58 protein-coding genes and 1 pseudogene (1 of these 59 cut by a window edge) are annotated in these 55,594 nt (G+C 51.1%); 36 read left to right on the top strand and 23 right to left on the bottom strand.

Annotated features, from left to right (window positions below; genetic code table 11):
• Positions 1 to 1,264 carry the 5' portion of a signal recognition particle protein gene (ffh, locus tag FMR86_RS04200; protein ID WP_163349835.1) on the bottom strand. It extends 254 nt beyond the left edge of the window, so the window shows 1,264 of its 1,518 coding nt (coding positions 1-1,264); it begins with the start codon at positions 1,262 to 1,264; the stop codon falls past the left edge of the window.
• Positions 1,265 to 1,541: 277 nt separating this feature from the next.
• Here ffh and FMR86_RS04195 point away from each other — a divergent pair, with 277 nt between their 5' ends.
• The 6 genes from FMR86_RS04195 to FMR86_RS04170 all read left to right on the top strand — a co-directional run bounded on the left by FMR86_RS04195 (position 1,542) and on the right by FMR86_RS04170 (position 6,028).
• Positions 1,542 to 2,114: a hypothetical protein gene (locus FMR86_RS04195; RefSeq protein WP_163349834.1), complete on the top strand. Its 573-nt coding sequence runs from the start codon at positions 1,542 to 1,544 to the stop codon at positions 2,112 to 2,114.
• A gap of 42 nt (positions 2,115 to 2,156) precedes the next feature.
• Positions 2,157 to 3,245, top strand: coding sequence for a (Fe-S)-binding protein (locus tag FMR86_RS04190; protein WP_163349833.1), 1,089 nt, complete (start codon positions 2,157 to 2,159; stop codon positions 3,243 to 3,245).
• Positions 3,246 to 3,304: 59 nt separating this feature from the next.
• Positions 3,305 to 4,468, top strand: a complete 1,164-nt coding sequence (locus FMR86_RS04185) for a hypothetical protein (protein WP_163349832.1) — start codon at positions 3,305 to 3,307, stop codon at positions 4,466 to 4,468.
• 261 nt (positions 4,469 to 4,729) lie between these two features.
• A complete protein-coding gene (locus FMR86_RS04180; protein WP_163349831.1) occupies positions 4,730 to 4,966 on the top strand; it encodes a hypothetical protein in 237 nt (78 codons plus the stop codon).
• A gap of 81 nt (positions 4,967 to 5,047) precedes the next feature.
• Positions 5,048 to 5,551, top strand: a complete 504-nt coding sequence (locus FMR86_RS04175; RefSeq protein WP_163349830.1) for an acyl-CoA thioesterase — start codon at positions 5,048 to 5,050, stop codon at positions 5,549 to 5,551.
• A gap of 264 nt (positions 5,552 to 5,815) precedes the next feature.
• Positions 5,816 to 6,028 (top strand): hypothetical protein, encoded by a 213-nt coding sequence (locus tag FMR86_RS04170; protein ID WP_163349829.1) that lies wholly within the window; start codon positions 5,816 to 5,818, stop codon positions 6,026 to 6,028.
• A 2-nt stretch (positions 6,029 to 6,030) separates the two neighbouring features.
• On the opposite strand, the gene sfsA is transcribed toward FMR86_RS04170, so the two are convergent.
• On the bottom strand, positions 6,031 to 6,750 hold the full coding sequence (gene sfsA, locus FMR86_RS04165; RefSeq protein ID WP_163349828.1) for a DNA/RNA nuclease SfsA: 720 nt from the start codon (positions 6,748 to 6,750) through the stop codon (positions 6,031 to 6,033).
• Between the two features lie 379 nt (positions 6,751 to 7,129).
• Between sfsA and FMR86_RS04160 the strand changes: the two genes are divergently transcribed.
• The 6 genes from FMR86_RS04160 to dsrP are packed head-to-tail and all read left to right on the top strand — an operon-like array spanning position 7,130 to position 12,715.
• Positions 7,130 to 7,660 carry an RsbRD N-terminal domain-containing protein gene (locus FMR86_RS04160; RefSeq protein WP_163349827.1) on the top strand — a complete coding sequence of 177 codons (531 nt, stop codon included), beginning with the start codon at positions 7,130 to 7,132 and terminating at the stop codon, positions 7,658 to 7,660.
• Between the two features lie 48 nt (positions 7,661 to 7,708).
• Positions 7,709 to 8,704, top strand: coding sequence for a sulfate reduction electron transfer complex DsrMKJOP subunit DsrM (gene dsrM / locus FMR86_RS04155; RefSeq protein WP_163349826.1), 996 nt, complete (start codon positions 7,709 to 7,711; stop codon positions 8,702 to 8,704).
• 57 nt (positions 8,705 to 8,761) lie between these two features.
• A complete protein-coding gene (gene dsrK, locus FMR86_RS04150; protein ID WP_163349825.1) occupies positions 8,762 to 10,369 on the top strand; it encodes a sulfate reduction electron transfer complex DsrMKJOP subunit DsrK in 1,608 nt (535 codons plus the stop codon).
• A 3-nt stretch (positions 10,370 to 10,372) separates the two neighbouring features.
• Positions 10,373 to 10,750, top strand: coding sequence for a sulfate reduction electron transfer complex DsrMKJOP subunit DsrJ (gene dsrJ, locus FMR86_RS04145; RefSeq protein WP_163295391.1), 378 nt, complete (start codon positions 10,373 to 10,375; stop codon positions 10,748 to 10,750).
• A complete protein-coding gene (dsrO, locus tag FMR86_RS04140; RefSeq protein WP_163349824.1) occupies positions 10,750 to 11,529 on the top strand; it encodes a sulfate reduction electron transfer complex DsrMKJOP subunit DsrO in 780 nt (259 codons plus the stop codon). Before dsrJ ends, dsrO begins: the two co-directional genes overlap by 1 nt.
• 13 nt (positions 11,530 to 11,542) lie before the next feature.
• Positions 11,543 to 12,715 (top strand): sulfate reduction electron transfer complex DsrMKJOP subunit DsrP, encoded by a 1,173-nt coding sequence (gene dsrP / locus FMR86_RS04135; RefSeq protein ID WP_163349823.1) that lies wholly within the window; start codon positions 11,543 to 11,545, stop codon positions 12,713 to 12,715.
• Between the two features lie 281 nt (positions 12,716 to 12,996).
• On the opposite strand, the gene FMR86_RS04130 is transcribed toward dsrP, so the two are convergent.
• A complete protein-coding gene (locus FMR86_RS04130; RefSeq protein ID WP_163349822.1) occupies positions 12,997 to 13,488 on the bottom strand; it encodes a hypothetical protein in 492 nt (163 codons plus the stop codon).
• A 289-nt stretch (positions 13,489 to 13,777) separates the two neighbouring features.
• Here FMR86_RS04130 and FMR86_RS04125 point away from each other — a divergent pair, with 289 nt between their 5' ends.
• The 5 genes from FMR86_RS04125 (at position 13,778) to FMR86_RS04105 (ending at position 19,100) form a co-directional block, all read left to right on the top strand.
• On the top strand, positions 13,778 to 14,218 hold the full coding sequence (locus tag FMR86_RS04125) for a universal stress protein (RefSeq protein ID WP_163349821.1): 441 nt from the start codon (positions 13,778 to 13,780) through the stop codon (positions 14,216 to 14,218).
• Between the two features lie 306 nt (positions 14,219 to 14,524).
• A complete protein-coding gene (gene hisC, locus FMR86_RS04120) occupies positions 14,525 to 15,619 on the top strand; it encodes a histidinol-phosphate transaminase (RefSeq protein ID WP_163349820.1) in 1,095 nt (364 codons plus the stop codon).
• Entirely contained in the window at positions 15,619 to 16,290 is a 672-nt protein-coding gene (cmk, locus tag FMR86_RS04115) for a (d)CMP kinase (protein ID WP_163349819.1), read from the top strand. Before hisC ends, cmk begins: the two co-directional genes overlap by 1 nt.
• 230 nt (positions 16,291 to 16,520) lie before the next feature.
• The gene (locus FMR86_RS04110; RefSeq protein ID WP_163349818.1) at positions 16,521 to 17,966 is read left to right on the top strand and encodes an HAD-IIB family hydrolase; all 1,446 of its coding nucleotides are present in this window, start codon (positions 16,521 to 16,523) and stop codon (positions 17,964 to 17,966) included.
• 99 nt (positions 17,967 to 18,065) lie between these two features.
• On the top strand, positions 18,066 to 19,100 hold the full coding sequence (locus FMR86_RS04105; RefSeq protein WP_163349817.1) for an alpha/beta hydrolase: 1,035 nt from the start codon (positions 18,066 to 18,068) through the stop codon (positions 19,098 to 19,100).
• A gap of 252 nt (positions 19,101 to 19,352) precedes the next feature.
• Here FMR86_RS04105 and rnhA read toward each other — a convergent pair whose 3' ends face one another.
• The 3 genes from rnhA to FMR86_RS04090 form a co-directional block, all read right to left on the bottom strand.
• The gene (gene rnhA / locus FMR86_RS04100) at positions 19,353 to 19,817 is read right to left on the bottom strand and encodes a ribonuclease HI (RefSeq protein ID WP_163349816.1); all 465 of its coding nucleotides are present in this window, start codon (positions 19,815 to 19,817) and stop codon (positions 19,353 to 19,355) included.
• A 9-nt stretch (positions 19,818 to 19,826) separates the two neighbouring features.
• Entirely contained in the window at positions 19,827 to 20,396 is a 570-nt protein-coding gene (locus FMR86_RS04095; RefSeq protein ID WP_163349815.1) for a TPM domain-containing protein, read from the bottom strand.
• A 101-nt stretch (positions 20,397 to 20,497) separates the two neighbouring features.
• The gene (locus FMR86_RS04090) at positions 20,498 to 21,865 is read right to left on the bottom strand and encodes a phosphomannomutase/phosphoglucomutase (protein WP_163349814.1); all 1,368 of its coding nucleotides are present in this window, start codon (positions 21,863 to 21,865) and stop codon (positions 20,498 to 20,500) included.
• A gap of 294 nt (positions 21,866 to 22,159) precedes the next feature.
• Between FMR86_RS04090 and hflK the strand changes: the two genes are divergently transcribed.
• From hflK to glf, 3 genes are all read left to right on the top strand, one after another.
• On the top strand, positions 22,160 to 23,239 hold the full coding sequence (gene hflK, locus FMR86_RS04085) for an FtsH protease activity modulator HflK (protein ID WP_239057134.1): 1,080 nt from the start codon (positions 22,160 to 22,162) through the stop codon (positions 23,237 to 23,239).
• Positions 23,240 to 23,250: 11 nt separating this feature from the next.
• Entirely contained in the window at positions 23,251 to 24,108 is an 858-nt protein-coding gene (gene hflC / locus FMR86_RS04080) for a protease modulator HflC (RefSeq protein WP_163349812.1), read from the top strand.
• 173 nt (positions 24,109 to 24,281) lie between these two features.
• Complete coding sequence (gene glf, locus FMR86_RS04075; RefSeq protein ID WP_163349811.1) at positions 24,282 to 25,415, top strand: UDP-galactopyranose mutase; 1,134 nt, start codon at positions 24,282 to 24,284, stop codon at positions 25,413 to 25,415.
• Positions 25,416 to 25,518: 103 nt separating this feature from the next.
• On the opposite strand, the gene hemW is transcribed toward glf, so the two are convergent.
• The 5 genes from hemW to FMR86_RS04050 form a co-directional block, all read right to left on the bottom strand.
• Positions 25,519 to 26,715, bottom strand: a complete 1,197-nt coding sequence (gene hemW, locus FMR86_RS04070; protein ID WP_203544776.1) for a radical SAM family heme chaperone HemW — start codon at positions 26,713 to 26,715, stop codon at positions 25,519 to 25,521.
• A 123-nt stretch (positions 26,716 to 26,838) separates the two neighbouring features.
• Positions 26,839 to 27,672, bottom strand: coding sequence for a universal stress protein (locus FMR86_RS04065; protein WP_163349810.1), 834 nt, complete (start codon positions 27,670 to 27,672; stop codon positions 26,839 to 26,841).
• 130 nt (positions 27,673 to 27,802) lie between these two features.
• Positions 27,803 to 28,357 (bottom strand): epoxyqueuosine reductase QueH, encoded by a 555-nt coding sequence (locus tag FMR86_RS04060; protein WP_163349809.1) that lies wholly within the window; start codon positions 28,355 to 28,357, stop codon positions 27,803 to 27,805.
• Between the two features lie 240 nt (positions 28,358 to 28,597).
• On the bottom strand, positions 28,598 to 30,070 hold the full coding sequence (locus FMR86_RS04055) for an Rne/Rng family ribonuclease (RefSeq protein WP_163349808.1): 1,473 nt from the start codon (positions 30,068 to 30,070) through the stop codon (positions 28,598 to 28,600).
• Between the two features lie 52 nt (positions 30,071 to 30,122).
• On the bottom strand, positions 30,123 to 31,109 hold the full coding sequence (locus FMR86_RS04050; protein ID WP_163349807.1) for a radical SAM protein: 987 nt from the start codon (positions 31,107 to 31,109) through the stop codon (positions 30,123 to 30,125).
• A gap of 381 nt (positions 31,110 to 31,490) precedes the next feature.
• Here FMR86_RS04050 and FMR86_RS04045 point away from each other — a divergent pair, with 381 nt between their 5' ends.
• On the top strand, positions 31,491 to 32,405 hold the full coding sequence (locus tag FMR86_RS04045) for a tRNA (adenine-N1)-methyltransferase (RefSeq protein ID WP_163349806.1): 915 nt from the start codon (positions 31,491 to 31,493) through the stop codon (positions 32,403 to 32,405).
• Between the two features lie 92 nt (positions 32,406 to 32,497).
• On the opposite strand, the gene FMR86_RS04040 is transcribed toward FMR86_RS04045, so the two are convergent.
• The 4 genes from FMR86_RS04040 to FMR86_RS04025 all read right to left on the bottom strand — a co-directional run bounded on the left by FMR86_RS04040 (position 32,498) and on the right by FMR86_RS04025 (position 34,341).
• The gene (locus tag FMR86_RS04040; RefSeq protein ID WP_163349805.1) at positions 32,498 to 32,941 is read right to left on the bottom strand and encodes a hypothetical protein; all 444 of its coding nucleotides are present in this window, start codon (positions 32,939 to 32,941) and stop codon (positions 32,498 to 32,500) included.
• Between the two features lie 45 nt (positions 32,942 to 32,986).
• The gene (locus tag FMR86_RS04035) at positions 32,987 to 33,448 is read right to left on the bottom strand and encodes a Fic family protein (protein WP_239057133.1); all 462 of its coding nucleotides are present in this window, start codon (positions 33,446 to 33,448) and stop codon (positions 32,987 to 32,989) included.
• A 103-nt stretch (positions 33,449 to 33,551) separates the two neighbouring features.
• A complete protein-coding gene (locus tag FMR86_RS04030; RefSeq protein ID WP_163349803.1) occupies positions 33,552 to 33,785 on the bottom strand; it encodes an antitoxin VbhA family protein in 234 nt (77 codons plus the stop codon).
• Positions 33,786 to 33,885: 100 nt separating this feature from the next.
• Positions 33,886 to 34,341, bottom strand: coding sequence for a YccF domain-containing protein (locus tag FMR86_RS04025; protein ID WP_163349802.1), 456 nt, complete (start codon positions 34,339 to 34,341; stop codon positions 33,886 to 33,888).
• A 118-nt stretch (positions 34,342 to 34,459) separates the two neighbouring features.
• Here FMR86_RS04025 and FMR86_RS04020 point away from each other — a divergent pair, with 118 nt between their 5' ends.
• Positions 34,460 to 34,759: a hypothetical protein gene (locus FMR86_RS04020; protein WP_163349801.1), complete on the top strand. Its 300-nt coding sequence runs from the start codon at positions 34,460 to 34,462 to the stop codon at positions 34,757 to 34,759.
• 3 nt (positions 34,760 to 34,762) lie between these two features.
• Here FMR86_RS04020 and FMR86_RS04015 read toward each other — a convergent pair whose 3' ends face one another.
• Positions 34,763 to 35,401: a TetR/AcrR family transcriptional regulator gene (locus FMR86_RS04015; RefSeq protein ID WP_163349800.1), complete on the bottom strand. Its 639-nt coding sequence runs from the start codon at positions 35,399 to 35,401 to the stop codon at positions 34,763 to 34,765.
• A 172-nt stretch (positions 35,402 to 35,573) separates the two neighbouring features.
• Here FMR86_RS04015 and buk point away from each other — a divergent pair, with 172 nt between their 5' ends.
• The 6 genes from buk (at position 35,574) to FMR86_RS20805 (ending at position 42,002) form a co-directional block, all read left to right on the top strand.
• Positions 35,574 to 36,662 (top strand): butyrate kinase, encoded by a 1,089-nt coding sequence (gene buk, locus FMR86_RS04010; RefSeq protein ID WP_163349799.1) that lies wholly within the window; start codon positions 35,574 to 35,576, stop codon positions 36,660 to 36,662.
• A 242-nt stretch (positions 36,663 to 36,904) separates the two neighbouring features.
• Positions 36,905 to 37,741 (top strand): Fe-S cluster assembly protein NifU, encoded by an 837-nt coding sequence (nifU, locus tag FMR86_RS04005; protein WP_163349798.1) that lies wholly within the window; start codon positions 36,905 to 36,907, stop codon positions 37,739 to 37,741.
• A gap of 2 nt (positions 37,742 to 37,743) precedes the next feature.
• Positions 37,744 to 38,934: a cysteine desulfurase NifS gene (gene nifS, locus FMR86_RS04000; RefSeq protein ID WP_163349797.1), complete on the top strand. Its 1,191-nt coding sequence runs from the start codon at positions 37,744 to 37,746 to the stop codon at positions 38,932 to 38,934.
• A gap of 98 nt (positions 38,935 to 39,032) precedes the next feature.
• Positions 39,033 to 39,956, top strand: coding sequence for a cysteine synthase A (cysK, locus tag FMR86_RS03995; RefSeq protein ID WP_163349796.1), 924 nt, complete (start codon positions 39,033 to 39,035; stop codon positions 39,954 to 39,956).
• A gap of 9 nt (positions 39,957 to 39,965) precedes the next feature.
• Positions 39,966 to 40,850: a serine O-acetyltransferase EpsC gene (gene epsC / locus FMR86_RS03990; protein WP_163349795.1), complete on the top strand. Its 885-nt coding sequence runs from the start codon at positions 39,966 to 39,968 to the stop codon at positions 40,848 to 40,850.
• A 141-nt stretch (positions 40,851 to 40,991) separates the two neighbouring features.
• Positions 40,992 to 42,002 (top strand): pentapeptide repeat-containing protein, encoded by a 1,011-nt coding sequence (locus FMR86_RS20805; protein WP_163349794.1) that lies wholly within the window; start codon positions 40,992 to 40,994, stop codon positions 42,000 to 42,002.
• A gap of 110 nt (positions 42,003 to 42,112) precedes the next feature.
• Here FMR86_RS20805 and FMR86_RS03980 read toward each other — a convergent pair whose 3' ends face one another.
• The 5 genes from FMR86_RS03980 to FMR86_RS03960 all read right to left on the bottom strand — a co-directional run bounded on the left by FMR86_RS03980 (position 42,113) and on the right by FMR86_RS03960 (position 44,637).
• Positions 42,113 to 42,358, bottom strand: coding sequence for a CopG family ribbon-helix-helix protein (locus FMR86_RS03980; protein WP_163349793.1), 246 nt, complete (start codon positions 42,356 to 42,358; stop codon positions 42,113 to 42,115).
• A gap of 26 nt (positions 42,359 to 42,384) precedes the next feature.
• Positions 42,385 to 42,696, bottom strand: a complete 312-nt coding sequence (locus FMR86_RS03975) for a helix-turn-helix domain-containing protein (RefSeq protein WP_163349792.1) — start codon at positions 42,694 to 42,696, stop codon at positions 42,385 to 42,387.
• 20 nt (positions 42,697 to 42,716) lie between these two features.
• Complete coding sequence (locus FMR86_RS03970; protein WP_163349791.1) at positions 42,717 to 43,067, bottom strand: type II toxin-antitoxin system RelE/ParE family toxin; 351 nt, start codon at positions 43,065 to 43,067, stop codon at positions 42,717 to 42,719.
• 158 nt (positions 43,068 to 43,225) lie between these two features.
• Positions 43,226 to 44,128 (bottom strand): caspase family protein, encoded by a 903-nt coding sequence (locus tag FMR86_RS03965; RefSeq protein ID WP_163349790.1) that lies wholly within the window; start codon positions 44,126 to 44,128, stop codon positions 43,226 to 43,228.
• A gap of 38 nt (positions 44,129 to 44,166) precedes the next feature.
• Positions 44,167 to 44,637, bottom strand: a complete 471-nt coding sequence (locus tag FMR86_RS03960; protein WP_163349789.1) for a DUF2628 domain-containing protein — start codon at positions 44,635 to 44,637, stop codon at positions 44,167 to 44,169.
• A 215-nt stretch (positions 44,638 to 44,852) separates the two neighbouring features.
• Here FMR86_RS03960 and hisS point away from each other — a divergent pair, with 215 nt between their 5' ends.
• The 6 genes from hisS to FMR86_RS03930 all read left to right on the top strand — a co-directional run bounded on the left by hisS (position 44,853) and on the right by FMR86_RS03930 (position 51,858).
• Complete coding sequence (gene hisS, locus FMR86_RS03955) at positions 44,853 to 46,091, top strand: histidine--tRNA ligase (protein ID WP_163349788.1); 1,239 nt, start codon at positions 44,853 to 44,855, stop codon at positions 46,089 to 46,091.
• Between the two features lie 32 nt (positions 46,092 to 46,123).
• Positions 46,124 to 47,947, top strand: a complete 1,824-nt coding sequence (gene aspS, locus FMR86_RS03950) for an aspartate--tRNA ligase (protein ID WP_163349787.1) — start codon at positions 46,124 to 46,126, stop codon at positions 47,945 to 47,947.
• A 31-nt stretch (positions 47,948 to 47,978) separates the two neighbouring features.
• The gene (gene def / locus FMR86_RS03945; RefSeq protein WP_163349786.1) at positions 47,979 to 48,491 is read left to right on the top strand and encodes a peptide deformylase; all 513 of its coding nucleotides are present in this window, start codon (positions 47,979 to 47,981) and stop codon (positions 48,489 to 48,491) included.
• Positions 48,467 to 49,417, top strand: a complete 951-nt coding sequence (fmt, locus tag FMR86_RS03940) for a methionyl-tRNA formyltransferase (protein WP_163349785.1) — start codon at positions 48,467 to 48,469, stop codon at positions 49,415 to 49,417. The genes def and fmt overlap by 25 nt, the downstream gene beginning before the upstream one ends.
• Before the next feature lie 308 nt (positions 49,418 to 49,725).
• On the top strand, positions 49,726 to 50,544 hold the full coding sequence (locus FMR86_RS03935; RefSeq protein WP_163349784.1) for a DUF116 domain-containing protein: 819 nt from the start codon (positions 49,726 to 49,728) through the stop codon (positions 50,542 to 50,544).
• A 15-nt stretch (positions 50,545 to 50,559) separates the two neighbouring features.
• Entirely contained in the window at positions 50,560 to 51,858 is a 1,299-nt protein-coding gene (locus FMR86_RS03930; protein ID WP_163349783.1) for a transcription antitermination factor NusB, read from the top strand.
• A 63-nt stretch (positions 51,859 to 51,921) separates the two neighbouring features.
• Here the strand turns inward: FMR86_RS03930 and FMR86_RS03925 are convergent, their stop codons facing one another.
• Positions 51,922 to 52,680 carry a lipopolysaccharide assembly protein LapB gene (locus FMR86_RS03925; protein ID WP_163349782.1) on the bottom strand — a complete coding sequence of 253 codons (759 nt, stop codon included), beginning with the start codon at positions 52,678 to 52,680 and terminating at the stop codon, positions 51,922 to 51,924.
• Between the two features lie 323 nt (positions 52,681 to 53,003).
• On the opposite strand from FMR86_RS03925, the gene FMR86_RS03920 reads away from it, so the two are divergent.
• Entirely contained in the window at positions 53,004 to 53,570 is a 567-nt protein-coding gene (locus tag FMR86_RS03920) for a helix-turn-helix domain-containing protein (RefSeq protein WP_163349781.1), read from the top strand.
• A 12-nt stretch (positions 53,571 to 53,582) separates the two neighbouring features.
• Complete coding sequence (locus FMR86_RS03915; RefSeq protein ID WP_163349780.1) at positions 53,583 to 55,229, top strand: AMP-binding protein; 1,647 nt, start codon at positions 53,583 to 53,585, stop codon at positions 55,227 to 55,229.
• A gap of 257 nt (positions 55,230 to 55,486) precedes the next feature.
• Here FMR86_RS03915 and FMR86_RS20800 read toward each other — a convergent pair.
• Positions 55,487 to 55,594, bottom strand: a pseudogene (locus tag FMR86_RS20800) (IS110 family transposase); the annotation flags it as partial.

The raw sequence follows: 55,594 nt of genomic DNA, 5'->3' as shown, positions 1-55,594 counted from the left end.
TCTGCTCAAAATTCTTGAGCATCTGATTGACCTCTTCGAGCTTGACGCCGGAACCCTTGGCAATCCTCTGCCTGCGGCTGGGATTGATAAGTTTGGGCTGCCTGCGCTCTTCCATGGTCATGGACGAGATGATGGCTTCTATCCTGTTCAGTTCCTTGTCCGGGATCTCCATATCGCCGAGCTGCTTGGTCAGCCCGCCGAGTCCGGGGATCATTTTCATGATCGACCCCATGGAACCGATCTTCTTCATTCTGCGCATCTGGGTGCGGAAATCCTCAAGATCAAACTTTGCCTTGCGGAATTTCTCGGTCAGCTCTTCAGCTTCTCCCTCATCCATCACCGACTGGGCTTTCTCGATCAGGGAAAGGACATCCCCCATGCCGAGAATTCTTGAAGCGGCCCTGTCCGGGTAGAAGAGTTCGAGCTCGTTGAGCTTCTCACCCATACCGACAAACTTAACTGACTTACCGGTAACTGATTTGATGGAGAGCGCCGCACCGCCTCGGGCATCACCATCCATTTTGGTAAGGACGACACCGGTAACATCAAGTTTGTCGTCAAAGGTGGAGGCTACGTTGACAGCGTCCTGCCCTGTCATCGCATCCGCCACGAAAAGGATTTCATCCGGGGTGCATTCTTCCTTGATGGAAGCAAGTTCCTCCATCAGGGGTTCATCAATATGCAGACGCCCGGCTGTATCGAAAAGCAGAACATCACATCCGGCTTCTTCCGCCTTGACCATAGCGTCACGGCAGATGTCCACGGGGTTCATTTCCGTAGTGGACGGGTAGGCCGGCATATCCAGCTGCTTGGCCAGCACATGAAGCTGATCAATCGCAGCGGGACGGTAGACGTCGGCAGGGACAAGGTAGGGCTTGAACTTCTTACGCCGCAGATACAAGGCAATCTTGGCTGAAGAAGTGGTCTTACCGGACCCCTGAAGGCCGACCATCATTATTTTGGAAAGCTTGCCCTTGGTGAGCGAAAGTCCTTCCTGCTCGCCACCGAGCAGCTCGGTAAGCTCGTCGTTAACGACCTTGATTACCTGCTGTCCGGGAGAAAGGGATTTCTGGACCTCCTGCCCGAGAGCGCGCTCCTTTACCTTTTCCACAAAATCTTTAACGACCTTGTAGTTTACGTCCGCTTCGAGAAGGGCAAGGCGCACTTCGCGCAGACCGGCCTGGATGTTTTTCTCATCCAACCGTCCCTGCCCTTTGAAATTCTTAAAGGCTTCGGAAAGTCTATCTGATAGGCTGTCGAACAATTCTCTTACTCCGCCGGCTAAGCATTTTTACGCGCAAAAATCTTAAAAGCTCCACCTTTTCGAGACTTAAGCTAATTGCGTAAAGAAAGGGGTTGTCTGTTAAAGCTTTTATCTGCCCAAGTCAAGTGAAGACTCATATCAACTTTTTGGAAAATCACAAACACTTATCGTCCGCATGGAAAAATTTACTTGTAATATCCCTTGCTTTTTTACCCGATGAACCGTTTAATTGTATATTCTTACATAACCGTATTTCTGCAGTTCAAGGAGGGAAGAAATGCCCAACATCGTCAAGGCGGAAGAATTTCACTTAACGGACCCCATGGGAAGGCTCAGGGCTAAAATATACATTTCAATGGACGGAAAAGTCGTTGCCGATGTCTTTGACTCAAACGGAAGCCTGAACAACCGGGTGGATCTGCAGAAAACTGTCAAACTCGGGCCGACCGCCCACCAAAATGTAGCTCCCCACAAGAAAGAAACCCTCGGGGCATGGCATGCGCGCATTGCCAATGAAGTAAAACTGGCTCAATCCAAGCTGCATGTGGGCTCCTACAAGCTCTACATTGATTTTGTCGAAAACAACACCATGGCCAGCGGCAAGTACCAGAACGAAGTTATTGAAATTTCCGGGGAAATAGTAGATGTTTCTGCAAAGGGTTTCGGCGATCTGCATGTGGGACTCAAAGGGATTTCCAATTTTACCGCCGAAGTGATCTGTCATTTTACCGAAGACCAGATTCCGGTTGTCAGCAACCTCAAGCCGGGCGTTAAAGTTCGCATTAAGGGGAAATGCACTGAATACGTCAACAAGCGGGTTAAAATTTGGGGCTGCCAGCTTCTGTCGTAATCAGCACCATGAGTGCGGCAGGCCGGGACGGCAAGCGCAACTATGCCTGTATCAAAACTGCTGCGAAAAGAACTGCAACACACCGCTGACGAATGCATTGACTGCGGTAAATGCATGACCCTGTGCCGCTTTCTGGCTGAAAGCGGTTCCCCGGTTTCCATTGCCCTGAAAGGGCTTGCCTCCGATGACGATGTCGACAACCTGTCCATCAGGTCGTACGACTGTTCCACCTGCGGGCTGTGCTCAGCAGTCTGCCCCGTTGCAGCACAGCCGGAACGCATGTTCAAGGAACTGCGCAACCACGCGCAGGCCAACGGGCTGTTCAAACTTGAACAACACTCCCCCCTGCTTAAATATGAGAAACTGGGCAGACGCTTTCCATTTAAAGGTGAATTCATTCCCGACGGCTGTACAACCGTATTCTTTCCGGGCTGCACCCTCCCGGCCATGCATCCCGATTCCACAAGAATCACCTATAAAATTCTGAAACGTAATGACCCGCTCATGGGACTGGTTCTCAACTGCTGCTCCAAGCCTTCAAAGATGCTCGGCCTGAAAAGCAGACACGAAGAGAGACTTTCCACGCTGGTCCACCATTTGGAGCGCAAGGGGGTGAAAAAGATACTCACCGCCTGCCCCAATTGTCATGTGACCTTTAAAGAATTCAACACCAAGCTTGAGATCGTTTCCATTTACCGTAAACTGAAATACTTGAATTTCACCCCGGTCAGACCCAAGCTCAAGGAAGTGACTGTCCACGATCCCTGCGTAACCCGCTATGAAACTGAAATGCACAAGGACGTACGCGCCCTGCTCAAAGCCGTAGGGGTACGGGTGGTGGAAATGAAGCACAACCGCACCAAAACCCTGTGCTGCGGAGAGGGCGGGGCAACCCAGTTTTACAATAAGATATATGCCAAAAACTGGTCCCGCAAACGGATCACCGAAGCCCACCGGACCGGGGTTCCCATGGTCACCTATTGTGCCGGGTGCGTTAATTTCCTCGGCTACAACTATCCCACCGCCCATGTTCTGGATATATTGATGGTCAAAAGAAAAGGAATCCCCAAACCGGTGGCTTTTCCATTCAATTATTTGAATCGGCTGATCCTGCGGTTTTCCGCCCGATAGTAACTTTTTTTTACTGCAGGCCTTCTAATCCCGGACATATCCATGTAACACCTTTGCCAATGAGCTCAGACAATAAAGCCCTCACCGCCTCGGAGTTCCCGCTTGCCCTTTTCGGACTGGGACTGCCGCTGACCCTCGCAGCCTTCAGTTTGAGCGGATATGGTGCGCCCGATAATCTGGCTGAGATTCTGGCTACCGGACTGGCAGTGCTGGGACTGCTCATGGAAATTCTGCGCGGCGAAAATAATCTCGTCCTCCCGCTTTGGCTCAAGGCCGGAATACCCGCCCTGCTCATCACCTGGATTTCATTCAACAACTTCACACCCTACGCCAGCCACCTGCTGGATCAGCTGCCCCTGCTCATGGAAAGCAAGCCGCTGATCTTCCTGCTGGCAACCATGCTCTGGCTGGACCTTTACCCCCCGCCCAGCCCGAAACAGATATCCTTCTGGGCCAATTGGCTGGCCTTATTTATCTGTCTGGAATTCGGCTGCCGTTTTTTCCTGTTGCAACAGCCTGCAATACCGTCTCTGTTCGGCATGCAGATTACCACCGGCCCCATTCTGCTGGCCGGACTATGCGCCACACTGCATAATCCGGAGGAGAATAATTTCTCCCGGCTGCTCATTCTCTCCGGCATATTCTGCTCTCTGGGAAGGGATGCCATTCTCGGATCTGTACTAATCCTGCTCATTTCAGGACCCAAGGGCGGATTAAAAAAATTCCTGCTCATTCTTGCCATGCTCATTTTCAATTACCTGTCCCTTGAGGTTCAGGAAATGACCTTCATGAACAGGTATGATCTGCCGTCTTACTGGCTCTGGTTTTCCATCCTTGAGCTTTTCGCCAACAATCCGGAACTGCTCATCAGCGGCTTTCCCTTAAGCATCCCCCTGCCGCTCAATGTCCCGGCCTCACTCTGGACCATCTGGCATGGACAGCAGCAGATCTGGACCGGATCAGGCATCTATCTTTTCCACGTGCTCCCATTCTGGCTGCATCTCTTAACCGCGTGGGGGCTGGCCGGCCCCTGTCTTGCCGCAGCAGCAGGCACCTCACTATACAAACGCTTCCCATCCAACATGATGGGCGGTTTGCTAACGACTATTGTTGTCTGCGGATTTTTCAGCCCCCTGCTTTACGCCCCGGCCATTGCTTTGTTCATTTTTCCGGCTTTTGTCTCCGCCACCGAGCCCGAAGTCCAGTCCTTCAGGTTCGAATAAGCTTAGACCACTCCCTACCAGCAGACTAAAATTAAATGTTTTTTACTTTTTGAAACTTATTTGAAATCTTTTCTGACGCTTATTTGTATTACATTTGTATTATATTTCAACATTAATTAAAAACTATTTTCGTCATTTATTAGATGAGTATTTAGTTTAAACATTGTCATAATCATTATTTCATTTTGTATTACAAATGTATTGACATTTGTCTCGTATAGGAGAAGAATGCCCTAAAACAAAGCAGGTTAAGCAGAAACAATGAGCAGAAAAGTTAAATCCGTGAGAGTGCCGCTGGAGCTGGAAACTCTCAATCTTTCCAAACTGATCCGGGAATTCGAGAACTATCTCAGAGACCTGGAATCTGCCACATTGTTGAAGCAGGACGGCAACCGCGAGGCAGCGGAAGCCCTGATCAAGACCCGGCAGCTGGATTTGGGAAAGAGAATTGCCAAAATGATATGGGAAGCCAGAGTCGAATATGGTAAAATCAAATAGATTTTACTCCTGTAATACAATCGTATACTTTCAGTATTACAAAACGACATCTAAACACGATCCAGGATCAGGGTTGCCGACATGAAATCAAAAAAGATCAGCGAAAGCAGAACCTTAATGACCTACCGGGTCTTGCCGCAGGACACCAACCCTGCCGGCAACCTGCACGGTGGAGTACTGCTGAAACAACTTGATCTGGTCGCCGCCACCTGTGCCATGCGTCATGCACGCAAGCCGGTGGTTACGGCTTCAATTGACCGCATGAACTTCCTGCGGCCCGCCTACGTGGGAGAGCTCATCAACCTGTATGCCAATGTGAATATGGTCGGCAGGACTTCCATGGAAATCGGGGTCCGGGTTGAAGCGGAGAATCTTTTAACAGGCGAGACACGGCATACCAATTCAGCCTATCTCACCTTTGTGGCCATGGGTGAAAACGGAAAGCCTTCCCCGGTGCCGTCGCTGATCCTTGAGACAGGGGTCGATCACAGGCGCAACAGGGAAGCCACGGAACGCAGGGCTGTGCGCAAAGAGGAAAAGATACGGGAGACCGCATCCGCAGCGCAGGGCTCGGCCACCAGATGAATTGGATTAGAACGAACAGGAGCAGAAAATAAATCTCATCATACACAGCTCGAACAGTGCGCATTACGTCCGAAGTCAGCCGAATGCGCGCCGGATTGCATCTACCAGCAGATTGCAAGCTACTCCGAGTCTGGTTTCTGGCCGGGAGCTCCACCCTCCCGGCTAAAATTTCGGCATCCTGCTCCTAAGGTGTCCGGTCGGGATAAACCCGGTCCGGGCCGGACACCTCGCTTTTCAACACCATCAAGGCCGGAAAGCCCCTTCATGCGAAATGTTCGCATGAAGGGGCTTTCCACGTTTTTGGTGCCTCCGGCGGCTGGGGAAGGGAAAACTTTTGCAAAAGTTTTCCCTTCCCCAGACCCCATCCCTTTCAAAACCATTTATTATGCTTCGCAAGTAGCTCTCTATACCTACCTCCAAAACAAGACCCGCAATAGCTTGGTTGCTATTGCGAGTCTTGTTTTGTTTATTGTTTAAACCTATCGGCAAGTAGCAAGCGGCAATTTCCTTCCCATCCCGACCCCCTGCTCGCTTAAAACCGCCTCATAAGCCCAGCACTCCACTCCGCCATCAAGAGCTTTGTAAAAAAGTTCGGCATACTCGGGATCAATAAAGCCTGAGGGACCGAAACAATTTCCGTCATTGCGTTGAACGAAGAAAAACAGGGCTACCCGGTCACCTTTGACGGCGAGGTCCATCAGCTCCATGAGATGCTTGCGTCCGCGCTCGGTCTGGGCATCGGGAAAGCAGGCCACATCGTCTTCAACGAGGGTGACGTTCTTGCACTCCACCCAAAGATTGGGAAGCTTACCGGAATCGTCAGTGAACAAACCGTCCAGACGGCTGTTGCCCACTTTAGCCTCACGTTTGAGGGTGGTGTAGCCTTCGGTTTCCGGCAATTGCCCTGCTTCGAAAGCAAGCTGGAGCATTTTGTTGGGAACAGAAGTATTCACCCCAATCATATCACCGTGCGGCAGGACCGCTTCGAGGGTCCACTTGAGCTTGCGATTGGGATTTAAAGCCGGGGAAATAAATATTTCCTGTCCTTCGCGCAGCAGACCGAGCATGGACCCGGTATTATTTGTATGCACCCCCACCACTTCCCCATCCAGCACGGCCTCTACGGTGAAACGCTTATAGCGGCGGATGAAAATAGCCCGGCGGCAACCTTGGGGATAAAAAATTAACGGTTCTGACATTTTACATTCCTTCCCGTATGTGGTTAAAGCAATTCAGGGACGGGGGTTTAAACTATCCCCATTGTCAATAAGGGTAAGAATCAAGACGGGTTGTTTATCACAGAATAGAATCAGGAAACAGACGCTGCCCCCTGAACCGGGATCACTATGCTTGTCGAAAACCCTGTTTGACAATGATTTTCATACCATCTGATAGCCGTACTAAGGACTAAAACCCCTTGACGAATCACTAGGTATCTGGAATATCGTCCTGTTAGTCACAGTGTGACAGAATTCACATTTCTGGGCTTTTTTGAAAGCCGCTCTCAATTTCCGGACCCTGCACCAAAGTGATGCAGCGGCCTGAAATTTATTATTGTTTAATAAGACAGGTAATGAAATGAGTCTTGTACAAAAATTGTCGGAAAGAAAGGAAGACCTGACAGAAAAATGGTATGACCTGATTCTTTCTTCATATCCTAAAGAGACACAGGATGTATGGAGATCAAACAAGGACCAGTTCACCAACCCTGTCGGAGTCACCATCAAGAAGGTTGCAGGCGAACTTTTTGACCTGATCCTTGAATGGAAAAGTGCCGACGATCTTGCAAACTCCCTTGACGAACTGATCAAAATCAGGACCGTTCAGGATTTTGCACCATCCAAAGCTTTAAGCTTTGTCTTTCTTTTTAAGAAACTCCTGAGAGACGAGTTCATGGAGGAACTGAAAAGTGAAGGCAAACTTGATGAGTTGCTCGCGTTTGAGGCCCGGATTGATAATCTGGGACTTATCGCGTTCGACATCTATACCAAGAATAGGGATTTGATTGCGCAGATGAGAATTGATGAAATCAAAAGATCGCATCATATGCTTCTCCGGCGGGTCAACAAAATCGAGGACGCTTCGGCCAGAGGGGCCGGACAGGTGTAGTGGCCGGCTTCTTCATGAAGCCAAACGTTATAAGCGAGGTGAAGGTAGATGAACGCTTTGTACTCACTCGTTTTAGTTTTTGCTTTGGTGCTCATCGCACTCTTCGGAGTGGGTTCCGCACACATGGCAGGACTGTTCGGCACGCTGTTACCGTATGTAGCAGTTGCCGTTTTCCTGGTGGGCTTTGCCCGCAAGGTGATTTGCTGGGCTAAAAGCCCGGTTCCTTTCCGTATCCCGACCACGGCTGGTCAGCAGAAGTCTCTGGATTTTATCCAGCATGACCGCTTTGACAACCCCGTGACCCCGGGTCAAACTTTTATCCGTATGGTTCTTGAAGTCTGCTGTTTCCGTACTCTGTTCAGAAACACCAAAGTAGAACTCAGGGACGGAAGAGTAACTTACGCCTCATCTAAATTTTTGTGGCTGTTTTCCCTGCTCTTCCACTACTCATTCCTGCTCATCGTGATCAGGCACATGAGACTCTTCTTCGAACCGGTACCCGAATGTATCGCTTTCGTGGAAATGATCGACGGTATCATGCAGATCGGTGTACCCAGACTGTACATGTCAGACCTCCTGATTCTCGCCGGCCTCGGCTTCCTGCTCGGCCGCAGACTTCAGGATCCCAAACTGCGTTACATTTCTCTGGTTACCGATTACTTCCCGCTGCTTCTCATCATCGGCATCGCCCTTTCCGGCATCTACATGCGCTACTTCGCGCACGTGGACATTATGGCCATCAAGAAGCTGACCATGGGTCTTGTAACCTTCAGCCCCGTCATTCCCGCAGGAATCAGTGTGGTGTTCTACATCCACCTCTTCCTCGTATGTGTGCTGCTGGTCTACTTCCCCTTCAGTAAGCTGATGCACGCGGGCGGCGTATTCCTGTCTCCCACAAGGAACATGCCCAACGATACCCGTATCAACCATCACGAGAACCCCTGGAACGATCCCAACATCAAGCCCCACAGCTATGAGGCTTATGAAGACGAGTTCAGGGAGCCAATGATTGAAGCGGGTCTCCCGGTGGATAAAAAGGCATAGAGGTCTTTTAAGACCTATGCCGGACAGACCTTAAATATCTTTTGATGAGGAGTTGACATGGCTGACCTCCCAAAAGCTGATGAGCTTTTTAAAAGCATTAATTACACACCGCCGTCCACTGGGTGGATGGATACCCCGGTAGATACTTCTCCGGGCAACTGGTGTTATCCCGCAAAAGCGGAAAAACTCGAGTATCTGGGCTTCCCCAACCCCCGTGAGTGGAACCCCGCTGACGTGGATTGGAAGCTCCCTGAAAACTGGCAGGACATCGTCCACGAAGGTTTCAAGGAAAGACTCGATAAATACCGTTCACTGAAAGTATTCATGGACATCTGTGTTCGCTGTGGTGCTTGTGCAGACAAGTGTCACTTTTTCATCGGTTCCGGTGATCCCAAGAACATGCCCGTCCTGCGTGCGGAACTTATGCGTTCCATCTACCGCAAGGACTTCACCATGGCCGGTAAGATTCTCTCCACCCTGACCGGGTCCAGAGTCATGACCGAAGATGTTCTCAAAGAATGGTTCATTTACTTCTACCAGTGCACAGAGTGCCGCCGTTGTTCCCTGTACTGCCCCTACGGCATCGATACTGCGGAAATCACCATGATGGCACGTGAACTGCTGCACCTTTGCGGTGTGAACATCAACTGGATCCTGGAGCCGGTTTCCAACTGTAACCGTACCGGTAACCACCTCGGTATCCAGCCCCACGCATTCAAAGACATCGTCGACTTCATGGTTGACGATATCGAAGAAATCACCGGTAAGCGCCTCAACGTTCCCCTGAACGAAAAAGGCCACGAAGTAATCTTCATTACTCCCTCCGGTGACGTATTCGCTGATCCCGGCATCTACACCTTCATGGGTTACCTGATGCTGTTTGATCACATCGGACTTGACTACACCCTGTCCACCTATGCATCTGAAGGCGGTAACTTCGGTCTCTTCACCTCTGCTGATATGATGAAGAAACTGAACGCCAAGATGTACGCCGAAGCCGACCGCCTCGGTGCAAAGTGGATTCTCGGCGGTGAGTGCGGCCACATGTGGCGTGTTATCAACCAGTACATGGATACCATGAACAGCGAGCTGAACACCCTTGAGGTTCCCGTCAGCCCCATCACCGGTACCGTGTTCGAAAGCGCACGCCAGACCAAAATGGTCCACATCACCGAGTTTACTGCTGACCTGATGAAGCACAACAAACTGAAGCTTGATCCCAGCAGAAACGACCATATCCGCGCAACCTACCATGATTCCTGTAACCCGGCCCGTGCCATGGGTCTGCTGGACGAACCCCGTTACGTCATCAAGAACGTTGTTAAAAACTTCTTTGAGATGCCCGAACAGACCATCCGCGAGCAAACTTTCTGCTGCGCAGGCGGTTCCGGCCTCAACACTGACGAAATCATGGAAATCCGTATGCGCGGCGGTCTGCCCCGCGGTAACGCACTGAAAGCAGTTCAGGAACAGAATGATGTAAACATGCTCTCCTGCATCTGCGCTATCGACCGTGCAACCCTGCCTCCCCTGGCCAACTACTGGGCACCCGGCGTAGACGTCTGCGGTGTACACGAACTGGTTGGTAACGCCCTCATCCTTGACGGCGAAAAAGAAAGGGAAACAGACCTTCGTTTCAATCCTCTGCCCGGGAAGGAGGGTTAAATCATGCACTACGGTGGAAAAATCATAACCGGACTGGTTATCTTCCTCGGCCTGGTGTCCATGCCTTTCTGGTTCAACATCGGCGGAAGCTATGAAGAACCCAAGGTAGAACTGCCCAAGAATGCTAAAGTATGTGTTGCTCCCACCCAGAACATGCGTGAGAACCACATGAAGCTTCTTGACGAGTGGAGAGATATGGCTCTTCGCGAAGGCAAAAGGACCTACATCAGTGCCAAAGGCGATAAATACACCATCAGCCTTCAGAACACCTGTATGCAGTGCCACACCAGCAAGGAACAGTTCTGCGACAAGTGCCACGTTGATGCGAGTGTAACTCCCTACTGCTGGGATTGCCACGTACCTCCCAAGGAGGCGAAATAATGAAACAGAGTAGAAGAAACTTCCTTAAGTTTGCAGGACTCTCCGCTGCAGGACTCTGCATTGCGCCCACTGCTGTCATGGCATCCGGCGCACCGGGTCACGGAGCGGATTACAAAGTCAATGCCAACCACCTGCACGCCAAGCGCTGGGCAATGGTTATCGACACCCGCAAACTGAATACCGAAGAAGCAATTGAAGCTCTGGCTGAAACCTGCCACCACATCCACAACGTTCCTACCATCGATTCCGATCAGGACATCAAATGGTTGTGGTCCGGCACTTACGGTGAAGTTTTTCCCGAACAGGAAAACAACTTCCCCTCCGAAGCTCAGGAAAAACACAGGTTTCCCCTGCTCTGCAACCATTGCGAGCATCCTTCCTGTGTGCGCGTCTGCCCCACAAAGGCGACTTTCGTACGCCCCGACGGCATTGTAGCAATGGATTACCATCGCTGCATCGGTTGCCGCTACTGCATGGCAGCATGTCCTTACGGTTCCAGAAGCTTCAACTTCATGGACCCCAGACCCCATCTGGACATGGACAACATCAACAAGAAGTTCCCCACCCGCATGCGCGGTGTTGTGGAAAAATGTAACTTCTGCGTTGAGCGTCTCGCTGTGGGTGAAATGCCCGCATGTGCTGAAAAATCCGGTGGCGCGATCATCTTCGGCGATCTGCAGGACCCCGACTCCAATGTGAGAAAGGCCCTGCGTGAGAACTTCACCATCCGTAGAAAACCTGCCGCAGGCACTGAGCCCGGCGTTTACTACATCATCTAGGGGGAAGCCTGATATGCTCGAAAAAGCTTTTAAAGGCGGACCGAAATACTGGGCCTGGATTGGTTTCCTGCTGCTCATTATCGGTGCCGGTTTCTGCACATATCTGACCCAGCTTCAGGAAGGGATGACCATCACCGGTCTCAACCGTGATGTTTCCTGGGGTTTTTACATCGCCCAGTTCACTTACCTTGTCGGTCTCGCCGCATCCGGTGTTATGATCGTACTGCCTTACTACTTCCATCATTACAAGAAGTTCAAAGGCATGGTAATCATGGGTGAATTCATGGCTATCGCAGCTGTTGTCATGTGTCTCGGTTTCATCATCGTCGACATCGGACAGCCCCAGCGTATGCTTAACATCATCTTCCATCCGACTCCGAACTCTGTTCTGTTCTGGGATATGATCGTCCTGAACGGTTATCTGATCCTGAACGTAGTTATCGGCTGGACATGTCTTGAGTGTGACCGTCAGCGTGTGTCTCACCCCAAATGGGTTAAGCCTCTGGTTTACACCTCCATCATCTGGGCGTTCTCCATTCACACCGTTACCGCGTTCCTGTACGCAGGCCTTCCCGGCCGCCACTACTGGCTCACCGCCATTCTGGCAGCCCGCTTTCTGGCTTCTGCGTTCTGTTCCGGACCTGCTATCCTGCTGCTCGTGGTTTTCCTCGTGCGCAAAATTACCAAGTACGAACCCGGCAAAGGCGCAATCGGTACGCTCACAACTATTATCACTTACGCAATGTGCGTGAACGTTTTCTTCTTCATGCTGGAAATCTTCACCGCATTCTATTCCAATATGCCCGGACATATCCACTCCATCGCATACCTCTTCGCCGGTAGCCACGGCCACCACGAACTGGTACCCTGGATGTGGACCGCAGCAATCTTTGCTTTCATCAGCCTTGCATTGCTCATTCCGCCCAAACTGCGTTACAACCAGAAGCTGCTGCCCTGGTCCCTCGCTATCCTCGTTATCGCAACCTGGATTGATAAGGGCCTCGGTCTGCTGATCGGTGGTTTCACACCGAACCCCTTCAACGAAATCACTGTTTACTGGCCCACCGGTAAAGAGCTCATGATTTCCATGATGGTTTACGCACTCGGCGCACTTACTCTGACATTCCTTTACAAGATTGCCACAGACGTTAAGCGCGAAATCGGCCAGCTGACTACTGAAGACTAGTCACTGACGAATTACCGACCTGAAAGCCCCCTGCTTCTTATGAGGCAGGGGGCTTCTTTCATGGGCATCGTAAAACTTAACTTCTGAAAAATGGTAAACACTATAAATCTGGATTAACTGATATAAAGTTAAGGGCAGTTAACGACAAATATGGTCGTCAGCTATCGATTCAAAAGCTATTGCCAGCGAATTTGACCCCACATAAAAAGCCGCGCATCCATATCGGATGCGCGGCTTTCTCGCGTAAGAATAATCTTACGCGGGGAGATACGTATGAGCGACTAAACGTAGTCTCCCCGGTTAAATTTGATCTGTTCGGTCACGGCCACGGTTTCCAATTCCGATACGATGGAACCGAGTTCCGGGTTCTCGCTTTCTACGCCGGGCCAATCCTTCTTCAGGGCTTCAACTCCACCTTGAATGCCTTCAAGAGTCGAATAAGCCTGCTTCAGCCCGCCCTCATCAGAGGAGCCGAGCTGCTGGGCGTAACTTTCGAGCTTTCCGAAAAGGTCTTCCACCTTACCTACAAACTCACTTTCGCTGACCTGCGAGGTCTGCTGAACCTGAGCGGCCTGCTGCACCTGCAGCAAGGGATTCATGGCCTGAAGACCCGGCACCGGCGGTGCTGAAGCTGCGCCATTCTGCTGCGCCGCTCCCTGCTGAACTTCCTGATTCAGGAATTCGCCGAACGCTGCCCCGTCAACCTTCTTTGCCTTGTTTTCCTGCTGCTGTTGCAGCTTTAAGGCTTCAATCTGTTCAGGACTTATCTTCATATTTTACTCCTCAGCCTTTGGTTTCATCCCAGACTATGCAATGACCTTGCCAAAGTCTAGACTTTCAGCCAATAGGTTGATTTAACTAACTTTATAATTATTTAGTGCCCGGAAAAAAATACCACTTTCACTGGGGCACAACCCCTTGTGAGACTTTTTTTCCTCCTGCAGGATAAATTATAAGAAAAAGCTTGTCCATGCCGCACTTATTCGGGTAATATTTGAAGTAAGAATTTTTGAAATGCACTTTTTCTCCATGCACAACCATTTGAAATACGGAGGTATGAATATGCCTGAAATCAAGAAGATACTCTGTGCAGTGGATTTTTCGGACCACAGCCCTGTTGTAGCAGAATACGCAAGTACCCTTGCAAAGACATTGGGAGCTGAAATCATCTGCCTCTACGTGGCTCCCTCGCTGGACCAGTATGTGGGCTTTCATGTTCCGCCCAGCTCCATTGAGAACTTTGTAGGCGAAATCGTAACCGGCGCGGACAGCACCATGGAAACTTTCATCGCTGAAAACTTCAAGGATGTAACCGCAAACGGAAAGGTTGTAACCGGATATGCAGCCGAGGAAATCCTCGCCATTGCAGAAACCGAAAACGCGGACATGATCGTCATGGGCACCCATGGCCGTGCGGGCATCGACCGCATCCTGTTCGGTTCCGTTGCTGAGAAGGTGGTCAAGTCGGCCACCAGCCCGGTATTAACTGTCAGACCCTCCTAGGAATAACCTCATAACTGACCTGAGGGCTATCACCCCAGCCTGAAGGTCGAGCCTCACTAACCTCAGGAGCCCCCCTGTACGCCATAAGCAGGGGGGCTGACTTTTGACAAACCATCCATTCCAAACTAATAAACCCCGTACTCCTGCTCAATATCCCTCCCTTTCCATAGAACAGAGCGAAGCCCGACAGGGATTCCAAAGGGGATTATTCCCTTTGGTCCTGCTGAAGGCACCCGCCGGGAGGCCTGCCGGAGGCATCTTTCATAAAAAAGCGCGTAGCGCATCAATATTAATAAGGATTCAAGCATGTCCGCCATAAAAGTCCGTTCAGATATGATGGATTCCAAACCCTACGCACCGGGTTTGACCATCGAGGAAATCAAAGAGAAATACGGTCTCGATACCGTCATCAAGCTCGCCAGCAATGAAAATCCGCTGGGCGCATCCCCCATGGCCCAGAAAGCCATTACCCGCCACGCACCCTCGGTTTTCCGCTACCCGCATAACGGCAACCCGCGCCTCAACGCAGCCATTGCCAAGCGCAGCGGCGTATCCGAAGAACAGATCATCAGCGGTAACGGTTCCGATGAAATCCTCGACCTGCTGGTGCGCATCAAGGCCAATCCCGGACAGGACGAAGTAATCACCTATGAATCCTGCTTCAGCATGTACCGGCTCATGTCCCACCTCTGCGCCATTAATTTCCGTCAGGTTCCCCGCGCTGAGGGACACAAACAGCCCCTGAAGGCCCTCGCTGCTGCGGTAACTGAAAAAACAGCCATCGTCTTCATCACCTCCCCGGACAACCCTACCGGGCTGGCGGTGACCGTGGATGAAGTGCGCGAAATGGCCGCAGCAATCCCGGAACAGACCCTGCTGGTCATCGACGAAGCATATATCGAGTTTGCCCGCCCCGCTGAAAAATACGACATGCGCGGACTGCTTACCGAATTTCCCAACATGGTGCTGACCCGCACCTTTTCCAAAGCCTACGGTCTGGCCGGGCTGCGCATCGGTTACGGCATCATGAGCCCGGAACTGGCCGGATACATCAAAAGTGCCCGCGCGCCCTTTACCGTGAACCTGCTGGCCGAAGAAGCGGCCATTGCCGTGCTTGAAGACGAAGCCTTTTTCAACACCACCATGGATGTGGTTCTGCGCGGCCGTGAACTCTTCACCGAAGAAATCCGCCAAATGGGCTGCGAAGTACTTGATTCCCAAGCCAACTTCATTATGTTCAAGCCCACCCGTGATGCAATGAAGGTTTTCCAAGAACTTCTTGAACGTGGCATCATCGTCCGTCCGCTGAAGAGCTTCGGCCTTGGCGAATATATCCGGGTCAACATGGGAACAGATCAGGAAAACAAAACTTTTCTTAAAACACTGAAGGAGGTCCTTTAATGGACACGCCTTTCATCATAACTCTGGACGGCCCTGCAGGCGTGGGTAAATCCACCCTTGCCAAACGTCTGGCCGACCGTTTTGAAATCGCCTATCTCGATACCGGAGCCATGTTTCGCGGCACCGCTTGGAAGCTCGGCGAAGGTTCATGGGACTGGGATGAAGCCAAACTTGCGCAGGCCCTGCAAGGGCTGGAATTCACCCTTTCCGGCAGCGGCTCTGATTCCGTGCTCAGCCTGAACGGTACCCCGCTGACCGATGAAATCCGCACCGAGACGGTGGGTATGTGGGCCTCCAATGTGGCTAAAATTCCGGCTGTACGCGAATACCAGAAAATCGCCCAGCGCAGCATCGGAGAAACAACCTCACTCATCGCTGAAGGCCGCGACATGGGTACGGTCATTTTCCCGCAGGCACCCTGCAAGTTCTTCCTCGATGCCGATCTTGAGGAACGCGCCCGCCGCCGTTTCGAACAGCTCAAGGAAATGGGCAAGCCCGCAGATTACGCCGAGCTGGTCGAACAGATTAGCAAACGTGACGATCAGGACCGCAACCGCAAGGTCGCACCGCTCAAGCCTGCTGAAGATTCCATCATTGTGGACACCACCAAACTCGACATTGACGGGGTTTTCGACAAGCTCGTTTTCGAAACCGAAAAAAAAGTTAACTAGAAACGAAAACGCAAACACGAATATTTCAGGCCGCTTGGAAGATTTTCCAAGCGGCCTGCCTGTTTTGGCAACCCAAATGTCGCTTGACTTTACAGTCGCAATAATTACGAATGAAGAAGCCTTCGGCGACCCTGCCGGGGGCCAAAGAACCCTTTTGAAAAAGGGTTCTCTGGACTCTCCTAAAACTTTTATTAGGCTTCGCCAATATATATGGCTAAACGGAGCTATTTATGAACATATCTTCAATTCTGAAAAAAATATTTCCTGAACCGCTTGGTCCGGTCTCTGAGAATCTTACTGATGAACTGGCCGCATCTTTCTTCCCTGCTGATTCAACCAGACTGGCCCACATGCGCCAGGCCTGCAAAACTGCCCGCAGACTGGTCGAGCAGATGGATTACGATGCCGAGACAGCAGAAAAGATCGTAACTGCCGCTCTCTTCCATGATGTGGGTTACTCTGAAAAGCTGAAAAAAACCGGATTTCATCCCCTTGACGGCGCAGCCTACCTTGCCCATTGCAACGCGCCGGAAGATGTCATCCGTGCGGTGCTCTGGCACTCCAGCACTCCGGTGGAAATCGAAAGTCTGCCGGAAATCAAAAAGATCTACGACAACTTTCCCGGTCCCGACTATGAAAGTCCCATCCATAAAGCTGTGGCCTATTGCGATTTCAGAACCTCGCCCCTTGGTGAATCATATTCCTTCGGGCAGCGCATTGTTGAACTTGAAGGAAGATTCGGTATGGATTCATTACCTCCATCCATTGCGCGCAAAACCCTGCCTTACACCCGCCGGAACCAGCAGGATTACGCCAGAACCATAGCCTGCGCACAGGACAAAAACCTCCCCTGGATTTTCTGCGACATCGACAACACCCTCATCACCCCCGGTAAAACAATTGACCGCAGAACCCTGAACGCCATCAACCGCTACACCACAGCAGGCGGACACTTTTCCCTCATCACCGGAAAACACATGATCAGCCTGCCGCATCTGGTCAGCAGTGTGGGCAGTTTCACCCCCCATGCCGGGGTCAACGGTTCAGTGATTGTGCGCAACGGCAAGCTGGAAGTATTCGGAGAAGGGGTGACCCCGTTCAAGGCAATTGAAGATGCGCTTATCGATGCCGGGGTTCACTATGCCACCTACGTAAGTGACGGAATCTGGACCCGGACAGAACTTACTGAAGGCGAAATTGACGATTTCATCAAAGTAGGTGAAGTTCTGCCCCAAAAAGGGGAAACACCCGAAGAAAAAGGTGCCATCAAAATCCTGACCTTTTCCCGCCGGGATCAGACCGAGCAATGCGACCTGGTACGCAGTCTCGCCGAAAAACACGGCATGAGCTGTGTGCGCACCGGAGAGCATTTCCTTGAAATCGGCCCTGCCGGACACGGAAAGCATTCCGCCATGATGCAGATCATGGAAGAAGCCGGCTGGTCGGACCTCAACTCCATTGCCATCGGCGACAGCGAAAACGACCTGACCATGTTCGGCCATGTGGGCTTAAGCGCAGTGGTTGCCAATGCCGCCCCCGAAGCTCTGCCCGCAGCGGACCTGTGCATTCCCGCCTGTGAGGAATACGGGGTGGCCCGCCTTCTGGACGCTCTTGTGGATTCCGCACAGGACGGCTGCTGGTCCATCCCCCATAACTGGCTGGCTGTCCAAGAATAAACACTCTTTTTTGTCCGGTTGCGGCTTTCCGACATTGTGCTATAAGGATTAGAGCTAAAATCTGATTCCCACAGGCACTTTTAAGGAGGTCGCTCCGGCATGAAAAAACTTTCCATTATCAAAACAGCGGCAATTGCCCTGACTCTTGTCTCTCTGCTGCTGACCACCGGCTGCTCCAAAAGCAGCACCGACACCATCAATAAATGGGGCGACGACCTGACCAAGGCCCTGACCACTGAAAATCCTTTTCAGGAAATAGTTCTTTTTTACGGCACCGACCGCCAACCCAGCGGGTCCACAGTTCCGGGCAAAGCCTATGGTAATGAAGGCGGCAAACTGAGCTGGGGAGCCTGCAACGTAGCTGTTCCCTTCAGCAAGGATCTCAAAGAACTTAAAAAGTCCGGCTTCACCATGACCACATACGGCATGCGACCTGTCAGTGACTACACCATCAAAGATGTACAGCCGCTTCCCCGGCGTTCTTTTAATACCACCCTGCCCAAAAGACTGGCAAACAGCCCGGACAAATCCGCACTGGTATTTGTACACGGCTTTGACATTTCCTTTGAAGAAGCGGCACTCAGTACAGCCCGCATGAGCTACGAGCTGCAATATCAGGGCGCACCGCTCTTCTTCAGCTGGCCCGCCCAGTCCGACTACCTGCAGGACGAGCAGAATGCAGAACACGCAATCCCGCAACTGACTGAATTCATCAAAGAAGTCGCGGAAGAGCTGGATGCGGAAAATATCTATCTGATCGGAAACAGCATGGGCTGCCTGCCGCTCTGCAAAGCAATGGCTGAGCTTCAGCTCGCCCCGGAAGATATGGCCCGCATCAAGGAACTGATCCTCATCGCCCCGGACATCAACCGCAACAAATTTGCCGAGACCATACTGCCCAAGCTGGACAACACCAGTGCCCACATCACCGTCTACACCTCCTCCAACGACGACCAGCTGACCACCGCCCATAAACAACGCGGCGGAGTAAGGCTCGGAGACGTGGTCGACAACAAGGACCTGCCGGGCATCGACTTTGTAGATGCCACCAAGATTAACACCAGCATGAACGGAAAAGGTAAATTTGTTAAAAAGACCTCAATCTACAACGACATTGCGAGTGTGATTAAGTAAGCCTCCGGCGGCCCTGCCGGGAGCCTCAAACCCTTTTGCAAAAGGGTTTAAGAATCCCAAAACCTTTTCTTAGGCTTCGCCAATTATCTTTCGAAATCATACTGAAAACCAAGAGCGCAATATCAGTTAAGATATTGCGCTCTCTTTAGTCTAGACGCCTTTAAAGGCTACATGCGAAGCTTATTAAAAAGTTTTTTTGGAGAGTCCAGAGAACCTTTTTTTCCCAAAAAAAGGTTCTTTGGCCGCCGGAGGCTAAGCTCCCTCGTCTTCAATCAAATCACCGGACGATGCGGCATTGCGGGCCAGATCGTCGCAGCGTTCGTTTTCCGGGTCCCCGGAATGGCCTTTGACCCAGCGGAAAGTCACGTCGTGCTTCTTCAGCAACGGGATGAACTGCACCCAGAGATCCTTATTTTTGACCGGCTTCTTGGCGGCAGTCTTCCAACCGTTTTTCTGCCAGTTATCAATCCACTTCTTGGTGAAGGCATTCTTCACGTACTGCGAATCGGTGAACAGTGTAATCTCGCAGGGTTCCTTGAGTTCGGTGAGGGCTGCGATAACCGCGCGCATTTCCATGCGGTTGTTGGTGGTTTTTTTATAACCCTGTGAAAGTTCCTTGCGGTGTTCGTTGAACAGGAGAACGGCCCCGTAGCCGCCCTTACCGGGGTTACCGAGACAGGAACCGTCGGTGTAGATAGTAAGTTTCTTTTTAGACATTAACTTTAATTATTCCTTGTGAACTGATGATTCCGGATCAGGTGTGCTGTCATTCTCATTTGTATGCACCTCAGGAACAGGCTGGTCGGACTCGACATTGACCAGTCGTTCCCAGATCATGGACAAACAGGTCATGAGCGAACCGGGCCATTCATCATCAGCAAAATGATTTGCAAAATGTTTGGTTTCCAACTCGGAGATGAATTCATTACCCAAAGCATGGCGTACAAGACCGGGAAAATGCATCCCCACTTCCTGCGTAGGCGGGGAAATAACGATCAGAAGTTCCTTGGGATCAACCTCCTGCTCCGTGACCGGATCAAGAATAATCTGAATGCGAACTGTAACCCCGAACTCATTACGCATGCTCCTGACGAATCCCTGAATGTAATCACGCTCGGATCGGTCCAGAACCTTGGTCTGGTCCCAGATAGCATTACGGGCCTGAATCTTCTCCATGGTGGACTGGTTGTTCATCCAGAAGGCGTAAATCACCAGCCCGAGAATTATTACCATCCCGATCATCCGCAAAAATCTTTCCGTGCCGGTCTTACCGTGGGGCTTAATAAACAATGCCATGAATGTAACCTTGTGCTGCTTGAGTAATTTAAATCAGGTGAAAAGGCTTACCTGTAAGTACTTATGGTATCAAGTATTTGCTTTCGTGTAAAAAAGGAGAATTAAGCTCCAAGCTCTTCAGCCAGCCTGTCGAGCAGCACTTCCACTTCAGACTGTATCGCGGAAAGCTGTTCCTGCGATGAGGCTTCAAAACGCATGGTCAGCGCAGCCTGAGTATTGGAAGCCCGCACCAGAGCCCAGCCGCCGTCCAAAACAACACGAACCCCGTCAATATCGATGACCTCATACTTCTTTGCAAGCTCTTCTGCCACACGCTCAACCAGTTCGAACTTGATCTCCTCCGGGTACTCAACACGAAGCTCAGGGGTGAAATAGGTCTGGTCCCATTCATCCCACATTTTTGAAACCGGAACATCCGTATCGGAAAGAATCTCCAGCAGCCGCAAAGCGGAATAAAGTCCGTCATCAAAGCCGTAGAAACGGTCAGCAAAAAAGATATGTCCGCTCATCTCGCCGCCGAGCCCGGCCCCGGTCTCGACCATTTTGGCCTTCATAATGGAATGCCCGGTTACAGCCATGAGCGGATTACCGCCATGTCTGGCAACATCATCAAAAAACAGATGGCTGCATTTAACGTCGGCCACAACGGTCTCGCCGGGCTTGCGGGCCAGAACTTCACGGGCATAGACGGCCAGCAACCTGTCTCCGGGAACAAGATTTCCTTTCTCGTCCACCGCTCCGATGCGGTCCGCGTCACCGTCAAGCCCGATGCCTACCTCCGCGCCATGTTCAACAACCGCCTTGAAAAGATCGCCCATATATTCTGCAACCACCGGGTCCGGGTGATGGTTAGGAAAATCACCGTCCGGTTCGCAGTATTGGGGAATAACCTCAGCCCCGGCCCGGCGCAGCAGCTCAAGGGCAATATGCCCTCCGGCACCGTTGCCTCCGTCCAGCACAACCTTGACCGGACGCTTGAGCTTGATGCCGGAAAGGAGGTCTTCAAGATAAAACGGGACAATATCGTGATGGGAAACCACGCCGCTGCCTTCACTGAACTCACCGGATTCCATTATGTTGTAGATGGCCTGAATATCATCGGTGTGGATGGTGGTCTCCCCGCCCCAGACCTTGAAGCCATTAAACTCCGGTGGGTTGTGACTGGCGGTGATCATCACCCCGGATTTGTAGTTAAGCTTTTTGGCCGCAAAATAAAAAACAGGAGAAGGCACCATGTTCAGGCAAAGCACGTCCACGCCGGCCCCGTTAAGTCCCCGGGCCATGGCCTGTTGATAGGCGGGAGAACTGTGACGGCAGTCATGCCCCACCACGGCCCGGTCCCAGCCTTGAGAACGGAACCATGTGCCGCAGGCCCGTCCAAGCCGCTCTACCCATTCTTCATCAAAATCCTGATCCACAATCCCACGAATATCGTAAGCCCTGAAGATCTCTTTTCTGATTTCCTTCATCTGATTCTCCTGCAAAGAGTATTTTGATATAACCAGCAGATAAATGGTAATTAAGTATGTGTCAAAACTTAGCACTAAAAGCAGGTAATTTGAAACATGTCGCTTTTAGGGTTTTATCTTTAGGAGAAATTGATATATTCTGTGCATATTTATTAATGCGTCACAGGTATTCGAATAACTGCCCTCTGCTTTCTGTATCTGAACGGCCCTGCGGAAGTTATTATTTCATTAACATTCCGGCCCGCATATCCGATTTTCCTTGATATGTCGGTCCATCTCACCTATCAAATTTACATGAACTGGGACTGGGACAAATTATCCGAACAACGGCAGAGGAATAAAGGCGGTGGGGGCGGAGGAGCTCCGAAACCGCCTAATGTGGACGATATCAACTCCACGATCAGAAAACTCCGCGGAACCGGCGTGCCGGGCGGAAAATTCATCATCATCGGCATCATCCTGCTCTGGTTTCTTTCCGGGGTCTACATTGTAGAACCGGATGAAGTCGGTGTAGTAACCAGATTCGGTAAGTATGTGGACACCACTACACCGGGTCCGCATTACCATCTTCCGATTCCCATTGAATCGGTCATGAAACCTAAAGTCACACAGATCAGACGTGTGGAAGTGGGTTTCCGCTCCTATGGCTCCTCGCGCTCCTTCACGCAAGGACAGTCGCGCAACGTGCCTGAGGAATCCCTTATGCTGACCGGTGACGAGAACATCGTTGATGTTCAGTTCATCGTGCAATACCAGATCAAGGATCCGGTGAACTATCTTTTCGAAGTCAGCAACCAGCCTAAAACCATTCAGGACGCTGCCGAAGCGGCCATGCGCGAAATCATCGGTAAAACCAAGATCGAACTGGCGCTGACCACCGGTAAACTCCAGATTCAGACCGAGACCCGCAACCTGTTGCAGGAAATTGTAGACCGCTACAAACTCGGTGTGAATGTGCTGGCTGTACAGCTGCAGAACGTGCATCCGCCGAACGAGGTTGTGGACGCCTTTAAAGACGTTGCATCCGCCCGTGAGGACAAGAGCCGTTACATCAACGAAGCGGAAGCCTACCGCAACGACATCCTGCCCAAGGCAAGAGGTCAGGCCGCGGTTATCCTGAACAAGGCTGAAGCCTACAAGGAAACCAAAATCCGCGAAGCTGAAGGTCAGGCCAAACGCTTCATGGCTGTTTACAAGGAATACCAGAAGGCCAAGGATATCACCGTTAAACGTCTGTATCTGGAAACAATGCAGAACATTCTGTCCAATCCTGAAGTCAAAAAGGTCATCCTTTCTGACGATGCGGCCAAGAAAGCACTTCCTTTCCTCTCTCTGGACGGAAAGGGACTTCCCATCCAAACCGGCAAAAAATAGGGGATAAGAATATGAGTTTACTCAAGAAAGGTTCCGCTCCCCTGGCACTGTTGATTATTGTTGCCGTACTGGGGATTGCACAGAGTGCATATATTGTAAAACAGACCGAGAAGGCCATTGTGCTTCAGCTCGGTAAACCCAAATCCGGGCCTATGGGACCGGGGCTGCATTTCAAGCTGCCCTTTGTCCAGAACGTGATCTACTTTGATTCACGCCTGCTGGAATACGATGCCCGCCCGGCTGAAATCCTGACCAAAGATAAAAAGAACATGGTTGTGGACAACTACTCCAAGTGGCGCATTGCCGACCCCTTGCTGTTTTACCGCACCGTTCGTTCCATCCCCCGTGCTCAGGCCCGGCTGGATGATATTATCTATGCGGAACTGCGCGTCGCCCTTGGTCGCTACACGCTGATCGAGATCATCTCCAGCGACCGTACTTCCATCATGGAAGAGGTGAGCCAGACTTCCAACACCCTGCTCAAACCTTACGGTATTGAAGTGCTTGATGTACGCATCAAACGTACCGACCTGCCGCCTGAAAACGCCCGTGCTATTTACGGACGTATGCGTGCGGAACGTGAACGTATGGCCAAGCAGTACCGCTCACAAGGTAGTGAAGCAGCGGCCCGCATCACTGCTCAGGCGGACAAGGAAAGAGCCATCACCCTCGCAGACGCCAACCTCAAGGCTGAAATCCTGCGCGGTGAAGGTGAAGGTAAAGCAACCAAAATCTATGCTGACAGCTTCGGCAAGGACCCGAGATTCTACGAATTCAAGAAGTCCCTCGAAGCATACGAAGCCGGACTCAAAGAGAACACCAGGCTGATCCTCTCTCAGGACAACCCGTTCTTAAAGTATATGAAATAGTTTATTTGCCTTCGGCGACCCTGCCGGGGGGCCTTAAACCCTTTTGCAAAAGGGTTTAAGAATCCCAAAACCTTTTGTTAAGCTTCGCTGATTAACTTCACAAGCTCGACATGGTATCAATAAGCCCGTAGTATCTTAACAGATATTACGGGCTTTATCTTTGGAGGCTTTTTATGGAAGGTTGCAGACATCTTGTTGTTGGTGCGGGGATCACTGGTTGTACCATTGCCAGACAAATTGCTGAAGAGTTGGGCGAGAAAGCCCTCGTTATCGACAGACGCGACCATATCGGCGGCAACTGCCACAGCCATATTAATGAAGATACAGGCGTGGAAGTCCACAGCTACGGCACCCATATTTTCCATACCAAAGAACGGCGTGTCTGGGATTTCCTGAACCAATTCACTGAATTCAACAGCTACCGCCATAAAGTTGTGACCACCTATGAAGGCCGGACCTTCCACATGCCGGTCAACCTGCAGACCATCAATTCATTTTTCGGAATCAGTCTGAAGCCGCACGAAGTTGAAGATTTCATCGCCAGCAAAAGTGCCGAAGAGGACATCACCGATCCACAGAACCTTGAAGAAAAAGCCATCAGTATCATTGGCCGCGAACTGTATGAAGCCTTCGTGAAGGGCTACACCCTCAAGCAATGGGAATGCGACCCCAAAGAACTGGACGCGTCCATCATCACCCGGCTGCCCTTCCGCCATACCTTTGAGTGCGACTACTTCACCGACCGCTACCAAGGCTTGCCGTGGGATGGATACACCAAGCTCTTCGAACGCATACTTGACCACGAACTGATTGAAACAAGACTGAATACTGATTTCTTTGAACTGAAAGATACGCTTCCGCAAGAGTGCGCAATCTACTACACCGGCCCCATCGACAAATATTTCGATTACTGCCACGGGGAACTCACATGGCGTTCCCTGCGCTTTGAATACCGGGTTGAGGATGTTCCCGACTATCAGGGAACATCGGTTATGAATTACGCTGACATCGATGTTCCCTACACCCGCATCCACGAATATCAGCACCTGCACCCGGAAAGAGAGAACACAAGCGGCAGAACCGTCACCTCACGCGAATTTTCCATGAAATGGAAACAGGGAGATGAGCCATACTACCCGGTCAACACGGACGAAGACCGCAAACGCCTAGAACGATACTTCGAAGAAGCTGCCAAGCAGGAAAACGTCCACTTTCTGGGCAGGCTGGGGCAATACAAATACTATGACATGGATAAAGCGGTGCTGGCGGCACTGGAGTTTTGTGACTCCAAGCTAAACAACAATTAGCCAAACAAAGCGGCGAAGCCCTAATAAAAGTTTTTGGGAGAGTCCAGAGAACCTTTTTTTCAAAAAAGGTTCTTTGGCCCCCGGAGGGCCGCCGGAGGCATCTTTAACCAAACGCCAAAGACTCCAAAATAGAATTGGAAACAAGCATGCCGTTCTTGGTCAGACGCAGGTATCCGGCACTCATGCGTACCAGCCCGTTCTGGTGCAGTGCGCTGATGATCGAACCTTTTTCCTTGGTCAGGTCGCGCCCGGTAAGTTCTTTGTAGTCGGAAAGCCTGAGGCCCTTTGTAGTCCGCAGACAAAGCATGATAAGTTCCTGCGCCTTGATTTCATCGGTAAGCTCTTCGAAATCCTCCCCGGCAAAACCTCCGCGCACTGCAGCGTCATATTCATCCATATAGCGCGGATTGGTGAATCTGCGGTTACCGATTGTGGATACTGCGGAAGGCCCGAGTCCGAGGTAGTCGAGACGGTCCCAATAACCCTGATTGTGGCGGGAAATGAAGCCCATGCGCGCAAAATTTGAAATTTCGTACTGGATATAACCCATGGCCTCCAGATACTCGGCACCGTAAATAAACATGCGGGCCTGCTCACCGTCAGGCGGCAATTCCATGTCTATCTCTTTAGCCTGTCTACCGAAGACCGTACCCGGCTCAATGGACAGTCCATAACAGGACATGTGTTCCGGCTTGAGCTGGACCACGGCCTTGAGTTCGTTGTTCCAGTCCTTGACCTTCTGGCGCGGCAATCCCCAGATCAGGTCAACGCTGATATTTCCGAACCCGGCCTTGCGGGCCATGTAGTAGGATTCGGCTGCCTGCCTTGCGGAATGCGGGCGGCCGAGGGTCTCAAGGTTGCGGTCGTCAAGGGACTGGAAACCGAGGCTGAGCCGATTGATGCCCATATCGTAGAGGGCCTTGAAATATGAAAGGTCGTTGGCGGAATCGGGATTGGCTTCAAGGGTTATTTCCATGCCCTTGGTGAAGCTGAAATGTTTGCGCAGTGCATCCATGATCAGCTGCAGCTGAAACGGCGGGATCAGGCTGGGGGTGCCGCCGCCGAAATAGACCGTGCCGATGCGCGGATTCTTGAGCCGCTTGCCCCAGAGTTCAATCTCGGTCAGCAGGGTTTTCATGTACCATGCGAAACTTACCTGCTCGAAAGGCTGGGAATGAAAAGCGCAATAGTTGCATTTGCGCTTGCAGAAAGGCACGTGAATATAAACCAGAAGATTTCTGGCCTCACTGCCGTCGCCGCGCAGCAGCGGAGCATTAAAAAAAGCCGGGGGCATTCCCATATGAAAACCTTTGAATGGGATGCGCTTCGCGCTTTTGACGATTTGATTTCGCCTCCGGCGGCCAAAGGGGATAACCCCCTTTGGAATCCCTATTAGTTGAAATAAATTTATTCTCGATAACTATTAGCGGCTGACCCAAAGAGCCGCCCCCTCAAGCTGATGCAGCAGCTTCACGCTCAGCGAACGGGGAAAAAGCTTCTCAATTGCACTCTTATCATGCTTGCCGCGTCCGGCAGCGACTACTGCGTAAGGCTTTTTAGCAACCTGCGCCAGAATTTCCTTAACCACATCATCACCGTCCACAACAAGCTCTTTGATACGTTCTGGAGCTATGCCGTTGCCTTCAAGATGATCGCGGGTAATTTCAAAAATATCCTCAACGGTCGCCGCGCCCTTTTCCTTTGAATCGTGCACATGAAACATGGTGATATCGTGGTTGGGATTATCCCCAAGCACGAATCCCACATGGTCCGCAATCCTCTGCGAAGGGGCGTCCTCGTCCACGCAAAGCAGGACATCCTTACGCGGCAACTCTTCAGGGCATTTGCAGAACCAGAGCGGAAAGTCAATCTCTTCCCAGATAACCTTGGAACCGACACTGTAATCGAAGAATTCTTCCAGCACGGATTGGGACTGGCGACCAAGTATGACTGCGTCATACATGCCTTTGTGTCCTTCCTGCACTATCTCGCGGGCGGTATTGCCACGGGAATAGATACTCTTGATATCAATCTTGCTTTCATCGCAGAAACTATGGTCAATGAACCATTTGCGGGTATCTTCAAGCAGCTGACGGCCCTTGGCAAGAGTTCCCTTGCTCCAGGAATTCTTCGGTGGCGCGACATTAAAAAGGGTAATACGCACATCACAGGGCGAATGAAAAAAATTCTTTATAAACCTGACCGCATATGAAGCCGTGCAATCCGCACGAACACAAACCAGAAGATGCTTTTCCATATTTACCTCCCCCTGTTGCTGTCAAAATATAGAAAAAAACAGACGCACTGCTTTTTAGATACATAAGCTACAGTCTAAGATAACTATTCAAAAGCATTAAAACAAGCGAAGATTTTTTCAGATTGCTGGCCTAGCTTTTGCCCGCAAGCTCCTTCTCATAACGCTCATTTTCGCTGAACAGGCAGCCGCAATATTGCTGGCGATAAATATCCATTTCTTTGGAACGTTCTATGCCTTCTTTCCAGCCTTCTCGGAAGTCGTAATAGTAGAACTCGCACTTGCTTTTTCCGGCCATATCTTTACCGAGTTCGGCGATACGTTCGTGCTGCTGGAATTTACTGTACAGCAAGGTGGTGGTATAAAAATCAAAATTACCGCGCTTGGCAAGGGAAAGAGTCCGTTCCAGACGGTCCGCATAGCAGTGGAAGCAGCGGTTCGCTTCGCGGAAAGCCGCATTGCGGAACCATTTTTTGGAGTCATATTCATCCAGCCTGCCGATGACCTTCACATCCATCTTATCGCAGACTTCAAGAAAGCCGTCCCGGCGGCGCAGATATTCCTGCAAAGGATGGATATTGGGATTGTAAAAAAAGGCAGAAACTTCAAAGCCCTGATCCCTCAACACGTCAATAGTGGTGATAGAACAGGGCCCGCAACAACAATGAAGCAACACTCTTTTAGACATCTTTCCCTCCGGGGGCCAAAGGAGAGGGGAAAACCCTTTTGCTAACGCCAAAAAGTGTTTTCCCCTCTCCTCTGGACTCCTCACCCCTTTCCCAAAACGCGTTAATTAATTTTAGCTAAGGGCTGAGAACAAAAACTATTTAAATCTTCTTCCGGCGAAGCCATACTAAAAGGTTTTGGGATTCTTAAACCCTTTTGCAAAAGGGTTTAAGGCCCCCGGCAGGGCCGTCGGAGACATTAATTACTCATTCCACTGAATCTCGATATTGACCTTGGTATCGAACATCTTTTCGTACTGGATGATAGCATCGCGTTTGTGGTTGAGCAGGTAGAGAGCCAGCTCTTCTTCGGCCTCGTAAACCAGCGGGGATTCACAGTTGGGCCTGCGCAGCATGCGGTAAATTTCTTTGATGGCCTGCATGGCCTGCCATTCCATGTTGCGACGGATACCGGTTCCGTCACAGCAGGGGCAGGCTTCTGTGGAGACTGCAATTGCGGACGATCCCAGACGCTGACGCACCAGCTCCATGAGTCCGAAACGGGAAATACGGCCGACATCAGTACGCGCACGGTCACCTTTCAGGGCGGCACGCATGGTCTTTTCAACTTCGCGGCAATGCTTGGGGTCCTTCATTTCAATGAAGTCGATAACCACCTGACCGCCGAGGTCGCGCAGCTTGAGCTGGCGGGCGATCATCTCGGCACTTTCCTTGTTGGTCTTGAGGGCCATTTCCTTGAAATTGCGCTCGCCGCCGATCTTGCCGGAGTTGATGTCGATTGCGGTCAGGGCCTCGGTCTGATCGAAAACAAGACGTCCGCCGGAAGGCAGATTCACCTCGCGGCCGTAAATCTGCTCGATCTGCTTAACCAGATTGAACCGCTCCCAGAGGGATTTGTCGGCATCGCTGTGCAGCTTGACCAGATTGGAACGGCGCGGAAAAGAGAGCGTGGCCAGCTTCTTGACCTGCTCAAAAGTTTCCTGATCATCCACCCAGATTTCAACTACATCGGAAGAAAGGTAGTCACGCACGGAACGGGCAGCCAGTCCCATTTCCTCGTAAACGAGGGACGGCGGCTTGGCATCCTGTCCTTTTTCGCGAATGTCGTTCCAGAGACGGGTCAGAAACTTGAAGTCGCGGCGCAGGGCGGATTTGCTCTGGCCCTTGCTGGCGGTACGCACGATAACGCCCACCCCGGCTCCAGGATTGACCTCATCAATGAGTTCCTTGAGCCTTTCGCGTTCTTTCTCGTCTTCAATCTTGCGGGAAATGCCGATCTGCTCACGACCGGGGGTGAGCACGAAATAACGGCCCGGAATGGAAAGATAGGAGGAAAGGAAAGCACCCTTCTTACCGGTGGGTTCCTTGACCACCTGAGTGAAGATTTCCTGCCCCGGTTTGAGTACCTTCTGGAGCAGGGGGTAGCGGTGTCCTTTCTTAAGTTTGTAGGTGCCCTGATAGTATTCAGGATGCACCTCATCAACCTGCAGAAAGCCGTTGCGTTCGGCCCCGTAGTTGATGAAAGCCGCCTGCAGCGCGGCATCGATGTTATGGATGTAACCTTTGTAGATGTTACCTTTGGTCTTGGCCTGATGAAGCATTTCTACGTAATACTCAATGACCTGACCTTCCTGAGTCAGCGCGACTTCCACCTGTTCGCCGGGAAGCACGCTGATGAACATTTTCTCTTTTTTCTTAATCTTTTTACCTGTCATGTTCTAATCCAAAGAAAAGTTTTTTAAATTTTCCCCGGATTCAGCAGCTAATTCATGATTCGTCGTCAAGCCTGCAATCGTAATAGATGTCATTTCCTGTCTGCCTGACGTGCAGTCTGCCGCTTTTTTCCAACTCTGCAAGCACCTCTTCCACCCTCTCCAGGGGAAGAACCAGTGCTCCGGAGAGCTGTTGCGCTGTTTGCGGTCTGCGCATGATAGAAGCCTGAATCCGGTCAATTGCGTGGGAACCATCGCCCTGCACATGGGCTGGAGTCTCCGCACCGCTCCTTTTCTTCGCTCCGGTATCCGGTCCGCAATCCCTGTCTTTACAGGGCGCGGCATCAAGAACCTTTTTCCAGCGGCCTAGGGTCTCGGTATCAACCGGACCGGCCTTCTCCAGAGTACCGGGACGCGAAAGTGTGACCACATCAATGCGGTCCGGGGCAAGTTCGGCACAGAAATCTTTCATAAGTGAAAGGTTCTCATCCGAATCGTTGTATCCCCCTGAAAGGAGCACTTCCAGAAAAATCTTACCATTGAACTCCTTGCGGAATTCGATCAGGGCTTTGGCAATCTCCGTGGGGTCAACCCCTTTACACGGTCTGTTTATGGCCCTGAATTCCGAAGCAACAAGGGAATCCATGGAAGGAAGCACCACGTCGGCTTCCTTAAGTTCCCTACGCACTTCGGGGTCCGTCATGGTGGTCGCGTTTGTCAGCACGGCCACATCCATAGACGGGAAAAGTTCTTTAATACCACGAATTATTTCGGGCATTTCCACATTGAGGGTCGGCTCTCCCAAACCACCCAGCGTAATCACTTCGGGCAATTCATGCCCTTCCTGCTTCCAGTTTTCCAATTCATTAAGAATATCAGCCGCAGGTACATATACAGCGCGTTCACCGGTGAGCCTGTCGGTCTTGCCCACTTCGCAATACACGCAATCCATGGAACAAACCCTGCTTCCAAGCAGGTCCAGCCCCAGTGAACGCCCTATCCTGCCGGAAAAAACCGGCCCGAAGACATATCTATAACCCATAACGGCCTCATCAAGAAGCAAAAAAAGTAATTAAATTTGATGCGCTTCGCGCTATTTATTGAAACGATTTCGCCTCCGGCGGCTTAAACCCTTTGAAAAGGGTTTAAGAATCCCAAACTTTTTCAGTAGGGCTTCGCCGTTGTCAATTCGACAAGTGTGCTAGCCTGATTCAAAACTGTAATTTTTGCGGGAGATGTGTAAAAATAGCTGCGCGAAGATAAATATCATTCAATGCGGTAGTTAAGCACTTATTCTTAAAAGTCAAAAAACTCAAGAGCTATATGTAATGTAAGGTCGCAAAGAAGGTGCCGCTCTTTATTTTATTGACTTTGTGCGTTTTCGTCCGTAATCGGGCCATAGATCAATTCAGGAGGAAGTCTCATGCTTGAAGCTGGACAACTAATTTTGCTCGTTAACCCCAAAGGCAAGCGCTACCTGCGCACCCTTAATGCCGGGGAAGAAATACATACACATGACGGCATGATGTATACCGATAACATCCTCGCCGCCGGGTACGGAAAGGTTGTGGAAACCCATCTGGGCCACAAATACCAGCTCCTCAAACCCACCATCTACGATATCATCAAGGGTCTCAAACGCCAGACCCAGATCATGTACCCCAAAGAGATCAGCTACCTGCTGCTCAAACTGGGTATCGGTCCCGGCAGCCGCGTGGTAGAATCCGGCTCCGGTTCCGGCGGACTGACCACCGCACTGGCCTTTTACGTAGGTGATACCGGCAAGGTCTACACCCACGAAAAACGCCCCGAATTTTACAAACTGGTCCACAAGAACTTAGAATGGGCCGGACTTGCACACCGCGTTGAGCAGTTCAACCTCGATATCGAGGACGGCTTTCTGGCCTCCGATTGCGATGCCCTTTTCCTCGACGTACCCAACCCGTGGGATTTTCTGCACCACATCCCCAAAGCGGTTATCCCCGGCGCAATGTGCGGTTTCCTGCTGCCGACCACCAATCAGGTCAGCGACCTCTTGAAGGCCATGGAAAGCGCGCCCTTCGAAGAACAGGAAGTCTGCGAAATCTTAGTTCGCCGCTACAAGCCCATCGCTGAACGCCTGCGCCCCGAAGACCGCATGGTAGCCCACACCGGCTACCTCGTCTTCGCCCGCAACATGGCCGGATGCGAAATGAGCATCGAGCCGCCCAAGAAAAAGCGTGAGAATCGCGGCAAGCCCGCAGCTGACAAGTATAAAGTTGATAGAAAAGATATGCTTCATGCCAAGAAGGATGTTGCTGAGGGTGCTGAAGCAGCTGAAGAGAAGAAGGCTGAATAGGCTTGTGGATTGTTGAAGATGTTAATGATGAAAGCCGGGTCTCTGTGAGGAGGCCCGGCTTTTTTAAATGTATTCAAATTTCGATTACAAAATCAGCCACCTCTTATAACCCTAGTCTGGGGAACATACTCAGGTCGGCGATACGTCTGATCACATCTTTTACATTCAAACCTGCTAGCTGTTTCTTGTACGGGAATTAATTTACCTTCTGCATGGCACTTAGTACAATACCGAACAGTCTTTCCATCCTTTTCTGCTTCATAAAGCCCGTAGTTTTCATTAAATTTTAATTCTGCATTTTGCTTTAACAGCTGTTTTAAATCACTTATTTCTTCATCTTTATCGTTAAGTTCAATTTTAACTTTCGATAGTTGTATTTTGGCATCAGCCAATTTTTCCACCAATTCTGCTAGCTGCAATTTTAAATCAGCTTGCTTGATTGCATCGCTTACTTCACTCAACTTGGTGGCAATATCAATCGCACTTTTAATTCCACCGAGCGCACTTGCAATTGCTTTTGTTGTTATCGATTCCATGCCTGACTCCAAAATTAAGATTTATAATCCTAGCCCGAAAATTATCTAATCCTCATAAACAATCAAAGCCCCGGCAATCACATCACACATAGCTTGCTCACTCCCGCTCACACCTTCAATACAGGCTTCCAACCACCCTGCCTGCAACTTTTCAACATCTATCCCATACCCGGCATTCTCAGCCAGCAAAAATAAGAATCCACGCAAAGCCCTACCGTTTCCCTCACGAAATGGATGAGCAAGATTCAACTCAATCATGTAACAAGCTGCCCGATCCACAAAGTCTGCAGGTTCATGATCTATAAGATGATTCTCTTTTTTCAATTCATCCAAGATATCAGTGATTGTACTTTCAATATGACGAGGATTTGCAAAAAGAGTTGCCCCTTTACTTATGGATACATTTCTCTCCTGTCCTGCCCAGTCATAAACGTCTTGAAATAAATGCTGATGGATTGCTTTAAGATGCTTGTAGTCAAATTGTCCTTGCGGCAGATCCTGCATCATGCGGCTGGCAACAGAAAGGCGCTCGAATTGATCAAGCGCCTCTTGGTTTCTATGGTCGCCCTTATTTATCAGAACGGAAGAATTATCATATGTGTATGCGTCTCTATGCGCGTATCGCGTTGGCATTCGGAAACCGTTCTTTCAAAAGATTAGTCCGTTCTTCAAAGGAACATTCTTTTTGAATGCACTCTTCAAAAACGCTAATTTCCTCAGCAGTCAAATGCAGCCCTTCAATAGCTAAGGAGGCTTTCGCATTCTCAAAACGACGTCGCAAAATGTCCTTTTTATCCTTGGGACGTTTTGATGTGGCGAAAGTATATTTTGATGTTTTAGTCATTGGAAAATAATAATACCTGCAAATCAAAAAGGCAACAGCAATAAAGCCCCGCACTCAACCGAGCACGGGGCTTTCCAAATATCCAACAAAACTCCAACAACTAGCGGATATGCTTGTTAATAGCATCCTCATCCTTGCGCCGTTGCACTTCCTGCGCAACAACAGCGGGTACGCAGACCATGTCCACGGGGTTGAAGATGGTCCGCAGGGACTTGGCTAAAACGAGGGCCACCGGGATACCTACAATTGATATGGCCAGCCCCACTATCTGGGTGATGGTGATCAGCGAAAAGATGATCCCGAAAGGAATCCAGAGGATCATGATGATTGTGGAATAGGCTTCCCACGCGGGATTACTCTCCACATTGAGGTCATCCTTGGAGACCATGGACCAGCTGAAAGGCGCGAACAGGAACTTGCTGTACTGAATGAGGCCCAAGCCCAGCGGTGATGCCACTACAGTCAGTACCAGCAATGAGCCGAGCAGGAAGAACATGATCGCGTTTATGAATCCGAAGAAAGGAAAATACCAGAGGATGTTACCGAGAGTTCTCATTTATATCTCCAAAGTTTAAAGGGCTGACTCATATTACCAAAAGCAGCCCGCATTACATAGTTGCCAAGTTTTCCGGTCTTGGGCTAAAAGTCAATCATATCATCAAAAGGAGCCTGCCATGGATCAATCCACAGTGAACATCATCCTTACCGCAATCATCATTCTCGGTGCCACAATCCTTCCTTTCATACTGGGAACAAAATTACGCCGCAGCAAGCCGAATGTGCTCTGGATCGGGCTTTTGCTCTGCTTTATTTTCGGGCCTGCGGGACAGGTTTATGTTGCGGGCTGGATTCCGTGGTTCCTGATTGTGCTCGGAGTTTGTGTTGGAGCGCAACAGCTTCTCTCGCCGCAAATGGCTATGGTTGCCATGGTTGTGGTCTCTCCGCTGGTCATGTTTTTCAGGATAAAACGTTAACCCTTACTCCTGCGGATCTCTACAGGGACAAAGCAACCCGCGCAACATATCCCCCATGGCCTTTTCCATACGGTCCCAGCCGACCTCGTCCTGCAGGCTGACTCCACCGAAATGCTTGGTATTCAGCGAGCGAATGGACAAGTAGGATATGGCCCCGCCGAGGATTGCCACCGCTGCGGCGAGGTCCACATCATCGGGCACATCCGGGGTCATGTGTTCAAAAAATTCCAGTGCCGTACGCACCCGCACATCTTCCAGCAGATCCGAAAGCGGGGTCCGCTCCAACATTTCCCAGGCCAGCAGCCGCAAGGTATCCGGCCTTGTATCAAGGGTTCTGCGCAGGGCGGTGAAAAATGCGGCAACCTGCTTTTCCGGTTCGATTTCCGGAAATTCCGTGGGGGCATTGGCCAGCAGTTCTTCTGTTGTGGGCCAGTAGATTCCCGATACCGCCAGCTCACTCATCAGATTTTCCAGTCCATTGAAGTAGCTGTAAAGCGTCTTGCGGCTCACTCCTGCCTTGAGCGTTATTTCGTCCACATCAAGATTGTTGAATCCTTTTTTTGCGGCGCACTTGTAGGCGGCATGCAGTATCTTTCTGCGTGTGGCGGTCAGGGTGTTGATGGGTACTACTTTTAAAGTCATGTCTGCGGCCTTTTGTAGAAAGGTTTATTTATCATTATATCACATTTTAGAAATTAACTCCGTCTTGATTTTAGTCAAGGAGTCCGGGAAAGTAGAGTGTTACTTTTGTTTTTGCACGTTTTAGCACATAATGCGGAAACTCAAATTTGCAGCAAACTTACGGAGAATATGAATGGGTTCGAGAATTCTTGTGATCAATCCCGGATCAACATCAACCAAAGTGGCCATCTTTAACGATGAAAAAGTATGCTTCGACGCTGAAGTAAGCCATCCCCGTGAAAGCATAGATAGATTTTCCACTGTACTGGAACAGAAAGAGTTTCGCAGTGCTGCTGTTATGGAGCTTATTAAAGATGAGCTTGCAAATGGAACACCGGATATGGTGGTCGGGCGCGGCGGTTTACTTAAGCCCATTCCCGGCGGACCCTATTCCATAAACGATGATATGCTCTCTGACCTGGTCAATGCCCGCTACGGCACCCACCCCTGCAATCTGGGCGCAATGATCGGGCGTGAACTGTCTGAGAAATGGGGTGTGCCCTCCATGATTATGGACCCGGTGGTAACCGATGAGATGGAACCGCTGACCAAGATCACCGGGCTGCCGGAAATCAAGCGACGCAGCGTCTTCCATGCCCTGAGCCAGCGCGGGGCAGCCCGCAGTGTAGCCGCAAAAATGGGGCTGGATTACGAAAAATCAAAATTCATAGTCGCCCACATGGGCGGAGGCTGTTCCATCGGCGCACACCGCCAAGGACGCATTGTGGATGTGGTCAACGGACTGGACGGCGAAGGGCCGTTCACCCCGGAACGGTCCGGTGCGCTTCCGGTGCTTCCGGTTATCGAGCTGTTGGAGTCCGGAAAATATTCTTTTGCGGAGTTGAAGAAGGTCGTAACCTCCGGTTGCGGTCTGCTCGGACTCACCGGGACCAATGACCTGCGCCAGATCGAGCCGCGTATGGACGATGGTGACGAGAATGCAAAGCTGGTCTTCGAAGCTTTGATCTACAACATCGCCAAGCACATCTGTTCCTATATCCCGGCCCTTATGCGCGGGGATGCGGCCAAGAAACCCGTGGATGCGGTCATCCTCACCGGGGGACTGGCCCGCAGCAAACGGCTGATTGCCGAGCTGGAAGATCTGGTTTCCTTCATCGCGCCTGTGCAGGTCGTCACCGGGCTGGAAGAAATGGAAGTAATGGGTCGCGGCGGGCTTGCTGTTTTGCGTGGGGAAATGGAGCCTCAGGAATATAAGAGTTGATTATAAATATGGGGGAATTCCGGTTCCCCCTCTTGTCATTTAAGGATCACAACCTAATATGTAGAGTGAAGGCATAAAAAACTTGCTAAGCATGGGGCTTGAGCGTAAAATAAATCATACCAAAATGGTATAGAATTTAAGTAAAAGATAAAAAGCAGGCCGTTTTTCTTTCGGAATTATCGGGAAGGGGGTATGCTTGAGATATTTCTTATAAACCAGATTCACATAAGCGGAGAGACACTATGTGGGAATATACTAATAAGGTTCAGGAACACTTTCTTAATCCCCGGAATGTGGGGGTAATCGAAGATGCGGACGCCATCGGCGAGGTCGGCTCACTCTCCTGTGGAGACGCCCTGCGCTTGTTTCTCAAGATTGATGACGAGCGCATTGTGGATGCCAGGTTCCAGACTTTCGGCTGCGCCAGCGCAATTGCTTCCAGCTCTGTACTTACTGAAATGATCAAGGGCATGACTATTGACGAGGCATCCAAAGTGACCAATAGGGAAATTGCCGAGCAGCTCGGCGGATTGCCCAAGGAAAAGATGCACTGTTCGGTCATGGGTCAGGAAGCCCTTGAGGACGCCATCCGCAAGTATCGTGGTCTTGAGGCTGCCCCCGCTCCCGAAGGCGAGATAGTCTGTAAGTGTTTCGGCGTCACCGACCTGCAGATCATCCGTGCGGTTAAGGAAAACAAGCTGACCACCCTTGAGGAAGTGACCAACTTCACCAAGGCCGGGGGCGGCTGTGAGGACTGTCACGGACGCATCGGGGAGATCATCGAGGAAGTGTTGACCGGAGAAGCTGCCAAGCCCGCTCCGCAGCCGGAAAAGCCCGACAAGATGACCAATATCAAGCGTTTTCAGCTGGTCACCAAGGTCATTGACGAAGAAATCCGCCCGGCCCTGAACAAGGACGGCGGCGACATAGAACTGGTTGATATTGACGGACACGAAGTAATTGTTTCCCTGCGCGGAGCCTGTGTGGGCTGCCCTTCCAGCGGACACACCCTCAAGGATTTTGTGGAACGCCGCCTCAAGGAAACCGTGGAACCTGAAATCACCGTGCGGGAGGGCTAATCATGTCAACATATCTCGACAACAATGCCACCACCATGGTCGCACCGGAAGTGCGTGAGGCAATCCTGCCCCTGCTCGATGCTGAATTCGGCAACCCCTCCTCCATGCATCGCCTCGGCGGACAATCCGGCATGCTCATGGAACAGGCCCGCCAGAAAATCGCTGCCGGATTGAACTGTGATCCTTCTGAAATCATTTTTAATTCCTGCGGGACCGAGGGCGATAACACCGCTATCTTCTCCGCCCTTGAAGCCCAGCCGGAAAAGAGACACCTGATCACCACCCGCGTGGAACACCCGGCGGTGCTCAATGTTGCCAAGCATTACGAGCGCAAGGGTTACGATGTGACCTACCTTGGCGTAGATTCCAAGGGGCTTTTCGATATGGAGCAGTACCGTCTGGCTTTCCGCCCGGACACCGCCCTTGTTTCCATCATGTACGCCAACAACGAATCCGGGGTTATCTCCCCCATTCAGGAAATGGCTGAGATCGCCAAGAAGCACGGTGTGCTTTTTCATACCGATGCCGTGCAGGCTGTGGGCAAGATCGCCATCGACCTGCAGACCCTGCCCGTGGATTATCTGGTTCTTTCCGGCCACAAAATCCACGCCCCCAAGGGCATCGGGGCCATGTTTGTGCGCAAAAACGCGCCCTTCCGGCCCTTCATGCTCGGCGGACATCAGGAACACGGACGCCGCGGCGGCACCGAGAACCTGCCCGGCATCGTCGGCCTCGGAGTAGCCATGGACTTGGCTGTGAAGCATCTTGATGATGAAAACACCCGCGTGCGGGCCATGCGTGACCGCCTTGAAAAGGGGCTCATGGCCGCCATTCCCGATGCTGTCATCAACGGTGATCCTGAAATGAGGCTGCCCAACACCCTGTCCATCGCCTTCAAGTACATCGAAGGCGAAGCCATGCTGCTCATGCTCGACCAGTTCGGCATTGCCGCCAGCTCCGGTTCGGCCTGTACTTCCGGTTCGTTGGAGCCGTCCCACGTGCTCCGGGCCATGGGAGTACCTTTCACCTTCGCTCACGGATCGCTGCGCTTCTCCCTGTCCATCTACAACACGGATGAGGATATCGATCTGGTGCTCCGGGAACTGCCGCCCATCATCAGTAGACTGCGTGAGATGTCTCCATTCCGTAGAGGCGATGAAGGTCTGGACTGGGTGGACGATCACGATCATTAAAACCCAATGGGTGAAATTTTATTTATGATAAAATTTCACCCATATTTTTGCTTTTTACATCGAATTAAGGCAGGAATTTATAAAAAAGTGGGTTTAACATGAATATACATGAAAATATGATCTCACTGGTAGGGGGAACCCCTCTAGTCAGACTTAATAAAGTTACTGATGGATGCGTTGCTAACGTCATCGCCAAGCTGGAATTTTACAATCCCTGCTCATCCGTAAAAGACCGTATCGGTGCTTCCATGATTGAGGAAGCGGAAAAGCGCGGTGATTTGAAACCGGGCGCGACGGTTGTGGAACCCACCAGCGGTAATACCGGAATCGGGCTGGCCTTTGTCTGCGCGGTGAAGGGCTACAAGCTGGTGCTGACCATGCCCGAATCAATGAGTCAGGAACGCAAAGACCTGCTTAAGGGCTTCGGTGCCGAGCTGGTGCTGACTCCGGCTGCGCAGGGCATGACCGGGGCGGTGAACAAGGCCAAGGAAATTGCGGACGCCGACCCGGATGCATTCATGCCCATGCAGTTCGGCAATACAGATAATCCGCTGGCCCACCGTAATAAAACCGTCAACGAAATCTGGGATGATACTGACGGGAAGATTGATATTTTCGTAGCCGGAGTGGGTACCGGGGGTACCATCACCGGAGTCGGTGAAGAGCTGAAGAAACGCAAGCCCTCCATTAAAATTGTTGCGGTTGAGCCGGAAAAGTCCCCGGTCATTTCCGGCGGCAAGGCCGGACCGCACGGCATTCAGGGCATCGGAGCCGGATTTGTGCCGGATGTGCTGCAGACTGAAGTCATCGACGAGATCATCAAGGTTGCGGACGAAGACGGTGTAGCCATGGCCCGCAGACTCATGCAGGAAGAAGGAATTTTATGCGGTATCTCTGCCGGGGCAGCAGCCCATGCGGCAGTGGAGATCGCAAAACGTGAGGAAAACAAAGATAAACTTGTGGTGTTTGTGGTTCCCGATACAGGCGAACGTTACCTAAGCACCGCGCTGTTTAAGGATTAAGGTTTAAAAATGGTTAGTAAAATCGGCGGCTCTGTGCTGACGAAGGTTGTGGACGCTCTTTGTGAGGAAGAGTCATATCAGACTGTATATCACATGCCTGAACATGACCGTCCCATGCCTTCTGTGGATGCATTGGGCGAATTTGTGGAAAGGCTGCGGGCGGTGATTTTCCCCGGTTATTTCGGGGATTCCGAAATCCGGCCCGAAACCATGCGCTACCATATCGGGGGAAACCTTGATGTGGCCTACCGGATTCTGGAAGAACAGATTCTGCGCGGACACTGTTTTTTCTGCACTGCCGATGAAATGAACTGTATGAACTGTGAGGCCGATGCGCAGCGCATTGCCTCGCAGTTTATGGAAAAGCTGCCCGAAATCCGCCGTCTGCTGGCGACTGACGTACAGGCCGCCTATGTCGGCGACCCCGCGTCCAAAAGTCCGGGCGAGACCATTTTCTGCTACCCCAGCATCATCGCCATGACCCATCACCGTATCGCCCATGAGCTTTACAAACTGAACGTGGACCTCATTCCGCGTATCATCGGTGAAATGGCCCATTCCAAAACCGGGATCGATATCCACCCCGGCGCGCAGGTGGGTGAACATTTCTTCATCGACCACGGCACAGGTACGGTCATCGGCGAAACCTGCATCATCGGCCGCAATGTGCGCCTCTATCAGGGCGTGACCTTAGGCGCGAAGAGCTTCCCGTCCGATGATTCCGGACAGCTGATCAAAGGCATCCCCCGCCATCCCATTGTGGAAGACGACGTCATCGTCTACTCCGGGGCCACCATCCTCGGACGGGTGACCATCGGCGAAGGTTCAGTCATCGGCGGTAACGTCTGGGTGACCAAGTCTGTTGAGGCTGGTGCCAGGTTGCTGCAACGGTAAGTTTTTGAATATATAGGTATAAGGGGGAGGATCGATTGTTCGGTTCTCCCTTTTTTGTTTTGGACTTGGCTGCATTCTGCTATATAAACAGTATAGTTTTGAATTGATTACCCTGTCTCCGTTCAAGCTGGAGGTCTTATTGTGGCAAATCCTGAGCATCTCAAAATTTTAGAGCAAGGTGTTGAAGTCTGGAACCGTTGGCGGGCCGAAAACCCGGACATAAAACCGGACCTTCAAAATGAAAAATTCAAGTTCAGGTTTGATCAAAAGCAGACTCCGCAGGGTGGAGGATTTGTGCAGGGTCAAATTGTGGGGGCGCAATTTAAAAATATTAATTTTACAAAGACCAACCTTAAAGGAGCGCAGCTAATCGGGGCAGATCTAAGAGGAGCACACTTGCAGGGAGCGAATCTTGAAAGGGCCAAACTCAGCAGGACCCGGCTTCAGGGAGCGGATTTCGGCGGAGCCAGATTCAACAAAGCCATACTCGCGGATGCGGATTTTGAAGGCGCGAGGCTTTATAATGTAAAATTTACCAATACTGTCCTCTGGTCGGCAAACTTGAAAAACACGGACTGTATCGGTGCTGATTTCAGAGGAGCAGACCTTGCTAACACGGACCTTTCAGGGGCAAAAGTAGCGAAAGTTAAATATGACAACACGATGCGCTGTCTTGCGACCAATGTTCAAAACTGTATCGGAAGCCAGCATTTTGTACGTCACGTTAAGGATCTGGAATACATTCAGGAAACAAAATCCAAGAATATCTGGAAATATAGATTCTGGAAATGGACCTCGGATTGTGGGAGATCCATCTGGCGCTGGGCTGCTCTGGCTATGGGGCTGGCTGCGTTTTTCGGTGCTGTATATGCCAATTATGAAGTCTGGCCCTTTGTGCCTGACTGGTTCGGCCTGCATGACCTGCTGATAAAAATCAACCCCGAAATTGAGTTCAATGAGGCAATGCAGGTCAATATTTTTACCCCGTATTATTTCAGCACAGTTACTTTCACCACTCTCGGCTTCGGGGATGTTACACCGCTAAACCTTGCCGGGCAGATATGGCTCTGCCTTGAGGTTATTGTGGGCTACTTCATGCTTGGCGGGCTCATAACCCTGTTTGCCACCAAGATGGTCCGCCAGAGTGGGTAGCAGTTACTCTAAAAATGGATTGCGGATTCAATTATGATCAAACAGCATCCCAATCTTTGGGCAGTTTCCGTCTGGTGTGGAAAACCCGCAAAATTTCGACTACGTCGTTTTTAACGCGCATTTCTCATCCACTTCTTATCCATAGCTTCAAGCTCTGCTTCGGTAGCGAAATCCCCTGCGTCAGCTTCTTTCAAAGCTTTTTCAATTTCAGCTATCTGCCATGCTTCCCGTGCAACGAACTCCTCCATGGCCTGATTAACCAGATGCGATCTGCTTCTTTGGGTGGCAGTCGCCAATTTATCTAATTTTACAACTAATTCCGGGTTAGTACGAATTGATATTTGTTTTGTCGGCATGTGTATCCCAATAAAGAATGTGTTCACTAACGACAGGAACATATCTGCACATGACCTGCGGAAACAGAAGGCTCAATGGTAATCTTGACCATATACCCGAGCCTTATCAGCCATGTGAAGAGCCTGTCTGTTGTTGCCAGACTGATATTGCCACCAAGGATTTTTGATAATGTAGGCTGGTCTGTGCCGCATATTTCAGCCGCTTTGGTCTGGGTAAGGCCGCGCACTTTTATGGCTTGTTGTATTTCCATAACTATATTGGCCTTGTAGGCCAGCTCGTCCGGTTTATCCAGCGCGAGGTCTTCAAAAACATTTCCTGAACCTGCTTCAATAGCCATGGTGATACCTCCTTTAAAACTTAATCTTTATCCGCTTCCAGAGCCTCTTTATATCTGGCCTGAATTTTATCAATATCCGGCTTGGGTGTGGCTTTCCCGCTTTTGGATTTTTTCTGAAATGAATGTAAAACGTAAATTCCTTTTTGCAACTTCGCCACGTACATGGTCCTGAATGTGTCGGAGTCATGGTTAACGACAATTTCCATCACCCCGGCCCCGCCCTGTTTGAAAGGTTTTGAATTGTCCGGTTGCCTGCCGTTTTGCACCACATGCAAGGCATACCCGACACACTGCCGCACCTCATGGGGCTGACTCAAAAGGTCTTTTCTGCTGCTACCTACCCAGAACAACTGACGTTGATTAGAACTCATGGATTTATATTATGGCAAATTTGCCATAGGGTCAATGCATGAAAAGCCGTCCCGTAGGATACGGAACGGCCCTTGTTGCTAAAAAATCTGATCAGACATTCAAAAAGGATACCCCCGAAATCGGGAATATCCTTTTTGAATTAAAAGAGTCGTTCGCTCTAATTCAACAACATATCCATAACTTCCCCGGCCTTGTCCTTCTTAGGCTTGGGAGGCGGCGGAGGGGTGTACTGCTGCTGTTGCTGGCTGCCGGAAGACTGACTTGAAGTCTGTGAAGACGAGGATGATCCTGACGAGCCTTTTCCGGCGAAATAGAAATCACCGACCATTGAGGAGGATTCCCACGGGACCTGCTTCTTTCCGGTATCTTTCATTACGCCCCGGCGGACCTGCTTGAAGAATTTTTCAATAGTCATGCCTTTTTTGTTCATATTGCCGATCATGTGGGTCACGTAGGGGCTGTTGCGGCCCTTGCCGTCATAGGCTACCCGGCCCGGTGAAGTTGCAAAGGCGATGAACGATCCGGTGGGAGCATCCATCTGGGCCAGACCGTTGCGACCGGACCGAAAACTGCGTTTAAAGGGATTGTTGCGGCAGGCATCAAGAATAACCACGTTCATGCGGTTCCCGGCATCTTCCATTTTTGCCAGCACCTTTCCGGCATCAATGGCTTCGTAAGGCACATCGGACTGGCCTTGAAGATTCATGCCCAACGGGCAGAGATAGTTGATGCCGTTAACCTGCAATCCGTGGCCGGAAAAATAAAACAATCCCACATCGTAGTTCTTAAGCTTGCTGCCGAATTTATCGATGGCCCGGCCAATGGTCGCCCGGTCCGCATCCTTAAGCACCATGACATCAAAACCGACCCGGCTTAGAGACTTGTCCATGGCCGCCACATCGTTAACCGGATTTTTCAGCGGTCCGTTTTTGTAGGCCGAGTTGCCGATGAGCAGGGCCAGCCGTTTCTGGGCCAGACAATCAGCGGCTGAAAGCAGCATAACGGTCATGGTCAAGACAAAAAATAAACAGAACAGCCTGAGTGAGATTGCTTTTTTCATTTAGGAACCCCCCTTCGAAATATGAGTATCTATTCTCCTTATACCACAACTTGGTGGAAAGAAAAGATGAAAGCACTTCCGAAGAAAAGAGACATAAAGAATATCCAGAGCGGCTGCAGGAAAAAGCAGAGCAGACCCACAATTTTGACCCAGCCGTGCACCCCGCCGGTATCGCGCATAATGATCGAAGCCCCGCCCACGGGAGCGGTTGATTTAATGGCCCCGATCTTGGCTGTACTGTCGCGGTAGTAAAAGAAATACGCGCTCATGCCGTAGCCGATCTGGGCAATGAAATTACCGAAGGGCAGAAAGCCGATCAAGAATGTTATAGCGGCCCAGAAGTACATCTTACGGTACAGGAACCACCAGAACCCGAACAGAAATGCGGGCCAGTGCCATGTTACGGTAAAACCGTCACGCAGCTGCTGGAACTTGGCAAAGTTGAAAAGGTATTTGCCCGCATTGGGGCCGATATATTCGTTGTAATCCTGTGAAGTGATCATTTCCATAATGTTTAATCTCCTGCCCCCTTTAATGCCGCAGCTTAAACGATTTAGCAACCGGGCAGCAGACAAAGCCCCTAAGCCTGCATCCGGCACGATCTCAACCGTCTGGAGCTTTGACATTCATATAATAATGGACTAACGAAATTTGGTTCCACGCTCCGTGCCGGGGGCGGACCACAAAATTCAGCATTCCCCGGAAATTCGCAAAGAGAAGATAAATGGCAAAAATACAGAAAATCAAAGGCGTTGCAGACCTTTTCCCAGAGGATAGCGCGAGATATGCGTTCATGGAAAAGACCGCGAGGGATGTTTTCACCTCTTACGGTTTCGGTGAACTGAGGACTCCGATCCTCGAAAAGACCGAACTTTTCTGCCGCTCCATCGGTGAAGAAACCGATGTGGTGCAGAAAGAAATGTACACCTTCCCCGACCGTAAGAACCGCTCCCTGACCATGCGTCCGGAAGCGACTGCCGGGGTTGTCCGCGCTTACGTGGAGAATAAGATCTACCAGCCGGGCAAGGTAAGCAAATTTTTCACCTTCGGTCCCATGTTCCGCTACGAGCGGCCGCAGGCCGGACGCATGCGCCAGTTTCACCAGATCAATGCCGAGGTCTTCGGCGCATCCGAGCCGCAGGCCGATGCCGAAGTCCTGCTCATGCTTTCCGGCTTCCTGAAGGGAATCGGTCTGGAAAAACTTTCCTTTGAGCTGAACTCCCTTGGCTGCCCTGAGTGCCGTCCCAAGTACAATCAGGCTCTCAAGGATTTTTTCAATTCCCTCGACAAGAGCGAACTTTGCGATGACTGCCAACGCCGCGTGGACACCAACCCGTTGCGTGTACTCGACTGCAAGGTCAAAAGATGCAAGGAGCTGACCAAGGATGCTCCCTCCATTCCCGACCACCTCTGCACCGAGTGCCGCGATCATTTTGATGTAGTCATCAGCCTGATCGATGAAGCCGGACTGGAATACACCCTCAATCCACGTCTCGTGCGCGGACTTGATTACTACCAGCGCACCACTTTCGAAGTCACTTCCGGTGACATCGGAGCGCAGACCGCTGTTGCAGGCGGCGGACGTTACGACGGCCTTGTGGAGTCCCTCGGCGGCCCCAAGAAGGTGCCGGGTATCGGTTTTGCCTGCGGTATGGAACGTCTGGCCATGCTGCTGGAAGGTGAATACGAAGCAGCCACTGATTTTTACGTGGCCCTTGTGGACGAAAGAGCTTCCAAGGACGCACTCATCTTTGGTGAAAAGCTGCGCCGAAGCGGCCTGAAAGGTGAAGTGGGTTTCACTGCCAAGAGCATGAAAGCCCAGCTGCGCCACGCCAACAAGATCAATGCAGCGAAGTGTTTCATCTTCGGTGCTGACGAATATGAAAACGGAACGGTCACCATTAAGGATATGACCGAAGGCGGCGAACAGGAGACTGTCAGCCGTACCGACTATTTCAAATAATAAATTTCAAATAATATAGGGAGAGACTAAAAATGTCTGAACAGATTGAAGAACGCGATTACGATGAATACCGGGTAATTGAATCCCTCGGCGACTGGGAACGCACCCACAGCTGCAACCAGATCACCGCGGCAAACATGGGCGAAAAAGTCCTGATCATGGGCTGGGTACAGTTCCGCCGTGACCACGGCGGTCTGATCTTCATCGACCTGCGCGACCGTGAAGGTCTCACCCAGGTTGTTTTCAGCCCCGAGCACAATGCTGGCGCCCACGAACGCGCCCATGCCATCCGCTCCGAATACGTGGTCGCCATCAAAGGAGAAGTTCGCGAACGCCCCGACGGCATGCGTAACGAAAACCTGACCACCGGTGAAATCGAAATCGTTGTTGATGAATGGAAACTGCTCAACACTTCCGAAACTCCTCCCTTCGCCATTGAAGACCGCTCCGACGCTTCCGAAATGCTGCGTCTGAAATACCGTTTTCTGGACCTGCGCCGCCCCACCCTTGCCAAGAACTTCATCCTGCGCAACAAGGCCGCCCAGTCCGTACGCCGTTACCTCGACAATCTCGGTTTCCTTGAAATAGAGACCCCGGTACTGACCAAATCCACCCCCGAAGGTGCCCGTGACTTCCTCGTACCCAGCCGCATGAACAACGGTGATTTCTATGCCCTGCCGCAGTCCCCGCAGCTCTTCAAGCAGATGCTTATGGTTTCCGGCATGGACCGTTATTTCCAGATCGTTAAATGCTTCCGTGACGAAGACCTCCGCGCAGACCGTCAGCCCGAATTCACCCAGATCGATATCGAGATGAGCTTCGTCAACGAAGAGCAGGTCATGGGCATGGCTGAAGAAATGGTCCGCACCGTCTTCAAAGAGACCATCGAAACCGAACTGCCCGCATCCTTCCCCCGCATGAGCTACGCAGACGCCATACGCGATTACGGTTGCGACAAGCCGGACGTACGTTTCGACCTCAAGCTTCAGGAAGCCACTGACATCTTCAAGGGTTCCGACTTCAAGGTCTTCGCCAGCTCCGAGCTGATCAAGATCCTGCGCGTACCCAACGGTGCCGAGCTTTCCCGTAAGGAAATCGACGAATACACCAAATTCGTTGAAATCTACGGTTCCAAGGGCCTCGCATGGATCAAGGTCAAGGAAGACGGCGAATGGCAGTCTCCCATCGTCAAATTCTTCTCCGAAGAAGAATGCGCCAAGCTGCGTGAACTGACCGACTGCCAGCCCGGCGACATCCTCTTCTTCCAGGCCGGAGCAGCCGACATCGTCAACGCCGCTCTCGCCGCCCTGCGTATCAAGATCGGTGAACGTTTTGAACTCATCGATGAGTCCAAGTTCGCACCCCTCTGGGTTACCGACTTCCCGCTGCTTGAGTACAACGCTGACGAAAAACGGTACGTTGCCCGCCACCATCCCTTCACCTCTCCGCAGGAAGGGCAGATTGACGAACTGGCCGACAAGCCTGCTGAAGCACTCGCCCGTGCATACGACCTCGTTATGAACGGCTACGAAGTAGGTGGCGGTTCCATCCGTATCCATACCCCGGAAATGCAGGAAAAAATGTTTGCAGCTCTGGGTATCGACGAAGAAGAAGCCCGCGCCAAGTTCGGCTTCCTCATGGACGCGCTCCAGTTCGGCGCACCGCCGCATGGTGGTATTGCTTTTGGTCTGGACAGACTTATTATGATTCTGTGCGGTGCCAAATCCATCAGGGACGTTATCGCTTTCCCCAAAACTCAGAAAGCAACCTGCCTGATGACCGAAGCACCGTCCGGCGTATCCGCTACCCAGCTCCGTGAGCTTGGTGTACGCCTGCGTGAGAAAAAAGAAGCATAAGAATTAAAAAAGCCTCTGGAGGCTTTAGCATATGAAAATGGAAATATTAGCTTATCCCGAATCGTCTTTGGGTGAAGTATGCGCTCGGGTTGAGGAAATTACTCCTGAGCTTAAGGAGCAGGTCGATAACATGATCGAGACCATGTACGAGGATGACGGCGTGGGCCTTGCGGCTCCGCAGGTCGGCATCCAGAAAAGGCTCATCGTGATCGATCCTTCCGGTCCCAAAGAGCGTACTGATTTGCAGGTTATTGTTAACCCGGAAATCGTTGAAAAGAGTGCTGAGAAAGTTGACTCCGAAGAGGCATGCCTTTCCTGCCCCGCTTTCAAGTGCACCATCAAGCGTCATGCTGAAGTGACCGTTACCGGTACCGACCTTGAAGGCAATGAACTGAAAATCGAAGCTGACGATTTTCTGGCCATTGTGCTGCAGCATGAAATTGACCATCTGGATGGTACTCTCATTGTCGACCGTGTAGGCCGCCTGAAACGTGCAATGTACGATAAGAAGGTAAAAAAATGGCTGAAAAACGCTGGAAAATAGTTTTCATGGGCACCCCGGACTTTGCGTCCACCATCCTCGAATACCTCGTGGAATGGGACGGATGTGAAGTTATCGGAGCTTATACCCAGCCGGACCGCAAAAGTGGCCGCGGACAGAAGGTAAATCATTCCGCAGTCAAGAAAGTTGCGCTGAAAAACGATATTCCCGTTTACCAGCCTGTTAACTTCAAGGACGAAAAGGATGTTGAAGAACTGCGCGCGCTGGAGCCGGATTTTCTGGTGGTTGCGGCCTACGGGCTGATCCTGCCCCAGGCTGTGCTGGACATCCCGGCAGTGATGCCCATCAACGTGCATGCATCCCTGCTGCCCAAGTATCGCGGTGCCGCACCCATTCATCGCTCTGTTGCCAATGGCGACCACGCCACCGGGATCACCATCATGAAGATGGAAGCGGGCCTTGATACCGGGCCGATTCTGGTTCAGCAGGCCCTCGGCATTGCCTGGGACGACTTTACCGGAAAAGTACATGACGAACTTGCTGATATGGGCGGACCGCTGGTCATGGAAACCCTGCTGCGCTATCAGGATGGTCGTCTGACTGTTCTGCCGCAGGATGATTCCATCGCCACCTACGCTGACAAGCTGAGTAAGGAAGAAGGGCTGATCGATTGGAATCTTCCGGTCAAGGAAGTGCACAACAAAATTCGGGGCATGTATCCGTGGCCCGGTGCTTTTTACTTCTGGACTCCCGAAGACAAAGATCCCATCCGCCTCGTGCTTTCTCCCGGCAAGCCCGGTGATGAAGAGGTCGGCGATCACGCGCCCGGAACCATTGTCGGCGAATTTGACGGCATGCTCGGCATCGCCTGTCAGGACAAGATTTACCTCGCATCAAAGGTCAAGCCAGCCGGAAAGAAAGAAATGGACGGCAAAGCTTTTATTTGTGGGTATTTAAATAAATGCTAAGAATGCCTCCGGCGGCTTAAACCCTTTTGATTCGCCACTTCCTGTGGCTCACCCCTTCGGGGCGTTGCCTTGCAGGAAACGTCCAAATTCGCTTTCCTGCGAATTTGTGTCAAAAGGGTTTAAGAATCCCAAAACCTTTTAGTCGTTTTGTTTTGGGGTAGTTTGGAGGATTGTACTTGTTTTAAATAAAATGATCTTGCTGCGCTAGCAGCGGCGAAGCCCTAATAAAAGTTTTAGGAGAGTCCAGAGAACCCTTTTTCAAAAGGGTTCACTGGTCCCCGAAGGGCCGCCGGAGGCGAATTTAATATATGAGTGTAGAAAAAGATAATAAAAAGCGTCTTTTCATCGGCCTGATTACCGGGACCTGTTTGCTGCTCTGCGCATTTCTGGGCCTGCTTTGGTATGTTCCATATGCGGGGCTGGATTCTTTCGGTGCGTGGGCGACTTGGAGCTGGGGGCTGTTCATTTTCGCACTCATTGTGCTGGTGGGCTGGGCGTATGCAGGTCTGCTGATCAACGTGATACTGGGCAAAACGCATCCCTTTTTTCAAAAAGCGCGCGGCTTGAGCATTAAACTCTTCCTGCCGCTCATGACCATTCTGGGGCGTGTGTTCGGGCTTTCCAAGCGCAAGATTCGCGGTTCTTTTATCAAAGTGAATAACGAGCTGGTACTTTCCGAAGTGGGACGTTTTGATCCTGAAAAAATCATGATCCTGACCCCGCACTGTTTACAGGCCAGCCGTTGCGATATGCGTCTGACTTACGACATTGATAACTGCAAACGCTGCGGCCTGTGTACCATCAAAGGTCTGCTGGAACTGCGCGATAAATACGGCGTACATTTCCATGTTGCCACCGGGGGGACTATCGCCCGCCGTCTGGTAGTACAGAACCGCCCGCGCATGATCATTGCTATCGCCTGTGAGCGCGACCTTGCTTCCGGTATTCAGGATACCTATCCGCTTCCGGTTTACGGCGTACTCAATGAGCGTCCGCACGGTCCCTGCCTTGATACTCAGGTTTCACTTATTGATGTGGAAAACGCACTTCGCCGTTTCCTCAAGGAAGACAAGCTTCCCGCTGATGCCGATAAGAATGTCGGCCTGACCCCGCTGACCGGGCTTTAGGCCGGGACTCCGCTGATGGCAAAACAAAAAAAGAACAATTCCCTTTCCCTGCCCGGACCGAGGGGCGTGGCCTTTGAATGCGTAACCCGCGCTCTTGACGGTGGTGCGGATGCACAGGCCGTGCTTGATAATGCGCTCACAGCTGCAAATCTGGACGGACGCGACCGGGGCTTCGTCACAGAGATTCTCTACGGCTATCTGCGCATGCGCATGCGTTTGCAGAATGTGCTGAGTTGTTTTCTCTCCCGCCCGGACGGACTGCCTGTTCCCGTGCTGCGGGTGCTGGGCATGGCCGCCTATGAAATCCTGCATATGGATGTTCCGGCATACGCTTCCGTAGACTGGGGCGTGGATTCCGCAAAACGTCTTTCCAAAGGTAAACTGGGCGGGCTGGCAAATGCCGTGCTGCGCAAGGTGGCAAGGCTGGCTGAAGACGGCGCAGACGAAGATTTTTTCCGCCGCAACACTGATTCCGACATCGAATTTCTTTCCGCATTTTATTCCTGCCCGGAATGGATTGTGGAACTCTGGCTGGACAGCTATGGCCGTGACAGGGCCGAGCAATACCTTGAAGCCCAGATCTGCCCGCCTGCTGCCGGATTCGTGCTCAATACCGCAGATAAAAAAGCCAAGGCCGCAGCCATGCAGCTGCTGGAAGAGGAAGACTACATTGCCTCGGACGGGCAGGCTTTTGCATTTTATTCCGGTTACTGGCCCGAAGCTTTCAAAGGACTGAAAGAATCGGTAACCCGCCAGAGCTATGCTGCCCGTGAAGCCCTTTCCGTGCTCGATCCACAGGAATGGCCCACCCCGGTCTGGGACGGTTGTTCCGGTCGCGGCGGCAAGTCAAAATTTCTGCATTCGCTGAAAATTTCACCCATCATTGCCAGTGATCCCCATAAACGCAGATTGGCTGCGCTGAAGCGGGAAGTCCCGTCTGTGGCATCTTTCCGGGCTTCGGCCATCAATCCGCCGCTGGCAAAAGAATCTATCGGCACCGGCCTGCTGGACGTACCCTGTTCCGGTCTGGGCGTGCTTTCCCGCAGGCCGGACACCAAATTCAAGCGCACTCCCGAAGACATGGATTCGCTGGTCCGCTTGCAGGCCAAAATTCTGGACAACGCATGGCAGACCATCCGCAAAGGCGGACGGCTGGCCTACATCACCTGCACGCTCAACCCGGACGAGAATGAGCGTCAGGTAGCTGCTTTCCTTAAACGGCACAAGGATGCAACTCCGCTAAAAGAGTGGACCACCCCGCCTGATTCGGAACTGCGCGAATTTTTCTATTCCGCTTTGATTGAAAAGAAGTAAGTAAAAGGCCCCTTTCAACATCATGTTGAAAGGGGCCTTAAAATTTTACCTAAAGTTCTCAAGCTACGCCTGATCAGGATGATGCTTTTTAAGAAATTCCAGAAACTTGGCAGCTTCCTGATGTTCGGAATTTAATTCAATAGCTTTTTTGAGATGGGCGGCACATTTATCAAGCACACCTTTTTCAAAGTAAGCCCGGGCGATGTTGTAATGCAGGTTTTCATCGCTTGCAGTCATTTCCAATGCCCGGTCATAGTAATCGATAGCCTGATCCTGCATGCCTGTCTTACGCAGGTTGATGCCGAATTCATTGAACAGGTGCTTGTGTTCGGTCTGGAAGGCCGCATCAAGCTTGACCAGCCTGTTGAAAATATCGTTGGCTTTGTTGGCTTCGCCGCGTTCCATATAGGTAAGTCCAAGACCGAAGTTGGCTTTTACGTTGTCTTCATCCACGCCCAGCGCGTTCTGAAATTCGAATTCCGCACTGTAGGTAGCTCCGGCCTGCCTTGCTTTTTCACCACGCTCAATGGTGGTACTCAGCTCCTGTATCTTGGGATAAACAGTGGAAACATAGAATTCAGGCTCAGGAGAATATTTTGAAAGGAATTCTTCCATAGGAACAACTGTTTTAGGTCCGGCAGGAACGTAACTTGTGTTCAGGGGCTGAACTTCGACATTCTCCGGATTCAGCTCTTCAACCATCCAGTACATCTTGCTGATGGTCCGGCGCACTGTTGTTCCGGTACCGATCTTCTGTACATTCTGGCTGGAGAAAAGGCCCTTGATTGTTTGTCTTCCTGTATTTTGATCTGCCGCAGCCATTTGTTGTTCCTTTTGATATCCTGAAATTTATGCGCACTATAGATAATATTTACAGAAAATACCACTATCAAAATCCCGCCCCGCCACACAATTATAATCCCGAAGACTAATGGCAAGAAAAAACTCTTAATGCTTAATTTTGTTCTTCATTTTTCTTTCACTAAGATTTAGACTGACTCTTCTTCGGTATATTGTTAAAAACAGGTGCACAATGATCGGATAAGATGACAAATGTCCGACATTGATGTAAGTACTCATTTTTTGACTTTTTTATTGTATTTATCAAAAGCAGTTTAAACGGGTTTAGACCAGCAGAGGGGATTATGAGCAAAGCAAAAGTAGGACAGCGTATTAAAAATTTCAGGGAAAAACAGGGTTTGAGCCTTGATGAATTTTCCGACCGCACCGGCCTTGGAATTGATTTCCTTACAGCCGTGGAAGAAAAAGAAAAATACCCCTCGCTAGGTCCTCTACTTAAGATTGCCAGAGCTCTCGGTGTAAGACTGGGCACCTTCCTTGACGATCAGGTCAGCAAAGACCCGCTCATCGTCAAGCTCGGCGAGCGCAGGGAAGAATTTGCCATGCATTCCGATCAGGAAAAGACAGCTTCCATGAAGTACTTCTCCCTTGCCAAAGGCAAGAGTGACCGCCACATGGAACCCTTCTTCATCGAAATCCAGCCTGAAGATGCAGAACCCAAGACGACTTCCCACGAAGGCGAAGAATTCATCATCGTTGTTTCCGGCAAGCTGAAAGTCGTTTACGGCAAAGAAGAAAGCGTTCTGGAAGCCGGCGACAGCGTATATTTCAATTCCGTGGTCCCGCACTATGTTGCTGCTGAAGGCAACGAAAAGTGTGATATCTACGCAGTTCTTTATTTCCCGGAATAAGAGAGGATTTTCATGGAACAATCACATCTCAGGGAAATCACTCTTGGCGCGCTTCTGGATGAGGCTGTTGAAAAATGGCCGGAACAGGAAGCTGTTGTCTATGTGGACCGCGATTTCCGCCTGACCTACCGCGAGTTCGGTGAGCTGGTGGATGATCTGGCCATGGGTCTTATGGCTCTTGGAATCAAGAAAGGCGAGAAGGTGGCTGTCTGGGCTACCAACGTGCCTTACTGGGTGGCATTGCAATTCGCCACCGCCAAAATCGGGGCCATCCTGCTGACCGTTAACACTTTTTACCGCACCACCGAGCTGGAATATCTGCTTAAGCAGTCCGAATGCGAGAACCTGGTCATCATCGACGGTTTCAGAGAGATCGATTATCTCCAGACCGCATATGAGCTGATTCCCGAACTCAAGACTCAGGAACGCGGTTACCTCAAAAGCGAAAAATTCCCCGATCTCAAAAGGGTTTTCTTCCTCGGTCAGGAAAAGCACCGCGGCATGTACTCCATGGCCGAGGTCATCAACCTTTCCGCAGTAACCACAGAGGAAGACTACGAAGAACGTCAGGCTTCCCTTGATCCGCATGATGTGGTCAACATGCAGTACACCTCAGGAACCACCGGGTTCCCCAAGGGCGTACAGCTGACCCACTACAACATCGGCAACAACGGGTTCTGGATCGGCGAGAATCAGGCTTTCAAGCCCGGTGACCGCCTCTGCCTGCCCGTGCCCCTGTTCCACTGTTTCGGTTGCGTACTCGGTGTACTGGCCGCGGTGAACCACGGAACCACCATGGTCATCCTTGAAGGGTTCGATCCGCTGCTGGTCATGGCTTCTGTGGATCAGGAAAAATGCACCGCCCTTTACGGTGTACCGACCATGTTCATCGCCATCCTCGAACACAAGCTGTTCGATAAGTTCGACTATTCTTCACTGCGTACCGGCATCATGGCCGGATCGCCCTGCCCCATCGAGGTCATGAAGAAGGTCATGGACAAGATGAACATGAAGGACATCACCATCTGTTACGGTCTAACCGAGGCTTCCCCGGTTATGACCCAGACCCGCATGAGCGACAGCGTACAGCGGCGCACAGAGACCGTTGGCCGGGCCATGCCTGAAATCGAGGTGGCCATCATCCATCCCGAAACAGGCGAGATGTGCGCACCCGGCGAAACAGGTGAAATCTGCTGTCGCGGTTACAACGTCATGAAGGGCTACTACAACAACCCTGAAGCAACCAACTCCACCATCGATATGGACGGCTGGCTCCATTCCGGAGACCTCGGAACCATGGATGAAGAAGGCTACGTTGACGTAACCGGACGCCTCAAAGACATGATCATCCGTGGCGGGGAGAATATCTACCCCCGTGAAATCGAAGAATTCCTCTACACCATGGACGGCATTCTCGACGTGCAGGTGGCCGGGGTTCCCAGTGAGAAATACGGGGAGCAGGTCGGCGCATTCATCATCCTCAAGGATGGTGTGGAAATGACCAAGCAGGATGTCATCGACTACTGCCGCGGTCAGATCTCGCGCTACAAAATTCCCAAGTTCATCACCTTCCTTGACGCTTATCCCATGACCGCAAGCGGCAAGATCCAGAAATACAAACTCCGGGACATGGCCGCAGAGCTGTACCCCGACGCATAATATTTGGCCTTCGGCGACCCCGCCGGGGGCCTTAAACCCTTTTTGTAAAAAGGGTTTAAGAATCCCAAAAACTTTTATTAAGGCTTCGCCGTCTCTGTATTCGAAGACTGTTTTAGTACGCTTTTTGCGAAGCATAACTAAAAACGTCTTTGAAAGAGAGGGGATGGGGTCTGGGGAAGGGGAGAGAAAACTTTGGGCGTTAGCAAAGTTTTTTCTCCCCTTCCCCAGCCGCCGGAGCAACGGTGGCAAAAGTCAAGCTACGCAGGCTGCTCAGACCAATATTGGTCGTTAGCAATTAGGGCATTCAAAATGCCAAGTAACTTTCTCATTGATGCGACCATCGCAACTTTATGAGCTTTGCCAGC

This window comes from Desulfovibrio sp. JC010, from assembly GCF_010470675.1.
Lineage (GTDB): Bacteria > Desulfobacterota > Desulfovibrionia > Desulfovibrionales > Desulfovibrionaceae > Maridesulfovibrio.
Note: the sequence above shows the minus strand (reverse complement) of the source record. Positions and strands in the feature narration are given on the sequence as shown.

Excerpts from the sequence above, each read along its gene's own strand:
- FMR86_RS04195 (WP_163349834.1), top strand. The coding sequence starts at position 1,542 with ATGCCCAACATCGTCAAGGCGGAAGAATTTCACTTAACGGACCCCATG.
- FMR86_RS04190 (WP_163349833.1), top strand. The coding sequence starts at position 2,157 with ATGCCTGTATCAAAACTGCTGCGAAAAGAACTGCAACACACCGCTGAC.
- FMR86_RS04185 (WP_163349832.1), top strand. The coding sequence starts at position 3,305 with ATGAGCTCAGACAATAAAGCCCTCACCGCCTCGGAGTTCCCGCTTGCC.
- FMR86_RS04180 (WP_163349831.1), top strand. The coding sequence starts at position 4,730 with ATGAGCAGAAAAGTTAAATCCGTGAGAGTGCCGCTGGAGCTGGAAACT.
- FMR86_RS04175 (WP_163349830.1), top strand. The coding sequence starts at position 5,048 with ATGAAATCAAAAAAGATCAGCGAAAGCAGAACCTTAATGACCTACCGG.
- FMR86_RS04170 (WP_163349829.1), top strand. The coding sequence starts at position 5,816 with ATGCGAAATGTTCGCATGAAGGGGCTTTCCACGTTTTTGGTGCCTCCG.
- sfsA (WP_163349828.1), bottom strand. The coding sequence starts at position 6,750 with ATGTCAGAACCGTTAATTTTTTATCCCCAAGGTTGCCGCCGGGCTATT.
- FMR86_RS04160 (WP_163349827.1), top strand. The coding sequence starts at position 7,130 with ATGAGTCTTGTACAAAAATTGTCGGAAAGAAAGGAAGACCTGACAGAA.
- dsrM (WP_163349826.1), top strand. The coding sequence starts at position 7,709 with ATGAACGCTTTGTACTCACTCGTTTTAGTTTTTGCTTTGGTGCTCATC.
- dsrK (WP_163349825.1), top strand. The coding sequence starts at position 8,762 with ATGGCTGACCTCCCAAAAGCTGATGAGCTTTTTAAAAGCATTAATTAC.
- dsrJ (WP_163295391.1), top strand. The coding sequence starts at position 10,373 with ATGCACTACGGTGGAAAAATCATAACCGGACTGGTTATCTTCCTCGGC.
- dsrO (WP_163349824.1), top strand. The coding sequence starts at position 10,750 with ATGAAACAGAGTAGAAGAAACTTCCTTAAGTTTGCAGGACTCTCCGCT.
- dsrP (WP_163349823.1), top strand. The coding sequence starts at position 11,543 with ATGCTCGAAAAAGCTTTTAAAGGCGGACCGAAATACTGGGCCTGGATT.
- FMR86_RS04130 (WP_163349822.1), bottom strand. The coding sequence starts at position 13,488 with ATGAAGATAAGTCCTGAACAGATTGAAGCCTTAAAGCTGCAACAGCAG.
- FMR86_RS04125 (WP_163349821.1), top strand. The coding sequence starts at position 13,778 with ATGCCTGAAATCAAGAAGATACTCTGTGCAGTGGATTTTTCGGACCAC.
- hisC (WP_163349820.1), top strand. The coding sequence starts at position 14,525 with ATGTCCGCCATAAAAGTCCGTTCAGATATGATGGATTCCAAACCCTAC.
- cmk (WP_163349819.1), top strand. The coding sequence starts at position 15,619 with ATGGACACGCCTTTCATCATAACTCTGGACGGCCCTGCAGGCGTGGGT.
- FMR86_RS04110 (WP_163349818.1), top strand. The coding sequence starts at position 16,521 with ATGAACATATCTTCAATTCTGAAAAAAATATTTCCTGAACCGCTTGGT.
- FMR86_RS04105 (WP_163349817.1), top strand. The coding sequence starts at position 18,066 with ATGAAAAAACTTTCCATTATCAAAACAGCGGCAATTGCCCTGACTCTT.
- rnhA (WP_163349816.1), bottom strand. The coding sequence starts at position 19,817 with ATGTCTAAAAAGAAACTTACTATCTACACCGACGGTTCCTGTCTCGGT.
- FMR86_RS04095 (WP_163349815.1), bottom strand. The coding sequence starts at position 20,396 with ATGGCATTGTTTATTAAGCCCCACGGTAAGACCGGCACGGAAAGATTT.
- FMR86_RS04090 (WP_163349814.1), bottom strand. The coding sequence starts at position 21,865 with ATGAAGGAAATCAGAAAAGAGATCTTCAGGGCTTACGATATTCGTGGG.
- hflK (WP_239057134.1), top strand. The coding sequence starts at position 22,160 with ATGAACTGGGACTGGGACAAATTATCCGAACAACGGCAGAGGAATAAA.
- hflC (WP_163349812.1), top strand. The coding sequence starts at position 23,251 with ATGAGTTTACTCAAGAAAGGTTCCGCTCCCCTGGCACTGTTGATTATT.
- glf (WP_163349811.1), top strand. The coding sequence starts at position 24,282 with ATGGAAGGTTGCAGACATCTTGTTGTTGGTGCGGGGATCACTGGTTGT.
- hemW (WP_203544776.1), bottom strand. The coding sequence starts at position 26,715 with ATGGGAATGCCCCCGGCTTTTTTTAATGCTCCGCTGCTGCGCGGCGAC.
- FMR86_RS04065 (WP_163349810.1), bottom strand. The coding sequence starts at position 27,672 with ATGGAAAAGCATCTTCTGGTTTGTGTTCGTGCGGATTGCACGGCTTCA.
- FMR86_RS04060 (WP_163349809.1), bottom strand. The coding sequence starts at position 28,357 with ATGTCTAAAAGAGTGTTGCTTCATTGTTGTTGCGGGCCCTGTTCTATC.
- FMR86_RS04055 (WP_163349808.1), bottom strand. The coding sequence starts at position 30,070 with ATGACAGGTAAAAAGATTAAGAAAAAAGAGAAAATGTTCATCAGCGTG.
- FMR86_RS04050 (WP_163349807.1), bottom strand. The coding sequence starts at position 31,109 with ATGGGTTATAGATATGTCTTCGGGCCGGTTTTTTCCGGCAGGATAGGG.
- FMR86_RS04045 (WP_163349806.1), top strand. The coding sequence starts at position 31,491 with ATGCTTGAAGCTGGACAACTAATTTTGCTCGTTAACCCCAAAGGCAAG.
- FMR86_RS04040 (WP_163349805.1), bottom strand. The coding sequence starts at position 32,941 with ATGGAATCGATAACAACAAAAGCAATTGCAAGTGCGCTCGGTGGAATT.
- FMR86_RS04035 (WP_239057133.1), bottom strand. The coding sequence starts at position 33,448 with ATGATGCAGGATCTGCCGCAAGGACAATTTGACTACAAGCATCTTAAA.
- FMR86_RS04030 (WP_163349803.1), bottom strand. The coding sequence starts at position 33,785 with ATGACTAAAACATCAAAATATACTTTCGCCACATCAAAACGTCCCAAG.
- FMR86_RS04025 (WP_163349802.1), bottom strand. The coding sequence starts at position 34,341 with ATGAGAACTCTCGGTAACATCCTCTGGTATTTTCCTTTCTTCGGATTC.
- FMR86_RS04020 (WP_163349801.1), top strand. The coding sequence starts at position 34,460 with ATGGATCAATCCACAGTGAACATCATCCTTACCGCAATCATCATTCTC.
- FMR86_RS04015 (WP_163349800.1), bottom strand. The coding sequence starts at position 35,401 with ATGACTTTAAAAGTAGTACCCATCAACACCCTGACCGCCACACGCAGA.
- buk (WP_163349799.1), top strand. The coding sequence starts at position 35,574 with ATGGGTTCGAGAATTCTTGTGATCAATCCCGGATCAACATCAACCAAA.
- nifU (WP_163349798.1), top strand. The coding sequence starts at position 36,905 with ATGTGGGAATATACTAATAAGGTTCAGGAACACTTTCTTAATCCCCGG.
- nifS (WP_163349797.1), top strand. The coding sequence starts at position 37,744 with ATGTCAACATATCTCGACAACAATGCCACCACCATGGTCGCACCGGAA.
- cysK (WP_163349796.1), top strand. The coding sequence starts at position 39,033 with ATGAATATACATGAAAATATGATCTCACTGGTAGGGGGAACCCCTCTA.
- epsC (WP_163349795.1), top strand. The coding sequence starts at position 39,966 with ATGGTTAGTAAAATCGGCGGCTCTGTGCTGACGAAGGTTGTGGACGCT.
- FMR86_RS03980 (WP_163349793.1), bottom strand. The coding sequence starts at position 42,358 with ATGCCGACAAAACAAATATCAATTCGTACTAACCCGGAATTAGTTGTA.
- FMR86_RS03975 (WP_163349792.1), bottom strand. The coding sequence starts at position 42,696 with ATGGCTATTGAAGCAGGTTCAGGAAATGTTTTTGAAGACCTCGCGCTG.
- FMR86_RS03970 (WP_163349791.1), bottom strand. The coding sequence starts at position 43,067 with ATGAGTTCTAATCAACGTCAGTTGTTCTGGGTAGGTAGCAGCAGAAAA.
- FMR86_RS03965 (WP_163349790.1), bottom strand. The coding sequence starts at position 44,128 with ATGAAAAAAGCAATCTCACTCAGGCTGTTCTGTTTATTTTTTGTCTTG.
- FMR86_RS03960 (WP_163349789.1), bottom strand. The coding sequence starts at position 44,637 with ATGGAAATGATCACTTCACAGGATTACAACGAATATATCGGCCCCAAT.
- hisS (WP_163349788.1), top strand. The coding sequence starts at position 44,853 with ATGGCAAAAATACAGAAAATCAAAGGCGTTGCAGACCTTTTCCCAGAG.
- aspS (WP_163349787.1), top strand. The coding sequence starts at position 46,124 with ATGTCTGAACAGATTGAAGAACGCGATTACGATGAATACCGGGTAATT.
- def (WP_163349786.1), top strand. The coding sequence starts at position 47,979 with ATGAAAATGGAAATATTAGCTTATCCCGAATCGTCTTTGGGTGAAGTA.
- fmt (WP_163349785.1), top strand. The coding sequence starts at position 48,467 with ATGGCTGAAAAACGCTGGAAAATAGTTTTCATGGGCACCCCGGACTTT.
- FMR86_RS03935 (WP_163349784.1), top strand. The coding sequence starts at position 49,726 with ATGAGTGTAGAAAAAGATAATAAAAAGCGTCTTTTCATCGGCCTGATT.
- FMR86_RS03930 (WP_163349783.1), top strand. The coding sequence starts at position 50,560 with ATGGCAAAACAAAAAAAGAACAATTCCCTTTCCCTGCCCGGACCGAGG.
- FMR86_RS03925 (WP_163349782.1), bottom strand. The coding sequence starts at position 52,680 with ATGGCTGCGGCAGATCAAAATACAGGAAGACAAACAATCAAGGGCCTT.
- FMR86_RS03920 (WP_163349781.1), top strand. The coding sequence starts at position 53,004 with ATGAGCAAAGCAAAAGTAGGACAGCGTATTAAAAATTTCAGGGAAAAA.
- FMR86_RS03915 (WP_163349780.1), top strand. The coding sequence starts at position 53,583 with ATGGAACAATCACATCTCAGGGAAATCACTCTTGGCGCGCTTCTGGAT.